Annotated in this window: 49 protein-coding genes and 4 pseudogenes (1 of these 53 running past the window's edge); 29 read left to right on the top strand and 24 right to left on the bottom strand. The window is 63.7% G+C overall.

Annotation, left to right across the window (positions count from 1 at the left end; genetic code table 11):
- Window positions 1-69: 69 nt before the first annotated feature.
- From ASF57_RS22360 to ASF57_RS22420, 13 genes are all read left to right on the top strand, one after another.
- On the top strand, window positions 70-1,638 hold the full coding sequence (locus ASF57_RS22360) for a GMC family oxidoreductase (RefSeq protein WP_056487676.1): 1,569 nt from the start codon (window positions 70-72) through the stop codon (window positions 1,636-1,638).
- A gap of 105 nt (window positions 1,639-1,743) precedes the next feature.
- A complete protein-coding gene (locus tag ASF57_RS22365) occupies window positions 1,744-3,552 on the top strand; it encodes a glycoside hydrolase family 15 protein (RefSeq protein ID WP_056487679.1) in 1,809 nt (602 codons plus the stop codon).
- Window positions 3,553-3,694: 142 nt separating this feature from the next.
- The gene (gene can / locus ASF57_RS22370) at window positions 3,695-4,378 is read left to right on the top strand and encodes a carbonate dehydratase (RefSeq protein ID WP_056487682.1); all 684 of its coding nucleotides are present in this window, start codon (window positions 3,695-3,697) and stop codon (window positions 4,376-4,378) included.
- 904 nt (window positions 4,379-5,282) lie between these two features.
- Window positions 5,283-6,236: an SMP-30/gluconolactonase/LRE family protein gene (locus ASF57_RS22375; protein WP_056487687.1), complete on the top strand. Its 954-nt coding sequence runs from the start codon at window positions 5,283-5,285 to the stop codon at window positions 6,234-6,236.
- Between the two features lie 179 nt (window positions 6,237-6,415).
- A complete protein-coding gene (locus tag ASF57_RS22380) occupies window positions 6,416-8,203 on the top strand; it encodes a thiamine pyrophosphate-requiring protein (protein ID WP_056487690.1) in 1,788 nt (595 codons plus the stop codon).
- Window positions 8,204-8,220: 17 nt separating this feature from the next.
- Window positions 8,221-9,315: an enolase C-terminal domain-like protein gene (locus ASF57_RS22385; RefSeq protein WP_056487693.1), complete on the top strand. Its 1,095-nt coding sequence runs from the start codon at window positions 8,221-8,223 to the stop codon at window positions 9,313-9,315.
- 106 nt (window positions 9,316-9,421) lie between these two features.
- Window positions 9,422-10,423, top strand: coding sequence for a hypothetical protein (locus tag ASF57_RS22390; protein ID WP_244477067.1), 1,002 nt, complete (start codon window positions 9,422-9,424; stop codon window positions 10,421-10,423).
- Window positions 10,410-11,069 carry a gluconate 2-dehydrogenase subunit 3 family protein gene (locus ASF57_RS22395; RefSeq protein ID WP_056487699.1) on the top strand — a complete coding sequence of 220 codons (660 nt, stop codon included), beginning with the start codon at window positions 10,410-10,412 and terminating at the stop codon, window positions 11,067-11,069. Before ASF57_RS22390 ends, ASF57_RS22395 begins: the two co-directional genes overlap by 14 nt.
- A gap of 15 nt (window positions 11,070-11,084) precedes the next feature.
- Window positions 11,085-12,788, top strand: coding sequence for a GMC family oxidoreductase (locus tag ASF57_RS22400; RefSeq protein ID WP_056487702.1), 1,704 nt, complete (start codon window positions 11,085-11,087; stop codon window positions 12,786-12,788).
- A gap of 88 nt (window positions 12,789-12,876) precedes the next feature.
- Complete coding sequence (locus tag ASF57_RS22405; protein WP_244477068.1) at window positions 12,877-13,710, top strand: COX aromatic rich motif-containing protein; 834 nt, start codon at window positions 12,877-12,879, stop codon at window positions 13,708-13,710.
- A complete protein-coding gene (locus ASF57_RS22410; RefSeq protein ID WP_056487705.1) occupies window positions 13,707-15,809 on the top strand; it encodes a cbb3-type cytochrome c oxidase subunit I in 2,103 nt (700 codons plus the stop codon). Before ASF57_RS22405 ends, ASF57_RS22410 begins: the two co-directional genes overlap by 4 nt.
- A complete protein-coding gene (locus ASF57_RS22415) occupies window positions 15,806-16,432 on the top strand; it encodes a cytochrome c oxidase subunit 3 (RefSeq protein ID WP_056487708.1) in 627 nt (208 codons plus the stop codon). Before ASF57_RS22410 ends, ASF57_RS22415 begins: the two co-directional genes overlap by 4 nt.
- Before the next feature lie 29 nt (window positions 16,433-16,461).
- Window positions 16,462-16,890: a cytochrome C oxidase subunit IV family protein gene (locus ASF57_RS22420; protein ID WP_200935914.1), complete on the top strand. Its 429-nt coding sequence runs from the start codon at window positions 16,462-16,464 to the stop codon at window positions 16,888-16,890.
- 40 nt (window positions 16,891-16,930) lie between these two features.
- On the opposite strand, the gene ASF57_RS22425 is transcribed toward ASF57_RS22420, so the two are convergent.
- From ASF57_RS22425 to ASF57_RS22460, 9 genes are all read right to left on the bottom strand, one after another.
- On the bottom strand, window positions 16,931-17,965 hold the full coding sequence (locus tag ASF57_RS22425; protein WP_056487710.1) for an SDR family oxidoreductase: 1,035 nt from the start codon (window positions 17,963-17,965) through the stop codon (window positions 16,931-16,933).
- 367 nt (window positions 17,966-18,332) lie between these two features.
- Window positions 18,333-20,633 (bottom strand): FdhF/YdeP family oxidoreductase, encoded by a 2,301-nt coding sequence (locus ASF57_RS22430; RefSeq protein WP_056487714.1) that lies wholly within the window; start codon window positions 20,631-20,633, stop codon window positions 18,333-18,335.
- A gap of 718 nt (window positions 20,634-21,351) precedes the next feature.
- The gene (locus ASF57_RS22435; RefSeq protein ID WP_056487717.1) at window positions 21,352-21,687 is read right to left on the bottom strand and encodes a hypothetical protein; all 336 of its coding nucleotides are present in this window, start codon (window positions 21,685-21,687) and stop codon (window positions 21,352-21,354) included.
- A gap of 134 nt (window positions 21,688-21,821) precedes the next feature.
- Window positions 21,822-22,481 (bottom strand): PRC-barrel domain-containing protein, encoded by a 660-nt coding sequence (locus tag ASF57_RS22440; protein WP_056487719.1) that lies wholly within the window; start codon window positions 22,479-22,481, stop codon window positions 21,822-21,824.
- A 351-nt stretch (window positions 22,482-22,832) separates the two neighbouring features.
- A complete protein-coding gene (locus tag ASF57_RS22445) occupies window positions 22,833-23,498 on the bottom strand; it encodes a response regulator transcription factor (RefSeq protein WP_056487723.1) in 666 nt (221 codons plus the stop codon).
- A 13-nt stretch (window positions 23,499-23,511) separates the two neighbouring features.
- The gene (locus tag ASF57_RS22450) at window positions 23,512-25,593 is read right to left on the bottom strand and encodes an ATP-binding protein (protein ID WP_244477069.1); all 2,082 of its coding nucleotides are present in this window, start codon (window positions 25,591-25,593) and stop codon (window positions 23,512-23,514) included.
- 113 nt (window positions 25,594-25,706) lie between these two features.
- On the bottom strand, window positions 25,707-25,928 hold the full coding sequence (locus ASF57_RS22455) for a hypothetical protein (protein WP_056487726.1): 222 nt from the start codon (window positions 25,926-25,928) through the stop codon (window positions 25,707-25,709).
- Window positions 25,929-26,109: 181 nt separating this feature from the next.
- A complete protein-coding gene (locus tag ASF57_RS27410; protein WP_348528158.1) occupies window positions 26,110-26,397 on the bottom strand; it encodes an Rmf/CrpP family protein in 288 nt (95 codons plus the stop codon).
- A 186-nt stretch (window positions 26,398-26,583) separates the two neighbouring features.
- Window positions 26,584-27,063, bottom strand: coding sequence for a PRC-barrel domain-containing protein (locus tag ASF57_RS22460; protein WP_056487729.1), 480 nt, complete (start codon window positions 27,061-27,063; stop codon window positions 26,584-26,586).
- Window positions 27,064-27,354: 291 nt separating this feature from the next.
- Here ASF57_RS22460 and ASF57_RS26030 point away from each other — a divergent pair, with 291 nt between their 5' ends.
- The 3 genes from ASF57_RS26030 (at window position 27,355) to ASF57_RS26035 (ending at window position 30,614) form a co-directional block, all read left to right on the top strand.
- Window positions 27,355-27,543, top strand: coding sequence for a hypothetical protein (locus ASF57_RS26030; RefSeq protein WP_056487732.1), 189 nt, complete (start codon window positions 27,355-27,357; stop codon window positions 27,541-27,543).
- Between the two features lie 1,142 nt (window positions 27,544-28,685).
- Entirely contained in the window at window positions 28,686-29,747 is a 1,062-nt protein-coding gene (gene cax / locus ASF57_RS22470; protein WP_056487735.1) for a calcium/proton exchanger, read from the top strand.
- A gap of 618 nt (window positions 29,748-30,365) precedes the next feature.
- Entirely contained in the window at window positions 30,366-30,614 is a 249-nt protein-coding gene (locus ASF57_RS26035; RefSeq protein ID WP_156376285.1) for a hypothetical protein, read from the top strand.
- 453 nt (window positions 30,615-31,067) lie between these two features.
- On the opposite strand, the gene ASF57_RS22475 is transcribed toward ASF57_RS26035, so the two are convergent.
- From ASF57_RS22475 to ASF57_RS25155, 3 genes and pseudogenes are all read right to left on the bottom strand, one after another.
- The gene (locus ASF57_RS22475; protein WP_056487738.1) at window positions 31,068-31,526 is read right to left on the bottom strand and encodes a hypothetical protein; all 459 of its coding nucleotides are present in this window, start codon (window positions 31,524-31,526) and stop codon (window positions 31,068-31,070) included.
- Between the two features lie 182 nt (window positions 31,527-31,708).
- Window positions 31,709-32,404 carry a Crp/Fnr family transcriptional regulator gene (locus ASF57_RS25150; protein WP_082504322.1) on the bottom strand — a complete coding sequence of 232 codons (696 nt, stop codon included), beginning with the start codon at window positions 32,402-32,404 and terminating at the stop codon, window positions 31,709-31,711.
- Between the two features lie 377 nt (window positions 32,405-32,781).
- Window positions 32,782-33,518: pseudogene (locus tag ASF57_RS25155) on the bottom strand (transposase); the annotation flags it as partial.
- Window positions 33,519-33,875: 357 nt separating this feature from the next.
- On the opposite strand from ASF57_RS25155, the gene ASF57_RS22485 reads away from it, so the two are divergent.
- The 7 genes from ASF57_RS22485 (at window position 33,876) to ASF57_RS22510 (ending at window position 38,798) form a co-directional block, all read left to right on the top strand.
- Window positions 33,876-34,199 carry a metalloregulator ArsR/SmtB family transcription factor gene (locus ASF57_RS22485; protein WP_244477070.1) on the top strand — a complete coding sequence of 108 codons (324 nt, stop codon included), beginning with the start codon at window positions 33,876-33,878 and terminating at the stop codon, window positions 34,197-34,199.
- Window positions 34,186-34,632: an SRPBCC domain-containing protein gene (locus ASF57_RS22490; RefSeq protein WP_056487744.1), complete on the top strand. Its 447-nt coding sequence runs from the start codon at window positions 34,186-34,188 to the stop codon at window positions 34,630-34,632. Before ASF57_RS22485 ends, ASF57_RS22490 begins: the two co-directional genes overlap by 14 nt.
- 22 nt (window positions 34,633-34,654) lie before the next feature.
- Window positions 34,655-34,891, top strand: coding sequence for a hypothetical protein (locus ASF57_RS22495; protein ID WP_056487747.1), 237 nt, complete (start codon window positions 34,655-34,657; stop codon window positions 34,889-34,891).
- Window positions 34,888-36,402 (top strand): sodium:solute symporter family protein, encoded by a 1,515-nt coding sequence (locus ASF57_RS22500; protein ID WP_056487751.1) that lies wholly within the window; start codon window positions 34,888-34,890, stop codon window positions 36,400-36,402. The genes ASF57_RS22495 and ASF57_RS22500 overlap by 4 nt, the downstream gene beginning before the upstream one ends.
- A gap of 482 nt (window positions 36,403-36,884) precedes the next feature.
- The gene (locus ASF57_RS25160) at window positions 36,885-37,133 is read left to right on the top strand and encodes a DUF1272 domain-containing protein (protein ID WP_082504324.1); all 249 of its coding nucleotides are present in this window, start codon (window positions 36,885-36,887) and stop codon (window positions 37,131-37,133) included.
- Between the two features lie 383 nt (window positions 37,134-37,516).
- On the top strand, window positions 37,517-37,915 hold the full coding sequence (locus tag ASF57_RS22505; protein ID WP_056487754.1) for a hypothetical protein: 399 nt from the start codon (window positions 37,517-37,519) through the stop codon (window positions 37,913-37,915).
- Window positions 37,899-38,798: a sigma-70 family RNA polymerase sigma factor gene (locus tag ASF57_RS22510; RefSeq protein WP_056487756.1), complete on the top strand. Its 900-nt coding sequence runs from the start codon at window positions 37,899-37,901 to the stop codon at window positions 38,796-38,798. The genes ASF57_RS22505 and ASF57_RS22510 overlap by 17 nt, the downstream gene beginning before the upstream one ends.
- A 3-nt stretch (window positions 38,799-38,801) precedes the next feature.
- On the opposite strand, the gene ASF57_RS22515 is transcribed toward ASF57_RS22510, so the two are convergent.
- Entirely contained in the window at window positions 38,802-39,242 is a 441-nt protein-coding gene (locus tag ASF57_RS22515; RefSeq protein ID WP_056487760.1) for a hypothetical protein, read from the bottom strand.
- A 12-nt stretch (window positions 39,243-39,254) separates the two neighbouring features.
- Entirely contained in the window at window positions 39,255-40,013 is a 759-nt protein-coding gene (locus tag ASF57_RS22520) for an SDR family oxidoreductase (RefSeq protein ID WP_056487764.1), read from the bottom strand.
- Window positions 40,014-40,282: 269 nt separating this feature from the next.
- On the opposite strand from ASF57_RS22520, the gene ASF57_RS22525 reads away from it, so the two are divergent.
- Window positions 40,283-42,655, top strand: coding sequence for an ATP-binding protein (locus ASF57_RS22525; RefSeq protein ID WP_244477071.1), 2,373 nt, complete (start codon window positions 40,283-40,285; stop codon window positions 42,653-42,655).
- Between the two features lie 234 nt (window positions 42,656-42,889).
- On the opposite strand, the gene ASF57_RS22530 is transcribed toward ASF57_RS22525, so the two are convergent.
- Together ASF57_RS22530 and ASF57_RS22535 are read right to left on the bottom strand one after the other, a co-directional pair.
- Window positions 42,890-43,816, bottom strand: a complete 927-nt coding sequence (locus ASF57_RS22530; RefSeq protein ID WP_162241585.1) for an MBL fold metallo-hydrolase — start codon at window positions 43,814-43,816, stop codon at window positions 42,890-42,892.
- Window positions 43,817-44,092: 276 nt separating this feature from the next.
- Entirely contained in the window at window positions 44,093-44,809 is a 717-nt protein-coding gene (locus tag ASF57_RS22535; RefSeq protein WP_056487770.1) for a GntR family transcriptional regulator, read from the bottom strand.
- 151 nt (window positions 44,810-44,960) lie between these two features.
- Here ASF57_RS22535 and ASF57_RS22540 point away from each other — a divergent pair, with 151 nt between their 5' ends.
- From ASF57_RS22540 to pyk, 4 genes are read left to right on the top strand one after another with little or no spacing between them, the layout of a single operon-like run.
- Complete coding sequence (locus ASF57_RS22540; protein ID WP_056487773.1) at window positions 44,961-46,259, top strand: MFS transporter; 1,299 nt, start codon at window positions 44,961-44,963, stop codon at window positions 46,257-46,259.
- 46 nt (window positions 46,260-46,305) lie between these two features.
- Window positions 46,306-47,385 carry a tartrate dehydrogenase gene (locus ASF57_RS22545; protein ID WP_056487777.1) on the top strand — a complete coding sequence of 360 codons (1,080 nt, stop codon included), beginning with the start codon at window positions 46,306-46,308 and terminating at the stop codon, window positions 47,383-47,385.
- Window positions 47,386-47,389: 4 nt separating this feature from the next.
- Window positions 47,390-48,649 (top strand): glycerate kinase, encoded by a 1,260-nt coding sequence (locus ASF57_RS22550; RefSeq protein WP_056487780.1) that lies wholly within the window; start codon window positions 47,390-47,392, stop codon window positions 48,647-48,649.
- Between the two features lie 39 nt (window positions 48,650-48,688).
- Window positions 48,689-50,101 carry a pyruvate kinase gene (pyk, locus tag ASF57_RS22555; RefSeq protein ID WP_056487785.1) on the top strand — a complete coding sequence of 471 codons (1,413 nt, stop codon included), beginning with the start codon at window positions 48,689-48,691 and terminating at the stop codon, window positions 50,099-50,101.
- A 95-nt stretch (window positions 50,102-50,196) separates the two neighbouring features.
- On the opposite strand, the gene ASF57_RS22560 is transcribed toward pyk, so the two are convergent.
- The 7 genes and pseudogenes from ASF57_RS22560 to ASF57_RS22585 form a co-directional block, all read right to left on the bottom strand.
- Window positions 50,197-50,952 carry an SDR family oxidoreductase gene (locus tag ASF57_RS22560; RefSeq protein WP_056487788.1) on the bottom strand — a complete coding sequence of 252 codons (756 nt, stop codon included), beginning with the start codon at window positions 50,950-50,952 and terminating at the stop codon, window positions 50,197-50,199.
- A gap of 517 nt (window positions 50,953-51,469) precedes the next feature.
- Window positions 51,470-52,679: pseudogene (locus tag ASF57_RS22565) on the bottom strand (IS91 family transposase).
- 38 nt (window positions 52,680-52,717) lie between these two features.
- Window positions 52,718-53,408: pseudogene (locus ASF57_RS22570) on the bottom strand (tyrosine-type recombinase/integrase); the annotation flags it as partial.
- A 1-nt stretch (window position 53,409) separates the two neighbouring features.
- Window positions 53,410-53,687 (bottom strand): annotated as a pseudogene (locus tag ASF57_RS26040) (phage integrase N-terminal SAM-like domain-containing protein); the annotation flags it as partial.
- A gap of 381 nt (window positions 53,688-54,068) precedes the next feature.
- Window positions 54,069-54,500: a carboxymuconolactone decarboxylase family protein gene (locus tag ASF57_RS22575; RefSeq protein WP_348528156.1), complete on the bottom strand. Its 432-nt coding sequence runs from the start codon at window positions 54,498-54,500 to the stop codon at window positions 54,069-54,071.
- A 16-nt stretch (window positions 54,501-54,516) separates the two neighbouring features.
- Window positions 54,517-54,921: a cupin domain-containing protein gene (locus ASF57_RS22580; RefSeq protein WP_200935916.1), complete on the bottom strand. Its 405-nt coding sequence runs from the start codon at window positions 54,919-54,921 to the stop codon at window positions 54,517-54,519.
- Between the two features lie 10 nt (window positions 54,922-54,931).
- Window positions 54,932-55,930, bottom strand: coding sequence for a catalase family peroxidase (locus tag ASF57_RS22585; protein ID WP_200935917.1), 999 nt, complete (start codon window positions 55,928-55,930; stop codon window positions 54,932-54,934).
- Between the two features lie 143 nt (window positions 55,931-56,073).
- Between ASF57_RS22585 and ASF57_RS22590 the strand changes: the two genes are divergently transcribed.
- Window positions 56,074-56,964 (top strand): AraC family transcriptional regulator, encoded by an 891-nt coding sequence (locus ASF57_RS22590; RefSeq protein WP_056487796.1) that lies wholly within the window; start codon window positions 56,074-56,076, stop codon window positions 56,962-56,964.
- Between the two features lie 160 nt (window positions 56,965-57,124).
- Here ASF57_RS22590 and ASF57_RS22595 read toward each other — a convergent pair whose 3' ends face one another.
- Window positions 57,125-57,671, bottom strand: partial view of an NADP-dependent oxidoreductase gene (locus ASF57_RS22595; RefSeq protein WP_244477072.1) — the 3' portion only. 440 nt of this gene lie beyond the right edge of the window; only the last 547 of its 987 coding nucleotides appear in the window; the start codon falls outside the window, past its right edge; the stop codon is at window positions 57,125-57,127.

The following is a 57,671-nucleotide window of genomic DNA, read 5'->3' on the forward strand; positions in this document are numbered from 1 at the left end:
GGAGCTGCAACGCTGGCAGGGTCTCCACGTTGGCAGCGCAAGTTCGAACACTTCAAAGCAGGACGTTGAATGCCGGCGGATCATTACGACGTCATCGTGATCGGCTCAGGTCCGGGAGGCGGCTCGCTGACCAGCCGGCTCGCTAGTACCGGCAAGCGCATCTTACTCTTGGAGCGCGGCGACTACCTTCCCCGCTCCCAAGAAAATTGGAGCGCGAAAGCCGTGTTCGTCGAGGGCAAGTACCAAGCAAAGGAGACGTGGTACGGAGGTGATGGTCACGCCTTTCATCCGGGACTGCACTACTATGTTGGCGGCAACTCCAAGGTGTACGGCGCAGCCTTGTTCCGCATGCGAGAGCGCGACTTCGGAGAGGTTCGCCACGTCGACGGCGTATCGCCTGCCTGGCCGGTCTCCTACGCAGAGTTCGAGCCCTACTACGCAGAGGCGGAGCGCCTTTTCGCAGTGCACGGCAACCGCGGCGAGGACCCGAACGAGCCCTGGTCGAGCGGTCCCTACGATTACCCGGCGGTGAGCCATGCGCCGCGGATCCAGAAGCTCTCCGACGATTGGCGCAAGGCCGGATTGCGCCCATTCCACCTGCCGCTTGGGATCAAGCTCGACGAGCGCAACGGCCGCCCCACCCCCACCTCGATCTGCATCCGCTGTGACGCCTTCGACGGCTTCCCTTGCCTGCTGAACGGCAAGGCCGACGCCCAAGTGATGACCGTCGATCCGACATTAGACCGGCACGACAACGTCACGCTCCTCGTGAACGCCTACGTCTCACGACTCGAGACCGACCCCGTTGGCAGGACAGTCACCGGCGTCTGCGTGACTCGGGAAGGACAGGAGGAGCGTTACTCAGCCGACGTCGTCGTGGTCGCCTGCGGTGCGCTGTGCTCGGCGCTGCTGCTCTTGCGCTCAGCCAACGCCGTGCACCCGAACGGTCTCGCCAATGGCTCAGATCAAGTCGGGCGCAACTACATCCGCCATAACATGTCGGTGCTCATGGGACTGTCGAAGGAGGTCAACGAGACCATCTTCCAAAAGACCCTCGCCGTCTCCGACTTCTACTTCGGATCGCAGGAGTGGGAGTTCCCGATGGGTCTGATCCAGATGTGCGCCAAGACGCACCCGGACCAAATTCGAGGCGAGGAGTTCCCCGCCTGGACGGAGTTCCTGCCGAATGCTCCGTTCGACATGATGGCCCGCCACTCCGTCGACTTTTGGCTCCAGAGCGAGGATCTACCTCACCCCGACAACCGCATCACCATCGGCCGCGACGGACGCGTGACTCTCAACGTTGCGCAAAACAATCGTGAGGCGCACGAGCGGCTGCGTCTGAAGCTGGAGGAGTTGCTCGAGCCAGGCGGGCTCTACAGCTACATATTTGAGCGTTCTCTCTATCTCGGCAAGGATATTCCGCTGTCAGGCACCGCGCACCAAGCTGGCACCCTTCGCTTTGGCACAGACCCGAAGGCAAGCGTTCTGGACCCCAATTGCAAAGCGCACGAACTCGATAACCTCTACGCCACCGACGCGAGCTTCTTCCCCTCGATCGGCGCCGTGAACCCGACGCTGACGATCATTGCCAACGCATTGCGGGTTGCCGACCACATCGAGCGCCGCCTCACCTGACGACATGCTACGCGCCCCCGCTCCGCGGCCCGCCTTCTGACCTGTTCCGGATCCTACAGGGCGCGCGCTGCATGCTGTGACAGTTGTCTGCCAGAGGACAGGCCCATGAGAAAACTCATCGAGAATTATGCCCTCATCGGCGACGGCGAGACTGCTGCACTGGTTGGCCGCGACGGGTCGGTCGACTGGCTCTGCTGGCCCCGCTTCGACTCGGACGCATGCCTGGCTGCCCTACTCGGTACGGACGAGCATGGCAGCTGGAGGCTCGCTCCCATTCAATCCGCGCGGGTTGAGCGCCGCTACCAACCCGACACGCTCATACTCGAGACCGACTTCCATACGAGCGACGGCGCGGTCCGCCTGACCGACTTCATGCCGGTGGGGGACGGCAACTCCGTCCTGGTGCGGATCGTCACCGGCCTGCGCGGAAGCGTACGCGTCCGGACCGTACTCAACCTGCGATTCGATTACGGTTCGCTCTCCCCCTGGCTAGAGCGGCACGGCAAGCGTGCGCTCGCCCGCACCGGTCCAGGCCTTGTCGTCCTGCACGCCCCTGTTGTCCTCAGTGGCGATCAGCAGATCATCGAGGCTGAGTTTGAGGTGAATGAAGGGGACGAGTTATCGTTCGAGTTGATGTACGGCGCTTCCACCGAGCCTGCCCCAGATCGCATCGATGCGAAGCGAGCGCTCACGGCAACACAGAAATACTGGCGTGAGTGGGTCGGCCAGCTCAAAAATCCGACGCCTTGGCCGGAGGCCGTGCGCCGCTCCCTCATCACGCTGAAGGCCCTGATCTATCGCCCATCCGGGGGCATTGTCGCAGCCCCAACGACATCACTACCGGAGGCTCCCGCCGGTGAGATGAACTGGGACTACCGCTACGCTTGGCTCCGTGACTCGACCTTCACTCTCTCAGCGCTGCTGAATGCCGGGTTTACGGAGGAGGCCGTCGCCTGGCGCGATTGGCTGTTGCGCGCTGTCGCGGGTGATCCTGACAAGATGCGGATCATGTACCGCATTGATGGAGGACGCCGGCTGGAGGAATGGACTGTCGCATGGTTGCCCGGTTATCGCTGGTCCAAACCCGTGCGCATCGGCAACGCGGCGGCGGGCCAGCGTCAGCTCGACATTTATGGCGAGGTGATGGACACGATTCATCTCGCAGCCCAAGCAGGGGTGGAGCGCTCGAACCAGGAGCGGATCCTCGAGGAGGCGGTCGTACGCCATGTCGAGACGGTTTGGCGGAAGCCCGATCAGGGACTGTGGGAGGCGCGCGGCGAGCCACGCCATTACGTGTACTCCAAGGTGATGTGTTGGGTCGCGATCGACCGCTTCCTCGACGGCCGAGCCAAGGTGGCGGATGCCGACCCGGCGATGCTGTCGCACATGACGGACCTGCGAGACTGCATGCACGCGGAGATCTGCCAGGAAGGTTACGATCCTGGGCTAGGCACCTTTGTGGACTACTATGGTGGACAAGAGCTCGATGCCAGCTTGCTGTTGCTGCCACTTGTCGGATTTCTTCGGATTGACGATGAGCGCATTGCACGCACCATCGCGGCAATCGAACGGGATCTCGTCGACGAGGGTCTGGTGAGGCGCTGGAAGGCGCGCAGCCCAAACCCGGAGGGCACCTTCCTCGCCTGCACCTGTTGGTTAGCCGACTGCCAAGCTCTTCAAGGGCGGCGTGAGGCAGCGCACGAGACTTTCGAGCGGCTGCTCGCTGTGCGGAACGATCTGGGGCTTTTGGCTGAGGAGTACAACGTTCCCGGCCGGCACCTCTCGGGCAACTTCCCGCAAGCCCTCAGCCACCTCGCGCTCATCCAGACGGCTCTTAGCCTCTCGGGTCCCACGCTGCGGCGTGGCCGGGCAGCGGACATGGGGAAAGCTGGCGACGGCGGGCCGTGCGACTGAAAGCCAGGATCTTGCTCTCCAGCAGAGTAATCTCCAGGCGCACAATCCTGGCCGAATCAACGTCACCTAAAGCATTACCCCGTCATGCCGCCTTCGTCGTCCCGCGAACACTAAACTGAGCTCGCATGGAGAGGAGAGAATTATGTGCAGTCTCGACGAGATTTTTGCCAACAACCGTGGTTGGGCAGCGCGGCGGGTCTCTGACGACCCCGCATTCTTTACCCGTTTATCTAAGGAGCAATCCCCACGCTACATGTGGATCGGCTGTTCGGACAGCCGCGTGCCAGCCAATGAGATTATCGGCGTGGAACCGGGAGAGGTGTTCGTACACAGAAACATCGCAAATTTAGTCGTGCATTCGGATCTGAATTGTTTATCGGCATTGGAGTATGCTGTCGAGGTTCTTGAGATCGCGCATATCCTGCTGGTTGGTCATTATGGTTGTGGCGGCGTCCAGGCCGTAGCCGAGAAGCGCTCAGCTGGGTTGGTGGACAATTGGTTGCGCCATATCGAGGATATCGCATTCAAGCACGCGGCCTGGATCGACACCGCAATCGATGACGAGGACCGGTGCGCTCGGCTCGCGGAACTGAACGTCATCGAGCAGGTAGCCAACGTGTGCCGCACCACGATCCTGCAGCGCGCTTGGTATCGAGGCTGCCGCATCTCGGTACACGGCCTAATCTACAGCTTACGGGACGGACTCCTTCGTGAACTCGTTCCCGGCGTCAGCAATGGGCAATTGTGGCAGCAACGCTACGACGTCTCACTTAGAGCGCTGAAGGAGCCCGCACCGGCCGAGTCGGTGCTTATACCTGAACGATAGATAGAAGATCCTCGAAACCACCATAACGTGAGCACCGGCCGCGGTTCGCATTGCATGTTCGCAGATCGCCCGCCCCATCGTGCTGGCGGACGAGGCGCCAACATCCCCGTTCGCCTTCTGACACAGGGCACCGCCACCTATCGCCTTCGCCGCTGCCACCGCCTCAAAACTCAGAAGAGCTTCATGAGAATAAAGCACCTGAACGGACAGGCAAGGTCCCTAGCGTGCCCTTCAGTTTATTAGATGAGCGGCGTCGAATGGCTGTACGGCAGGGTACACACAGGCTTGTTCGCCATCCTGAGCTCGGGCACTCTCGAAAAGTACCCATCAGGCCGTCAGACGCCAGCTACGATCGTCGAAACGGTCGGATCGAGAACTCGGCGCCCTCAGAGAAATCGCACGGAGACGCAGCGATGCTAGCGACTCATGATTGGAACATTTTTGGACGAAGAGAGCAGGCCGGGATCCGTTGTGCCATCCGGCAGGACCGCCCCGTGCCGACTTTTATCCAAGGTGCGGCATGGGAGTTCGTTGCTGCCATCAGAGCCGGCGAACCGGTCCCGTCCTGGTTCCGTCTTCGGATGGCTCGGCATTCGATGAAGGGTCTTGGATACTATTTGTTTCTCACCCTATAAACCCCTTCAACAACGACTTTTATACAGACCTAGCTACAAATGGTTCTCGTTTACTCCTGAGCAGCCCCGATGTCAGACATGATGCACACGCGCGTTGACGAATGGCGGCCGGACTGTGCAAAATCCATCTAGAGAGAAAATCTGTTTGGTCTTGTTTCAGCGGCATTCAACATGCAAATGCCGGCCTATTTCGTCAATTCAGCTTGGTGTTCCGGCTAATTCAAGCGCCGCGGGACCTTGATTGCTGTCGAGACTTCACGAGGGCTAAGATGGTGCCTGGTCTGTTACGCGTTGCAGGACCTCCCCATGCCGTCCCGCACGTGGATCCGCCTGAAGCGCTGGACTCCTGTTTTTCCGTGGTCGTACCTCACTCGGCGCGGCTCCTTTCGCTCTACGACCAAGCAACCTTCAGTGAGGGTCCGGCCTGGTGGCCTGCTCGCCAATCGCTCGTATGGTCCGATATCGAGGGACGACGCGTGCTCGGCTGGCACGAGGATGGGCGCGTCGAGGTCGTCGTCGACGCGACGCCGTTTATCAATGGCCATACGATCGACTGCGAGGGCAACCTCGTTCACTGCGAGCACGGGAACCGGCGCCTTTCACGTACGACGCCGGATGGACGCTACGAACCCCTGGTGGAGAGATACCGGGGACGACGCTTCAACTCCCCCAACGACGTTGTTTGCGCTGCAGACGGCGCGCTCTGGTTCAGTGATCCGAGCTTTGGCCTGAAAATGCCCAAGCAGGGCCTACTCGCAGAGTCCGAGATCGACCATTGCAGCGTCTACCGCGTCGATCCGGTGACATTCGAGGCGACCCGGATGGCAGATTTAGAACAGCCTAACGGTCTCGCCTTTACCCCTGATGGCCAGACCCTCTACGTCACCGACACCTCCCGCTCCCTTGGTGGCGACCGGCACACGATCTTCGCTTTCGACGTGACCGGGACCTGGGAGCTTAAGAACCGACGTGTCTTCGCTCAGATCGACCCAGGTATACCGGACGGCCTGCGTGTCGACAGCCGGGGCTGGGTTTGGACAAGCTCGGAAGCTGGCGTGCAGGTTCTTTCAAGTACCGGACTACCGCTTGGCTTGATTCCGACACCACAGGCCTGCTCAAATCTCTGCTTTTCTCCAGATGAAGCGCGCTTGTTTATTACATCACAAGCCAATCTCTACGCTATCGATCTCAACGCCGATCATTCTACCATGAGGCCACCCTGAAGATCACCCGCCCTGGTATTACTTATAATTTCAGACTTAATGCTTACAGTTAGAAACCTATGATACCTAACAAAATAGCCGAACAAAATTCGATGTAGACGTACTATATTTCATTCTCCACCGCACTAGACGCTTTGTACGGCGCCGGCCGTCTTGAGCGCTCGCAGGAGCAACCATCCATGGCCGAGACTGTAGGCGATTTTTTCTGGAAACGGCTCGCCGAATGGGGTGTGAGAACAATCTTCGGCTACCCCGGCGATGGTATCAACGGTCTGCTGGGGTCGATGCAGCGCCTCGGCTCGCCGTTCGAGTTCATCCAAGTCCGCCATGAAGAAATGGCGGCCTTCATGGCGAGCGCCTACGCCAAGTTCACTGGAGAGGTTGGGGTCTGCCTGGCCACCTCCGGTCCGGGGGCGACGCATCTTCTCACGGGCATGTACGACGCCCGCCTCGACCACGTGCCGCTGCTTGCGATCGTGGGCCAGCAGGCACGCAACGTCAACGGTGCCCACTATCAGCAGGAATTCGATCTCACGAGCGTGTACAAGGACGTGGCCGCCTACGTGCAACAAGCCTCCTCGCCCGCGCAGGTCCGCCACATCGTCGACCGCGCCATGCGCATCGCCAAGGCAGAGCGAAAAGTCTCGGCTATCATCCTACCCAACGACCTGCAGGACATCCCCTACGAAGGGCCTGTGCGCAAGCATGGCAACACTTTCTCCGGCGTCGGCTACGCCGCGCCCAAGGTCGTGCCGTTCGATGAGGATCTCGAGCGTGCCGCCGACGTGCTCAACGCCGGCGAGAAGGTGGCAATCCTCGTCGGTGCGGGCGCGCTGCGCGCCACCGACGAGGTCATCGCGGTGGCCGACAAGCTTCAGGCGGGGGTGGCCAAGGCGCTGCTCGGCAAGGCGGCGCTGCCCGATGATCTACCGTTCGTGACCGGCACCATTGGGCTGCTCGGTTCGAAGCCGTCCTCCGACATGATGGAGGAATGCGATACCTTGCTGATGATCGGCTCCGGGTTCCCGTGGGCCGAGTTCTTGCCCAAGGAGGGTCAAGCGCGGGGCGTACAGATCGACATCGCACCAGAGATGCTGTCGCTGCGCTACCCCATGGAGGTGCCGCTCTGCGGCGAGGCCGGCGAGACGCTGCGTGCGCTGCTGCCGCTCCTGAAGCAGAAGGCGGAGGGCGGCCCCTGGCGCACCGGCATCGAGGAGGGGATGGTCTCCTGGTGGAAGGAGGCCGAGGACCGGGCGATGGCGAAAGCCGACCCCGTCAACCCCCAGCGGGTGACCTGGGAGCTCTCACCGCGTATGCCCGAGCGGGCGATCATCACCTCGGACTCCGGCTCCTGCGCGAACTGGTACGCCCGAGACCTCAAGATGCGACGTGGCCAGATGTGCTCCCTTTCGGGCGGCCTTGCCTCGATGGGTGCGGCGGTACCCTACGCTATCGCGGCCAAGGTCGCGCATCCGGACCGGCCCGTAATCGCGCTCGTCGGTGACGGTGCCATGCAGATGAACAACATGGCCGAGTTGATCACGGTCGCGAAGTACATGCATCGCTGGTCCAACAAAACCTGGATCTGTTGCGTATTCAACAACGAGGACTTGAATCAAGTCACTTGGGAACAGCGGGTCATGGAGGGTAACCCGAAGTTCGAGGCAAGCCAGAACATCCCGAACGTGCCCTACCACAGGTTCGCTGAGCTGATTGGTTTAAGGGGTATCTATGTCGATAATCCCGAACGCATGGGCGCCGCCTGGGACGAGGCTCTGGCGAGTCCACTGCCGGTGGTGCTGGAGGTGAAAACCGACCCCGAGGTGCCACCGCTACCGCCGTTCCTCACCTTGCAGCAGGTGCAGAACTTCATGTCGATGCTCGGCAAGGGCGATCCGAAGGAGGGCCACCTTCTCGTGGACACGGCGAGGCAGGTCCTGAGTTCCGTCCTGCCTGGCAGCAAGTAGAACCAGGCATCAACCCCATGCGCGACGATCCGATGATCGCGTCGGTGCAGGCCAGGGCCTACACCGTTCCCACCGACGCACCTGAAGCCGACGGCACACTGGCCTGGGACCGGACGACGATCGTCGTCGTCCACGTCGAGGCCGGCGGCGAGAGCGGGCTCGGCTACAGCTATACGGACGCGAGCGCCGCCGCGCTGGTCGGTAAGGCGCTGGGCCCCAGGATCTTAGGGCTGTCCGCCCTCGACATCCCGCGGGCGAACGCGGTGCTCCGCGGCGCGGTGCGCAACCTCGGCCGCACTGGGCTCGCCGCGAACGCCATCTCGGCCTTCGACACCGCTCTATGGGACCTCAAAGCCAAGCTGCTTGGCCTGCCGCTCGCTCGCCTGCTTGGACAAGCGCGCGACAGCGCACCGATCTACGGCAGCGGCGGCTTCACCAGCTATGACGATCGGCAGCTGCGTACACAGCTTAGTCGCTGGGTCGAGGTCGACGGCTGCAGCGGTGTCAAGATGAAGGTCGGCAGTGAGCCGTGCCGTGACCCCGCACGCATGCAAGCAGCCAAGCAGTCCATTGGCAAGGCAACCCTTTTCATCGACGCGAACGGTGCCTTCACTCCAAAGGCCGCGATCGCTTTCGCCGAGGCGGCGAAGGAGTTTGGCGTCGCGTGGTTCGAGGAGCCGGTGACCAGTGATGATCTGGCCGGTCTTGCCGACGTTCGCGCTGCCGCACCGCCAGGCATGGAGATCGCGGCGGGCGAGTACGTCTACACTCTCGACGACCTGCGGGGGCTCCTCGAAGCTGGGGCCGTTGACGTGGCGCAGGCGGACGTCACCCGCTGCGGTGGCTACACGGGCTTCCTGGAAGCCGCTGTCTTGTGCGAGGCGGCCCATCTCGACCTTTCGGGTCACTGTGCGCCCGCCCTGCATCTGCCCGCTGCGGTGGCCGTGCCCCGCTTCCGGCACCTGGAGTGGTTTCACGATCACGTACGGATCGAGGCGATGTTCTTCGACGGCGCACCGGTCCCATGCGGCGGGACGATCAGCCCGGACCTTTCGCGGCCCGGCCATGGCCTCAATCTCAAATCGCAGGACGCTGATGCCTATGCCGTCTGACCGCTCGCCACGCCCTCGAAAGGATCGCCGGGCTGCGTTGCGCGCTGTAGATCGACTCGGCCCGCTCACTCGCCCGCGTGTGGCGCCACTGCGCTTAGAGGCCGCCGTGCACCCGGTCACGGTGCTCGCGGCTGTGGCGGCGGGCGCGGGCCTGCTCACCTGGATTGCCGCGGGACGTTCGAAACGTCTCGGCCCGGCTCCGCATGGCGGACGGCAGGCGCCGCCTGACCGCGGACGGGCTTACGGACGGCGCGGCGCGGAAGTCACTGCCAGCGCCGCGCAGCGCCTCAATCATGCCTCCTCGCTGCTGGCTGGCTCGGTGCTATTCGATTCCTCGTTGGAACATTACCGGGGCCAGTTCTTCAACCGGGCGATGTACACGCCTATCATCGTCTCGAGCATCACCCTTGCCTCCTCGCTGCACGGCGCGGGCGACACCGATCCCGGCCGCTCGGGTATGCGCCACGCGGTGCAGGCGGTCGCCGGCGCAACTGGGCTCGTCGGCTTCGGCTTCCATGCCTGGAACGTGGGCAAGCGGGAGGGTGGCTACTCCTTCCAGAACCTGTTCTATGCCGCTCCTATCGGCGCGCCGATGGCGCTGACGCTCGCCGGGTTGCTTGGCGTCGCAGCCGAACGAGTGCGCGACGCCGATCCCGACGCGCCCCGACTGGCTGCCCTGCCCGCCGGCAAGGTACTGGCGTTGGCCACCGCCGCAATGCTGCTGGGTACCACCGCGGAGGCCGGGCTGCTGCACTTCCGCGGCGCTTTCCAAAACCCGGCGATGCTGATCCCCGTGACCCTGCCGCCGCTCGGCGCGGCGGCGCTAGCGCTCGCGGCTACCCGGGAGCCCGGAACCTCCCAGGCCGATGCCAAGGCAGCCATGTGGGCGGTCTCGGCCATGGGAGTCGCGGGCGTTGCCTTCCACGCCTATGGCGTCGCCCGGATGATGGGCGGCTGGAGCAACTGGCGTCAGAACCTCATCGACGGCCCCCCGCTGCCTGCGCCCCCCTCGTTCTCGGGGGTCGCGCTGGGTGGTCTGGCCGCCCTCGAACTCGTCGAACGCCACCGTTCCCTGTCTAGCCCCCGGAGGCTCCATGCACCCCCGTAAAGACCACTTCCCCGGCTACGACGTGCTGGCCAAACGCGACACGCCGTCGTGGAACGCCAAGACCCGAGCGGTCATCGACGAGCGGCTGGCCATCACGCCGGAGACGCATCGCTTCCTCGATAAGGCGGCGTTCGCGACCCTGCAGGCCGTTGCGGAGCGCATCGTGCCCCAGCCCTCGGACCGGACCCCGCTGGTACCCGTGGCGGCGATGGTCGACCACAAGCTCGCGAGTGGCGAACACGATGGCTACCGCTACGCTGGCTTGCCGGAGCAGGGCGAGGCATGGCGGTGCGGCCTCAAAGCTCTGGACGCCGAAGCGCAAAAGGCTTTCGGCGCTCCCTTTTCTGATCTTGGCGCGTGGGCTCAGGACGGGCTGCTGAAGGCTTGTGAGAAGGGCGGGCTCACAGGGCCGGCCTGGGACGGCATGCCGAGCGATCTGTTCTTCAAGAAGCGGATCATCCCCGATCTCGTGAGGGCCTACTACGCTCACCCCACCGCTTGGAGCGAGATCGGCTGGGGTGGTCCGGCGAGCCCGCGTGGCTACGTCCGTATGGGCTTCGATCGCCGCGACCCATGGGAAGCGGCCGAGAGCTACCCTGGTCATGAGGACGAGGCTTACGCCGAGAACCTGCGCGTCGGCCGCTGAGGACTGTTGAGCGACATGCGTATCTCAGGAACTGGCAACGCCGCGGACGACCCACGAGCCGGCACGCCTGCCGACGACCCGATGCACAGGCCCCGTGCCGCCCGGGGCCGAGCGCCGAACGTGATGCGTATGGGCGAGTGGGTGCCGATGCGCCAGTTCCGTGATGGAGAGGAGATCGACTTCGTTGTCGTCGGCACCGGCGCGGGCGGCGGTACGCTGGCCTGCAGCTTGGCCGAGCAGGGCTTCACCGTGGCAGCGTTCGATGCCGGTCCGTACTGGCGTCCGCTCGAGGACTTCGCCTCCGACGAGATGCATCAGTCGAAGCTCTACTGGACGGACGAGCGCATCGTCGACGGCGAGAACCCGCTGCAGATGGGCTCGAACAACTCCGGCAAGTCCGTCGGTGGCTCCACCGTACACTACGCGATGGTCGCTCTGCGCTTCCGCCCCGAGTGGTTCAAGGCGCGCACGCTTCTGGGCTACGGCGCGGACTGGCCGCTCGATTGGCGCGAGATGTGGTCGTACTACGACCAGGTCGAGGACGACCTGAAGATCTCCGGCCCGGTCACGTATCCTTGGGGACCTAAGCGCCCGCGCTACCGCTACCGCGCCCACGAGCTGAACGCCGCCGCCAAGGTGCTGGCCCGCGGGGCCGAAGCGATGGGCATCGCCTGGACCCCCACGCCGCTCGCCACGGTCTCGGCCCCACGCGGTGATAGCCCTCCTTGTGTCTACCGTGGCTTCTGCACGCTCGGCTGCTCGACGAACGCCAAGCAGAGCGTCCTCGTGACCTACCTGCCGCGCGCGCTTAGGGCCGGCGCCGAAATCCGTGACCTCGCCATGGTTGGGCGGATCGAGACCAAGGGCGGGCGCGCCACCGGCGTGCACTACTATCGTGAGGGCCGCTGGCGCTTCCAGCGGGCCAAGAACGTGGTGGTGGCCGGCTACGCCATCGAGACGCCGCGGCTGCTCTTGATGTCGGCCAATCGCGAGTTCCCGGACGGCCTCGCCAATTCCTCGGGGCTGGTGGGCAAGAACCTCATGGTCCAGGGCAATCAGGCGGTCTGGGGCGACTTCGACGAGGAGATCCGAAGCTACAAGGGGCCGCCCTCGCTCGCGGTCACCGAGCACTGGAACTACGAGGATCGCGGCAAGGACTTCTTCGGCGGCTACTGCTACATGAGCCAGGGCCCGCTCCCGACGCTTTGGGGTAGCACGCAATCTGGCGCGCACGGCCTCTGGGGGGAGGCGCTGGTCTCCGAGATGCAGCGCTACAACCACGTCGCCGGGCTCAAGGTCGTCTCCGAGTACCTGCCGCAGGAGCGCAACCAAGTCACCCTGACAGGGGAAAAGGATCAATACGGGCTTCCGATTCCACGTATCACCTATTCCTGGTGCGACAACGACAAGGCGCTGAACCGTCACGGCCTCGGCTTCATGGGACAGGCACTGGCCGCAGCTGGGGGGCGCAACATCTGGGAGCAGCGCGACGACACCTGCCATCTCTACGGCACCGCCCGCATGGGTGACGACCCGAAGACCTCCGTGGTGAACGGCGACTGCCGCTCCTGGGACATTCCCAACCTTTGGGTCTGCGACGGCTCCGTCTTCCCGACGGCCGGTGGGGTGAACCCCTCACTCACGATCCAAGCGATCGCCCTGCGCACTAGCGATCGCATAAAGGCGAGTGCCCGGGACGGAGTGGGCGGGCGTGCCTGACACGAACCAGATGCCGGGAGAGGGCGGACCCTCCCGCTTACCTCGCAGGGCCGCAGCCATACTGGCCCGGCTGGCGGTTATCTCCGGGATGGTTGAACTCGGCGGCTGCGGCGTACTCGACCACGGCTTCCTCGGTGCGGCCGGGCCAGTCGCCGAGCAGACCCGCAGCCTCTTCCTGCTCGCCTGCTCCATCCTGCTCTTCGTTGTCGGGCCTGTGCTGATGCTCACGCCGATCATCGCGTGGCACTACCGAATCTCGAACACGAAGAGCGCCTACCGGCCGAAATGGGCCTTCAATTGGCCGCTCGAAGGGCTGATCTGGATCCCGCCCCTCATCATCGTCGTCGTCCTCGCGGTGTTCCTGTGGCGCGACACGCACGCGCTCGATCCTTACAAGCCGCTCGCGTCCCCCAATCCGCCGGTCGAGGTCCAGGTGGTGGCACTCGATTGGAAGTGGCTGTTCATCTATCCCGCGGAAGGGGTCGCGAGTGTCAACGAGCTCGCCTTCCCCGCAGACCGGCCGATCCACCTCAGCCTGACCAGTGCCACGGTCATGCAGTCGTTCTTCGTGCCCAAGCTCGGCGGTCAGATCTACGCGATGGCGGGCATGACCACGCAGCACAACCTGGCCGCCAGCGAGCCGGGCCGCTTCCGCGGTGAGAACACGCAGTTCAACGGGAAGGGGTTCCAGAACCAGAAGTTCGCCGTCCTGGCTCAGTCCAGGGACGATTACGCAGCTTGGCTCTCGCGGGCGCGCGCAGGCGGAAAGACCCTCGACATGAACGCCTTCGAGTCGCTGTCCGTCCGCTCAATCCAGGCCGAGCCGCTTCTGTTCGGGTCGGTCACGCCTGGCCTGTTCCAATCCATCGTCGACCTAGACCACCCAGGCGTTCATGCCGCCGACATGAAGGACCATCGATGAGCGGCGACAGCCTTTGGTATCTGCTACTCGGTCGCCTCGACGCGAAGTCTCTCCCCTTCGTGCGAGCCTGGGAAAATCCGAACATCAGCGAGATCATCGGTGCCTTCGCGGGTGCGCTGGTGGTGATTGGCGCCATCGCCCTGGTGGCGGTGCTGACCTGGAAGCGCTGGTGGCGCCCGCTCTTCCTGGAGTGGCTGACCAGCCTCGATCACAAGAAGATCGGCATCATGTACATCGCGCTCGCTGGCGTGATGTTCACGCGTGCGCTGATTGAGGCGGTATTGATGCGCACGCAGCAATCACTCGCGGTCAATGCCCCTGGCATTGTCGGGCCAGAGCATTTTGCGCAACTGTTCAGCACGCACGGCAGCATCATGATCTTCTTCATGGCGATGCCGTTTCTGACCGGCCTGATCAACTACGTCGTTCCGCTCCAGATCGGCGCCCGTGACGTGGCCTTTCCGCTGCTAAACTCGATCAGCTTGATGCTGACAGCAGGGGGCGCCGGTCTCGTGATGGTCTCACTCGCAATTGGGGAGTTCTCCACGGGCGGCTGGTCAGGCTACCCGCCCTACACAGAGACCGCGTATCAGCCGGGTGTCGGGCCGGATTACTGGATCTGGGCGATCACCCTCTCGTCGATCGGTACAACCCTCTCGGGCCTCAACTTCGCGTCCACGATCTACAAGAAGCGCTGCCCCGGCATGCATCTCATGCGCATGCCGCTGTTTTGCTGGACCACCCTGTGCACGGCGATTCTGATGATTTTCGCGATGCCGCCGCTCACCGTAGCGACCGCCCTGCTCGCCCTTGACCGCTACCTCGGCTTCCACTTCTTCACGAACGATCTCGGCGGCAACATGATGAACTACGTGAACCTCTTCTGGCTGTTCGGCCACCCGGAGGTTTACATCGTCATCTTGCCGTCATTCGGGATCTACTCGGAAGTCGTTTCGGCCTTCTCGTCAAAAGAACTCTACGGCTACACATCGCTCGTCATCGCCACCATGGTCATCGCCCTGCTCTCATTCACGGTCTGGGTGCACCACTTTTTCACGATGGGTCAAAGCCCCGACATTAACTCCTACTTCGGCATCGCCACGATGCTGATCGGCGTGCCCACCGGGGTCAAAGTCTACGATTGGATCTGGACGATGTTCCGGGGCAAGTTGCGCTTTACCCCACCGATGCTGTTCTCAGTCGCCTTCATCATCACCTTCGTGCTCGGCGGTTTTTCCGGCATCCTGCTCGCGATCCCGCCGATCGACTTTGTGGTCCACAACACCGTCTTCCTGGTCGCCCACTTCCACAACGTGCTCATTCCCGGCACTCTCTACGGCCTGATCGCCGGCTATCAGTACTGGTTCCCGAAGGCGTTCGGGTTCCGGCTGTCGGAAGGCTGGGGGAAGATCTCCTTCGTCTGCTGGGTTGTCGGCTTCTACCTCGCCTTCATGCCGCTCTACGTGCTCGGTCTCGGGGGCATGCCGCGGCGTTCCCAGGCCTTGTTCGAGCCCGACTACTGGCCCTGGCTCCTGGTTGCGGAGATCGGAGCCTTCATCCTGCTCGCTGGGCTCGTAACGCTGTTCGTGCAGCTCTGGGTCAGCGTGCGGGATCGTGAGAGCAACCGCGTGCCCGTTGGCGATCCCTGGGATGCGCGCAGCCTCGAGTGGTCGGTCTCCGCGCCACCGCCGGAATACAACTTCGCGACCATCCCCCACGTCAGCGGGCGTGATACGTTTTTCCTGCGCAAAGTTCATGACGGCGCCTACAAGCCCGCCCATCATTACCGCGGTATCGAGATGCCGAAGAACAGCTGGGTTGGGCCGCTCGTCGGACTGGGCAGCGCAATCTGCGCCTTCGGCCTCGTCTGGCACATCTGGTGGATGGCGGGCCTCGGCTTCGCGGGGATCTGGGTACCTGTGATCGCGCGCAGCTTCGTGCGCGACACCCACCGCTGGATTCCCGCAGCCGAGGTGGAAGTCGCGGATCGTCACTGGCTCGATTTAGCGCACGCCACGCACCCCGTGCCGCGTGAGCTCGAAGAGAGCCATGTCAATCGCGGGCTCGCGGAGATCATTCCGGCTGAGGTGGCGGCATGACGGGACCGCAACTCCAGCACGTCGACCTCGACCTCAAGGGCTCAGGCCATCTCGAGCTCAATGAGGCCGAGACCGGGGTCCACGGGTTCTGGATCTTCCTGATGAGCGACGCGATGGTGTTCGCGCTGCTCTTTGCGGTCTACGGCACGCAGGTCGCGGCCACGGCAGGTGCGCCGGGACCGCAGGCCGAGTTCAAGCTCGGCAGCGCCTTCATCGAGACGTTGATCCTGCTCACGAGCAGTCTCACGTTTGGGCTCGCCTCGATCACGATGAAGTACGACCGCTCTTGCACGAAGCTTGTCGCACTGCTCTGCCTGACCCTCGTTCTCGGCATCGCCTTCCTGGGCTTCGAGTTGAACGATTTCGCGACGATGTTCTCCGACAACGCCACACCGGATCGTAGCGGCTTCCTCTCTGTCTTCTTCGCCCTCGTGCCGACGCACGGCCTCCACGTCACGGCCGGCTGCCTCTGGATCCTGGTGATGCTCGTGCAGATCGCGATCTTTGGGACAGATGCCCGCGTCAAGCTGAACTTGCTGAAACTCGGCCTGTTCTGGCACTTCCTCGACATCATCTGGATCGCGATCTTCTCCGTGGTTTACCTGCAGGGAAAGCTTGGATGAGTGCGCAGGGCCAATCAAGGGCGAAAGTGTTGCTCAAGACCATGGGTGCCGCCGCCGCGCTCGGCACCACCAGGCTGCTGTCAGGTGGCGCTGGGAAGCCGAAGGAGCCACCTCGGCTCGACGAGCACCGCAACGAGGAGTCTAACGAGGACGCCTCGCAGTCCAGGCGCAGCGACCTGATCACCTACGGGGTCGGCTACGTCCTGGCTCTGGGTTTGACCTGCGTCGCTTTCGCGCTCGTGCATTGGCACTGGGCGAGCGGCGCTACGGCCCTGGGCGTTGTCTTCGCCCTCGCGCTGATCCAAGCCATCGTGCACTTCCGCTGCTTCCTACACGTCAGCCTGAGGCGCACAGCCCGCGACGACCTGGAGCTCATCCTGTTCTCAACGCTTATCATCGCCCTGATGGCGGGCGGCACGCTCGTCGTGCTGTTCAACCTCCGCACGCGCATGATGTAGCCGGCCGCGGGCTGATAGCCGAGGCCGATCGATGGGTGCCTCAGCGGCGGCGCGGCCGCCGCGAAGCGTCGATCGATCGGGCAGCCGCCATAGCGCCGATCAGAGCCGCGCCGAGCGCCGCAGCAATGCCGAGTTTCAGCCAGCGCGGATCTGCCGCCGGAACGGTGGAGATTGCTTGATCGTCAAAGCGCCCGTGGGCACCAGGATCCTTGTCGACGGGGTCGTAGAGGTTGTCCGGGCGGTTCACTATCGCGGCTTGGCTCGTCATCTCACCGCTGTAGCCATTCCGCGCGAGGTAGCCGTCGATCCAGCCTGGCATGATCATGTTGCCCAGGATCGCCTTCCAAGTTGGAACGCCGATCCAGAGCTCCCGTGGAGCATTGTGTGCGGCGCGGTAGACGTGACGGGCGATCGCCTCGGGCTGGTAGATCGGCGGCACCGGCTCGAGCTTGCGCGGCATGCGTGAGCGCGCCCAATCGAACTGCGGTGTGTTGACGGCGGGGAGCTGCACCATCGTCAGCCGCACACGGCTGCCGTCGTGCAGAAGTTCACTGCGCAGACTGTCGAGGAAACCGCGCACGGCGGCCTTCCCGGCGCAATAGGCGGATTGCAGAGGAATCGAGCGGTACGCGAGCGCCGAGCCAATGCAGATGATGTTGCCCGCATCGCGTGGGGTCATGTGCTTGAGCGCAGCAAGGGTTCCGTAGACCTGGCCGAGGTACGTGACGTCCGTCACCCGCTTGTACTCATCGGGTCCCGTCCGCTGGACAGGCGCGTAGATCGTGACCATCGCGACATTGATCCACACGTCGATGGCTCCGAATTGTGCCACCGTCTCGTCGGCCGCTCGCATCACGGCATCGGCATCCGCCACGTCGACCTGATGAGCCATAGCGCGCCCGCCGGCTCGCTCGATGTCTCGCACGGTTCCCGCCAATCCAGCCTCGCCCCTGGCTAACACCGCAACGTTCCAACGATGTCGGGCGAACTCATGCGCAATGGCTCGCCCGACACCTGCGCTTGCACCCGTTACTACAACGGTCTGGCGCCTGCCCGTCGATGATGCTCGGCTCATGGATCTTCCTCCTCTCGAAACGTAGCGCGGCCTGGTCAAGGAAGCGGCGATTGGGACAGCGGCTCAACGCTGGACCAACCGTCGCCAACAACCCCGTCCCGAACCGGCACCCAGGGCACTGCTTGCCTTTGCGAGTACCGATGAGGCGCCCGACCTCGAGCATGGTTGCCTGCTGCGCGTGGTGCCACCAGTCTTCGTTGGTGCGTGCGCTGCCTGCGAGCAGAACCAGATGCTCGCAGCCTGCTTCGGACTACAGAAGGGTAACCAAGCCTGGCATGAAGCCGACCCAGCCTAACCAGGGGCCTCCGGTCCAGCTTGCGACAAGGCGACATCAACCCGGATTTGCCGCGTGCTCCTGAGGCGCGCCCTAATCCGTCACGCAGCTTGTCTTGCTTGCCGCCCTGATGCGAACGGGAACAGATTTCGCCGCCGGGGTCTTCGACTGCTCATCGAAGTGTGACAGTGGCATTAGCGGATTCATCTCGGGATAATAGGCACCGAGACAGCCATCCGGCAACGAGAACGGTACGACCGTAAGACCCGCGACCTCACGCTCGATGCCATCCTCTGCATCGCTGACCAGCGAGACCACCTGTCCTTCTCGTAGGTTCGCGCGCTTCATCTCCGCAGGGTTGATCAGCACAACGTCACGCGTCCCCTCTATGCCTCGCAATCGGTCGCTGAAGCCATAGATCGTGGTGTTGAACTGGTCATTCGAGCGCATCGTGATCAGCCGGTAGCGACCGGGCGCCTCCCCAAATCCGACGGCGGTCATCGTCTTGGGTGTCGTGAATTCCGCCTTTCCACTTTTCGTCTTCCAGATCCGTTCACGTGCGGAGTTGCCTCGGTAGAAGCCACCAGGCGTCCACATACGCTCGTTGAAGCCATGAAACTCCTCAGAGTACGTCTCGGCAATCTGGTCTCGAATGAGCGCATAGTTACCGACCCACTCATCCCATTTCACCATGGGATTGGGAGATAGCGTCGCTTTGGCGAGCCCGGCCACGATGGCGACTTCGGACAGGAGGTGCTCGCTTGCCGGCTTGCGTTTGGCGAGTGACCCGTAGATGTGGCTGAAGGTATCCTCCATGCTCACAGACTGAGGTCCGCTCAGCTGCATGTCCTCTTCCGTCCGACCGAGGCAGGGCAACAGGTAGGCGATCTCGCCGTTCACCAAGTGGCTCCGGTTGAGCTTTGTCGCGACCTGCACTGTGAGACGCATCGTCGTCCAAGCATCCTCCATGCGGCCCCGCTCGGGAATGGCACGCACGAAATTGCCTCCAAGACCAAAGAAGCTCTTCACCTTTCCGGAAAGGATGCCTTCGCAAGCCTCGACTGTGTTCATACCCTTCTCACGTGGCGGATCGAAGCCGAACTGCGCGGCATATTTGTCGAGCGGCACGAGGTCAGGCTTCTCCGAGATGCCGACCGTACGCTGTCCCTGCACGTTCGAGTGACCGCGTACGGGTGAAATTCCAGTGCCGTCCCGGCCTATGTTGCCCTTCAGGAGAAGCATGTTGACGAAGAGGGCGACGTTCTCGAACCCGTGCATGTGCTGGGTCAGTCCCATGCCGTATACCCCGATCACGCGATCCGCCTCGACGTAGACCTGGGCCGCGCCCTCGATAATCTGCTGGCTCAGGCCGGATTCGTGCTCGATCTCCTCCCATGAAATCGCACGGACTTTTGCCTCGAATTCCTCAAGTCCACTCGTGTGCTGCTCGATGAAGCCGGTATCAAGGACACGCTTACCCTGCGTTTTCGCCTCATCGTCCGCTGCGAAGACGTGCTTGCAGATGCCCATGAGTACTGCGATGTCGCCGCCCGGCCTAACCTGATGGTATTGCGTGCTGATCCGCGTCTCCTTGCCGGTCAGCATCTCCACCGGGCTCTGCGGGTTCGTGAAAAACTCCAGTCCCTTCTCGCGTACCGGGTTGAAGGTGACGATCTGGACGCCTCGCTTGGCGGCTTCCTGCAGGGGGTGCAGGAAGCGCGGCGAGTTCGAGCCTGTGTTTTGGCCGAAGAAGAACATCGCATCGCACTTGGAGAGGTCGTCGAAGACGATCGTGCCGACGCCGGCACCGATCACCTTCTTCAGAGCCACCGAGGTGGTTTCGTGGCACATGTTCGAGCTGTCGGGCAGATTGTTGCACCCGTACATCCGTGCAAAGAGCGCGTAGAGGTATGACGTCTCTAAGCTGGCGCGCCCTGAGGAGTAAAAAATGACGGACTTCGGGTCTAGCAGCTTCAGCTCGGACCCGATCTCGCGGAAGGCTTCGTCCCAGTCGCAGGCGACGTACTTGTCGGTCGCAGGATCGTAGCGCATGGGATGGGTCAGGCGGCCCTGCTGCTCCAGGTCGTAGTCCTTCCACTCGCGCAGTTCCGTGACTGTGTGCTTGGCGAAAAACTCTGGCGAGCATCGCTGGGTCGTCAGTTCCCAGAGGGTTGCTTTGGCACCATTTTCGCAAAACTCGAACGGGTGATAGTTTGCGGGCTTTGCCCAAGAGCAGGATACGCACATGAAGCCGCCCGGCTTGTTCTGCCGAAACAAAGTTTCGGTCGCGAGCGGAGTTGGCCATTCCTTGCCGAAGATGCGGGCAATGCCCCGCACAGACCCCCAGCCTCCGGACGGACCGTCGTAATGGGCCGTCTTCTCCTCACTGGACATGATGACTCTCCGCTGATTTGCAAAACGGCAACAGCCCGCGCGAACGACGGGCTGTCTGCCCTGCTGTAAATTCGCGCTCTCTCGCGCCTGCAGCGGCCTGAGCAGCTGTCGAGCAAAGCGCCGATCGGGGTAGTCGCGTTCAAAATATTCGGATGTACTGCGGACGTGCCCCTCGCTCATGCGCGAGCGGTCAATGGCATGCACCACCTCGACAGGTTAGCGGACGAGGCAACCGAGGTTCCCATCCTGCTGAAACTGCCCACGCTCGTACCGTGGTGGATCTCGACTTTGAATCTTGGTTTCTCGCCAAGTCCTCAGTTGCATTAGCATTGTTCAACGACCCTGCTGTAACGTACGAAGCTGGCTATCGGCCACTCGCGAAATTCTCCTCAATTGACCGACATCCGCGCTCTTCGGGGTTATGCTCGCAGATCTGACATCCATTTTAAGGATCGCCCCCTCCCTGCAGCATACTGTTAAAGTTTCTCGATTCAGAACGAGCAATGACGAGGCAACAGAATTTGTAAAGTACTTGTTATAAACTCCAATTTATTTCCGTTACGGGAGGGCTCCATCACGTATTGGTTTGGCATATCGACCTCGGCGGGCAGTGGGAGGTGTGACTGGTCCGCCATGCGCACAATCACAGCTTTTTCCAGCTCATTCGGATGTTGGGGTCGCTGACGCACCGAAGCACCTCAGCGACCTCAGGGCTTCTTCATCGCGTCCGAGCAGCCGTTGCCTCGTCGGCAAAGTGCAGCGTGCCATCCTTATCGATAATCAGCTTACCGTCAGGACCCGGCTGCCGTCCGTAGCCTGAGCCGACAACACGGAAACCGCAACGTTCCGGGCAATCAATGTTCAGCGTGTCGCCAGCCGAGACCTTCTGGGCGCTCTCCTTCGCTCCACGATCCACCGTGATGGTGTGCTCCTTGGTGTCGTGGTTCGTCACCGAAACGGCAAAGGCGGGCACCGCGAGAGACACCAGCAGAGCTCCCGAAGCGAAAACCGTCTTGAAGGCGGCGCCGCACGTACTTCTTGCCTGATAGGTCATGTTATCCTCCACGGAGTTGCGGTTGATGGCGAGAATTTCCCATTACGGCCGTAGGCTCTCAGGCCGATCGGGTGCTAGGTCTTAACTTCCGACGCGCCCCGTCCCTCGAAGACGGGATCCGGCTCGAACGGCAGTCAGCTGACAGTATGAATCTGAACTGTCTTGTTGGAATCGAGGTCGGTTTGCTGGCCGGACTTCCATTCCGGCATTGCCTTGATCTGCTCGTCCGTAATCTGCCGAGTGATAAGACGGTCACCCCGCATCACGATCTTGTCGAGTGGTATCGCGACCTGCTTCTCGCCAAGGCCGAGGAAGCCACCCTTGCCGATGACAATGCTGTTGTGACCGTGGCCATCCGAGATAACGTGTTCGACGTCTCCGAGCATGTCTCCTGCCGCATTGTATAAATTCAGGTCTCTCAGCTTCGATACGGTCAAGGTCCGTTGATCACCCGACTCCGTCCTCGCCGTAGCATCTGTCGCATCAACCGCCTCGAATGCGGTAAATCCGTGCGGCCCCAGAGTCATGACGACAGGGTTGCCGTCTTTTGACTTCGCCTGAACAACGAAGGCTCGCGCAACGACCTTGACATCAGTGAAGCCGGCGCTCTGAAGGTCTTGCGTTAGCTTCTTGGCAGTCAATGCATTTTGCGCTGACGTCTGCTGATCACCCGCATTGGCGTTGCCCGCCGCCGCATTGGAAGGCGCATTGGCGGGACTGTTCGTCGTTTGCGCCAAAGCGACGCTTGGAAGAGCGAGCGTAGCGGCACAAGCTGCAATCAGATGAAGCTTCATAACTGTCTCCTATTGTTTGTCTGTCTTCGGCCAAACGAGATCTTTTTAGGACCTCGGTGTTTGCCGCTCGGCCGGTGCGTCGATCGGTGTTGCAGCACCTCCGTCGCCCCTTCACGAAAGGTGGGGTTCGGGTGGAGGCGCCACAGTCGGGAGTCTCCGGGTATCGTTGTCGGGACGAGCCTGACACGGGCGGTCACGGCTTCCACCAGATGCGTATGCCAACAGCCTTGGCCGTGCTTCGGGGGTCGAGATGAAGTTCAGGCGGACAAGCTGGACGTCGCTGCCTCGGCGGGCAGCGATGTCTACCGGAACAGTGCGTGCACCCTGAAGAACCCTGTGTGTCCAGAGTCGCTACCTCAGGGTCAGCGCGTCGAGCCAACCTTGCGCGGCGGCGTGCCGGATGATCTCGGCCCGCGTCCGAAGCCCGAGCTTCTCGGCGGCCCTCGCCTTGTAGGTCTCGACCGACTTCACGCTGAGGTCGATCCGACGCGCGATGTCCTTGTTGCTGAAGCCCTGTGCGATGAGGCGCAACACTTCTGCCTCACGGGGACTCAGCGCCTCCTTGGATTGCCCCGACGCCGCGCTCCCAGCCGAGGCGTGCGTGTCGGACAGTGCATGGCCCGCGACCGAAGGGTCGAGGTAGACGCCACCCGCCGCGACGGCCCTGACCGCGCGGAGGAGGTCCTCGGCGGCTGAGCGCTTCAGAAGGTAGCCACGCGCGCCGGCTTGAAGCAACGGCTGAACATAGGCCGCGTCCTCGTGCACCGTCATTACCAGGAGCTTGATGCCCGGACATTCGCTTCTGACGCGCTCGGTGAGTTCGAGGCCGTTGAGACCGGGCATCGAGATGTCGATGACGGCGACGTCGGGTTTCAGCGAACAGATCATCGTCAGAGCATCGCTGCCGCTGGTGGCCTCGCCGACGAGGTCGATATCTGGGGTAGCGTTCAGGAGTGCTCGGATGCCGGCAAGGACGATGGGATGGTCGTCGGCCAACGCCACGCGGATGCGATTCACGATCGAGGCCTCCTCAAGCCGCAGACCGGCTTTGGACAGGGACGCTCACGAACAAGGTCGTGCCGTATTCGGGAGATGCTTCCAACGTCAGAGTGCCCTCCAGGAGGGATAAACGCTCGCGGATGCCAGATAGGCCCAATCGCGGCTTGGCCGGCGAACCGTCCGGAGGCTGTTTAGGAACCCCCTCGGGATCGAAACCGACGCCGTCGTCCTCGATGATCACCCGGATCTCGTCTGGACGATGTTCGACCGAGACGCTGACTGTCGCGGCTCGCGCGTGCTTCAGGACGTTGGTGAGCGCTTCCTGCACGATCCGGTAGAGCGCGGTCTCGATCGCGGGCGGTATCCGCAGCGCATCCCCCAGGAACTCTAGGTCTGCGCGGATATCGTGGCGCTTGCTCCACTCGCGCAGCAGGGTGGCGAGAGCCTCGCGCAATCCAAGATCGTCGAGCGCGGTCGGGCGCAGGTCGACGGCGGCGCGATGGATGTCGCGTCCGATCTCGCCGGCGAGCGCCTGCAACCACTGGACCTGGCGTTCGGCGGCCTCCGGTGTGCCTTCCGCAAGGATCCGTTCCAGGCTCTTCAAACCGAGCGAGAGCCCGGTGACCGTCTGCCCGACCTGATCGTGCAGTTCGCGGGCGATCCGGCGCTGCTCGTTCTCCTGGGCTTCCCCCAGGCGCCGGAGCAACTCGAGGCGTTCGGCTTCGGCACGCTTGCGCGGTTCGATGTCCGACACCACCCCGTAGATCAGGCCGACCGGGAAGTCTTGGTGCATGCGTGGGACGCGTCCGGTCAGGCGAACCCAGCGCGGATCCGGCTCGCTCCCTACGACGCGGAACTCCACGTCGAGCGGGCCGCTGTCCGCGAGGCTGCAGCGAAGGGCCCCCGTCAAGCGAGCCCGGTCCTCGGGCCGGACCACTTCAAGCACTTCGTCGGCACCTGTTTGGATCTCTCCCCTGTCCTGTTCTTCAGCCTTCCACCCGAGGAGCTGGGCGGCGCGTGCGGAGCCGGTGACCTTTCCGTGCCCGACATCCCAACGCAGGGTGCCGAGCTCCGCGGCTTCCACGGCCACGGCGCCCTGCTCTTCGCTCGACTGCAGAGCCAGGGCGAAGCGTGCCTGCTCGCCCGCCCGACGCTGTGCCATATCTCGGCCGACCAGCCCGACGAGGCCGAGGGCGAGGGCGATACTGACGACGCTGCCACCGGCCAGCACGTAGTACGACCGAGCGACAGGCGCGTTCAGCGCAGCGACCGGCATCCCGAAATGCACCGACCACCCTCCTGTGTCCTGAAGCGTTCGGTACACCACTTCGACGTTCGATCCCTCGAGCGTCGAGCCGTTGTAAAAGCCTTGTGGCGCCCGCCGGATGGCCGCCTGCAGGGCGGCGCTCGCCGGGTGGCCGAATTCCTCTGCTTCGGCGCGGGTTCGGGCGATGGTGTTGCCGTCGGAATCCACGATGGTTCCGACCCAGCCTTCCGGCGCTCCAGCGTCGCGCAGGATCGAGCTGACGGCGTTCGTGGCGAGCCTGACCGACAGGACGTAACGAAGGAGGCCGTCGCGGATCACAGGTACGCGAAGGGCGACGAGTCGCTTGCCGGAGATAGACCCGATCGGTCCGATGCCACCGACCACAGCCTGCTGCGTCCGCACGACCGCATCGAAGCTCTTGCGGTCGGCCGTCGGACCCAGCGTCTCGTCGAGGGCGCGCAGCAAATTGACGACTTGGACCCCATCAGGGCCCGCGAGCTCGACGGTCTCCCAGAGTGGATGGGCCTGCCGGAGCCGCTGGGCCTCGGTGTAGAACGCAGCGAGATCGGGCCGATCGAGGGCCGACGAGGCGGCCTCGGCCTCGAGAACCGCCACCTGCGCGGCGATGTCGGACGCTACGCGCTCGGCCACTCTTGTCGTACTCGCCACCGCCGCGCTTCGACCTAGGTCGCGCTGCTGCTGGGCCATGAGCGTAGCGACCCAGCCGCTGAGGAGCATGACTGGGATGGCCGCGGCGAAGACCAGGGCGATGAACGTGCGGCCGTTTCCGCGGCTTAGCTGATGACCGCCAACCGGGTCGGCGTTGCCTGTTCTCCGGATCATCATGCCTGTGCGCTCGAATGAAGCTGTCTCCGGTAAACCGCGACGTACTTGCTGGCCCCACGATCCTACCGCACTCCGGACTTCAGGCCGAGATCACACGGCCTGACGACTGCGGCTCACGACGGCTCAGCGCCAAAGTCGATGCCCGAGGAGATCCCGGATTTAGGAATCTCCTCGGCATCACCCAGGAGGCGCCGTGCCGACGCGATGACCTGGAGGGCTTGGCGGTCGCCTGCCGCTTCGCTAACCTCGAACTCGAGGCGGCGTAGGCGCTCGATCAGGCGCGGAGGTGCTGCCGTACGGTCATGTAGCTCCGCCTCCACCAGGACAGTGACCACCCTCTCGAGCCGACCCAGGCAGCGGCGTTCTAGTCTTCGTGTTAGCTTTCCTGTCATGGAGGCCTCCCCGCCTTTGCTCGAGATCGTCGCTGGACCGCCGGCCACGCCAAACGAAGCCGCTCCGTTGGGCCGCGACTGAGAAGCCGGAGTGGAAGGCGGATAGTGGTCCATGACCGCAGCCTCACCGCCAGACCAAATCTGGGATCGCATTTGCGGTGCGATCGGGAAGCGGCGGAGAGGAAGAAACGGTCTCTGTCGGGTGAGGCGCCCGCGCTCCGAACTCCCAGTTGGTCCCGTCGTACCCTTCCAACCAGGCGCGGCGCTCACGGGACTCTCCGGGATGCGGACAGGCATCGCGCGGGCGCCCGCCGACCCGGGCGCAAGCGCCTTGTTTGATGACTTCCATGAGCATGAGCCAATTCCTTTCAGCTGCGTCGACGCTCGCGCCACGGCTGAAAGGTGCGCTCATGATGTAGGGGCCGACAAGGCGCTTCGCGCCTTCCTCCGTTCTCACCGACACCTGTCGGGATATTCCCGACAGGTGGAGTGGCGGAAGGGCCGTAGCCGATACCGTTGCGCGCTCTGTTTCACGTACACGCGGCCGCAGCACGGCGGGGCTTCAAGCCTCATCAGGCCGCCACCCGTGGTGCTTCGCTTAGGAGTTCTTCTTATCGTACTTGAACTCGGGTGCGTTTTTCAATGCATCCTTGTCGGTATCGACCATCGCCTTGAGCTTACCGTCCATGCGGTGAAGAAAAATCGAAGACGGGTCGACCACGACGTAGCGTTCGCCTATGCCGAGGAAGCCACCGACACTGACGACGACGCCACTGATCGTCTTTCCGTTTTCGATGACGAGATCTTCGATTTCGCCTACGCTCTCATCTTGCTTGTTGTACAGGTTCTTACCCACGAGCTTTGAGGACGTGACATCGGCTGGCTTGGCCGTCACGAACTTGATCTTGGCGGTCGCCGTATTGGCCATGACCATGCCGCCGGACATGGCTGTGCCGGGTGGCTGTGCCGTCATGGGGATGGCCGGACTGTCTGTTTTGGCCACGCCCTTGTCCTGGGCGAAGGCCGGCGAAGCGAGTAATGGGGCGGCAACGAGCGCGCTGATGACGATGTTCTTCATGATACTCACCTGAGGTTGATAGATGGGGAACCAGCCTTACGGAGCGCGGTGGCTGGATAGATCGATCGTTCCGGAGGGAGCGCTTCACGGCGCGTTTGCAACGGACTCCCCTCCCAGTGCGCGTCAGTAGCCGCATCCATAGTAGGGACGGCGGGGCCCGTACCCGTATCCATAGCTGTAGCCGACCGGGGCGTATCCAGGTGCATAGCCGTAGCTTGGTCCGTAATAGGCGGGCCGGATGGCCGCAGCTGCGAGGCCGAGACCGAGGCCGGCTGCGAGGCTGAAGCCGCGATGGCCGCGGCGGTAACCGTATCGGCCATGATGGCCGCCAAAGCCGTACCGCGCGGGGCGGAAGCCAACGCTCCGATATCCACCGAAGTGTCCGTGATGATGGCGGAAGCCGCTGCTTCTGTAACCGTGGAGGCCAGCATGATGGCCGTGGAAGCCATGATTACCCCCGAAGGGACGCGCCTCGCTTGAAGACGAGAACAGAACAACACTCGATACCGCTGCGATGGCAACTGTAAGATGTCTCATCAGATCGAACTCCCTGAGTACCGATAGGCGCCATAGGGCGCAGTGGGCGGCCGCGATGCGGCCTCGGCAGTTCAACACGTCGGCCATAGTCGCACCCCTAGGCCCGACTTGACCGCCGTGCTGTACGGTATGCGCGGCTACCGGAACGACGTTGCCGCGGCGCGGACCAGACGTAACGTCTGGGCTTGGTGGGCGACCTCCACCCCGCTTGCTCGATGATCTGTGGCGCAACGCGCCGCCCAGCAGTCAGAGAAGACCGCAATCTTGTCAGGACAACCCTGACGCCACTCAAGAGCGCCCTCGCTTGCTTGCTTTCGCGGCCATTGCCGTTTCGCGAAACCTTGATCAGGATAACAGGAGCTCGCGGCCAACCGATAAGGAGCGGGAGGAGAACGACGATGTCACCGGCCGCAAAACTCGTTTTTCACTGGAACGAAGGACGCGGAACACCTTTGGGAGCCCAAACATCTCTAGCGGCAGAATGCACGGGCCCGCGATAAATTGGGCGTCGATGGTTTAACGATCACGCGCGGTACACCGACGTAGGTGCCATCCAACTGGCTAGGCACCACGGCACAGACGCCCTGACCTCAGACTGCTCTGCGGGGCCCTCAACCATGTCATGCCGGTATCAGCTTGTCCCAACGTCAACGCGATTTCTCAAAGACGCGCCCTCAGGCTGCCGGAAGTGGCGACGATGGCCAAGGGATCTTCCTGGCCCTGCAAACGACAATGTCAGCCGTACAATTGGGCGGCAGTCCGGAACTGCTGGTAGAATAGTGGTCAGGCTGGCTAGCGCACTTACGCTCGTCTTAGTCTTTGCATTCCTATCCCAAGCTGCTGACGGATCGAGTGGGGACGCGAAAGCCGAATCGCACTGCCAGGATGCGCCCGTTCACGAGCATCGGCCGCTTTGATCAGGAAGGTGTCGATCGCAGGTGAGGTAGGGATACCATTGTGATTCAACGCGCACGGAGCGCCACCACGCAGCAACCAGGTAGTCCGGCGGCCGGAGGTTGCGTTGCTCGATGTTCGATGATGGCCGCAACATCGATTGAATATCAGCCAAAAGGTGCCTTTCCAATATGGTTTTCAAACTTCTGCTAGTCCTCATTCCTGCATCGGCGGTGCTCAAATACCTCATCGGCGCCTCTCCGCTCCTTGTGTTCGGCTCCAGTGCACTTGCCGTTGCAGTCCTGGCCGAATGGGTCCGGCGCGCTACCGACCAGCTCGCAGACCGGGTAGGACCCGCTCTCGGTGGATTGCTGACGGTGAGCTTCGGCAGCATCGCCGAGCTTGTACTCGCGCTATTTGTACTTCTGCGCGGAGAGGCCGAGGTCGTTCAGGCTCAGATCGCGGGCTCAATTATGGGAACTAGCCTATTTGGGCTGGGCCTGGCCATCATCGTGGGCGGAGCGACCAGGGAGCGACAGCGGTTCAGCGCGGAGCGGGCCGGCCTGCTTTCGACTCTATTGATCCTTGTCGTCATTGCCCTGTTGTTGCCGGCCGTGTTCGATTTGAGCGGGCGGATGTCCGACCGAGCAGTGACGTTGAGCATCACCGACGAGGAGCTCAGCCTCGGCGTCTCCGTCGTACTAATTCTGCTCTACCTCGCCAACCTCGGCTTTACGCTTGTCACCCACCGGGATGTCTTTGCGAAGGACAAAGACGGCGAAAAGGCCGACTGGAGTCTACCGTTTGCCTTGATGGTTCTCGTCGGCGCAACCGTGGCCATAGCGTTCGAATCCGAGATGCTCGCGGGCACGGTCTCGCAGGCAGCGGGCTCCCTTCACCTTTCGCCGATGTTCCTGGGTGTCATAGTACTGGCGCTGGTCGGCACTGCCGGTGACTTATTTGCAGCATCTTGGTTCGCGCATGAAGACAAGATGGGCCTCGTCTTCAACATTTGCATTGGATCAGCAGTACAGGTAGCACTGGTTCTCGCGCCTCTGCTGGTCATCATCTCCTGGGCGCTCGGCCATCCAATGACGCTCGTTTTCTCCAATCCTCTGCATCTCTTCGCGATTGCGAGCACCGCCTTCATCGTCAACGGAGTCGCCCGGGATGGTGAGACAACTTGGTTTGAGGGCCTCCTTCTCGTCGGAGTGTATATCTTATTCGGACTGGCTTTTTTCTTCGGAAGTTAGACAGGAATACGACATAGGGGAGGGGGCAGGGAACGGCTTTGCGCTAACGATGCGACACGAGGCTGGAGCAATCCGTACGAACAATTAGCGCTCTCGGCTAAGGGCGCGAAAGCGGAAGTTGTCTATTTGCATGCCGTCGGGGAAGCAAGGAATTTTACTTAAGACGCCGTGCGGATTAGTGGCTTCTTGAGGAACTGACATCCCTCCATGCGATATGCAATAAATCATAGGTGATTAAAAACAATCACTATAATACCATTGCAGGCGCATTCCCCACATTTCGTATTCGCCTTACGCCCGGAACCATAACGGCTGTCTGGAAGATCGATCGCGACGACCCAACGAGGCGATTCGAACAGGCCGAATCGTTATCCTTGAGTGTTCGCTCAAGGATCTTGCGCGCCGCAGCAGGCGAAACAGACTAGATATCCGCGAAAGCAGGAAAACTCGAAGCCTCCTTTTAGCGTCTCTCGTTCATCTGATCCAAATAAGCGCAATATTATGAGAGTGGTACCCTAGCGTACCACATTCCGGGCGAAACGGATTTTGCGCTCGGAACGCTAATTTCCGCCATTGGTTTAGTTAACGTTTCCAACATCAACGACGGGAGTTTTCACCATGAGAAGCGTTTTGACTTTTGCACTGACAGTATGTGTAGCCTCCATCTATGCTGGTTCAGCACAGGCGGCGGAGAAAAACTGCGCAAGCGAGATGAAGAGAGTAGAAACCTTGATGCCTTCTAACCAGAACGCTGGCAAAGGCGCGATGGCGAGGGCCGAATTGAAATTGGCTGCCGAAAAAGCAGCGAATCAAGACGAGAAAGGGTGCATGACACACGTTGATAACGCCGAAAAATCGATCCGCTAGTCTGATTATTCGGCGAGGTCATTAGGAGGAATGCTACAATGCTCCGCGTCAGCACCACAATCTTCAGCTGCGCTGCCATTTTATTCCTGTCAGCAGGGGGTGGGGCTACGCTTGCGGGTTCTAATGGCCTCGCCGCGATGGGTCCGTTCACGAAGCAACAGGCTGAGGACGGACATGTTAAGTTCAATAATCATTGTGCACAGTGTCATCGCCCCGATCTAACAGGCGCACTCGGACCGTCTCTCGTGAACGACGCTTTCAAACAGAAGTGGGCAGGAAGACCCGTTGCGGACCTGCGAGGTTGGATCCATGCAAATATGCCCCAAAATGCCCCGGGATCGCTGCCAGACGACCAGCTGGATCCGATCGTTGCGTGGATATTGCTGAAGAACGGCGTACCACCGGGTGATACGCCACTTAGCAAAGATGTAGCAGGTGAACCGTTTCCTGCGACTACGAAGGCAAACTGAGTCCCTTTATGGTCCTTGTGGTGTGGCTCCGCAGTACGAGATCGTCGAGGAAGCGCTCGGTGCCGGCCTCGGCGCCCCGGGCGATCCAATAGCACGCGAGGGAGGCGGCCGCCTTTTCAGGGGCGCCGAGTTGCGAGAACACGGGAGCGCCCTTCTCCAGGGTCTCGAAGCCCGTGGCCTCGCAGGCGTCCAAGGCGGCGTACAGGGACATGCGGTCGAGCCAGTTGTCGGGGTCGCGGTCCACATCCAAACGGCGTAGGGCCCACTCCTCGAACGCGTTCGGCACCGCTGGTGCGGCCTCGTCGCACAGCCGTTCGAGCCGTGGCAGTTCGTTCCTGGCGATCTGGTCCGAGAAGTCGACGATGGCGGGAAAGCCCGTCACGCGTTCGGTCTCGACGAGACGGACGCCACGGACATGACATGAGTGGATCTGGTCGACCATCCATTCGATCCGCAGCCATGATCGCGCCGCTATGGGTACGACGCGGGGGCTCTCGACAGGGTCATGAGTGCGCCGGAGATCAGCCTCCGATCGGGTCTGCCTGCATCAAGGGCGAGGCATCCAAAAAGAAGTTCAGCGAGAGGCTTAGCGTTCTCGTTCCTCTCTTACTTGGAGAGTTGAACTCAGCCGTTCTGCAGTCTGCGGTACTCAGCCCAAACCAACCGGTGGCACTCGCAAACGCCTAGCTCAAGCTCAGTGCGATTGTGCACTGTTATGCAGGCAACCCCCTGGCTCACGAGCCCTGCCTTTTCCAATCGTTTCACATGCTCACTCACGCTGGGACGCCTCATTCCAAGATGGCCGGCAATAGTCGCATGGCTTACGCAAATCTCGTCTTCTCCCAGCAACTCTAGAGCCAGAAGCAACCAGCGTCGCACTCGGTGCTCCACAGGATGACGTGCATTGCATAGGGCCAGATGGGCGGCGTGCACCATACGGACTTGGATGTAGCGTAATGCTAAGCGCCGCAGCGCTGTGTCATGCTTGAAAAACGCTTCCGCATCTGAAGCCTTCAGTCGGTAAGCCTCGCCTCCTGTTTGAACAACAACCCGCAAAGGTGAGCGTTCGGTACCGAGCACTAGCGGCAAGCCGGTCATGCTAAAACGCCCGAGTAGCCCTACGCCGTGTGGACCTTCGGCCTGCGTGCGTGCCTGAACTGCGGCAAGTCCATGCTCGATGAAATAGACGTACTGGATGCCCGTACGGGGCTCTTCAAGCACCTGCCGCTTCCGTAATTGAACGTGCTCCAGCAAAGGCTGAAGCTCGATCCACTCCGTGGTAGGCAGTGAGGCGAGAAGCAGATTTCGAGGTATGATCATGTACCTTAATCTACTCAAGAGGATTATATTTCTAGGCCTAATATCGGCCGATTAGCAAGCGAAATGATCCGTACCGCACGATCAAAACTCTATTGCTACTTTACGTAAATGTCTTAACTGACCGCAGCACGATGCTAGCCGCGTCCTTCGGACGGTCTCGCCGAGGGCTGTTCCGGTTGGCAAATCTTCACTGACAAAAGAGCCAGTCGTAGCCCTCCCTTCTGAGCCCGTCTTATTCATCGGGCATCGGCGTACGCTCCGTTTTGGGCTGATGGCGCGTGGAATCGTTCGTCTGTTCTGACGCGTGTGGATCGGGATTGTTCGGTCGGCGCTGGAGGGACGGGAGCGGGTTCGTTGGGGCGTCGCAGCTCCGTGGTTCAGGCCAGTGTCGGGGCGAGGGCGGTCGGAAGGTGGCGGATCAGGTCGGTTTCTGGACAGGCGGCGGCGAAGGCGATGCGGACGCGGGCAGCGGTCTCGCGGATACGGGCTCGGAGCTTGAGCAGCCGGAGGCAGATCGTTGCGAACTCGGCCCTGGCGAGGCGGTCCGCGGACGGGACGGCCTCGCGCACAGTGAGCATCAACCAATAGGCAGCGGTGTGCAGGACGAGCCGCGTCTGGTTGGCGACGGGGTCCCGGCACGAGGTACGGTCGGAGGCGAGCTGGCCCGTGTGGAGCTTGATCAAGTTCTCGGCCTGTCCGCGGGCGCAGGACAGCTCGGCGTAGAGCCATTCGGGCGTGCCGGTGGCGGTGTTCGTGACCACGCAGCGGATATCGAGGCCAAGTCGGGTCGCCTCGATGCGGCGGCGACGCGACGTTGCTGCCGCCAGGACTTGGCTGCGTGCGTGGTCTCGGCAAAGCCGCGCACCGCATCCTTGTCGCCGATGGTCCGCACCACCCGGATGGTATCGGCGATATCCTCGACCTTGGCGGCCAGCGCCTTCGTGCCGGTCAGGCCGAAGACGTAAGCGACGCCGTTGTCTTCGCACCCGTTCATGGCCTCGGGCCGCCTGTAACCGCCGTCGCCCCGGATGGTGATCGAGGTCTTGGGCCAGTGATGGCGGATTGCTCGGACGAGGCGGCGCAGATGGCCTCGGACCTCGCGGACAGAGGGTGTCGTCAGGTCCGGCTCACAAACCAAGCGGTTGGTTCGTAAGGGACGAAGCCTAACGGCACCTGATGTTTTATCGCGCGAAGACGACGCCGCACATCCAGGACCTCCTCGCGCCGCACGATCACCCCCTGCAGGCCGCTTGGTCGCCAAACGACCGTACAGGGACAGCCGACCCTCCAACGCCTCCCGGCACAGGACGGCGAGCGGAACCGCGTAGGCGTGGACGGCCGCCGTCAGGGTCGCCTCGTCCTCCTCGGTACACACTGGGACCGTATGGCTGCGGGATTCCGCTTGCGCCCAGCATGCAGGGCTGCTTATATCAACCGAATGGTTGAATATCACACCCAATCTCTGGATCAGGTGTTCCACGCCCTCGCGGACCCGACCCGCCGGGCCATGGTTCGTCAGCTTTCGTCCGGCAAACGGACGGTGACGGAACTCGCGCAACCCTACGCGATGTCCCTGGCGGCCGCCTCCAAGCACCTGAAGGTGCTTGAGGGCGCGGGACTGGTTCAACGAGAGGTGCAGGGCCGTGTACACCACTGCTCGTTGGATCAACGTCCCCTGGTACGGGCGCTGACATGGATTCGCTCCTACACGGACTTTTGGGATGAGCGCCTGGACGTCCTCGATGACCTTCTGAATGAGCGAACCGGGAACGAGGCTGCCGATGAGCGAGACTGAACCCGCTGTCGTCATCGTTCGCGTCTTCCGTGCGCCCTGTGCCGAGGTCTACCGGGCGTGGACCGATCCGACGCTGCTACAGCGATGGCTCGCCCCAGGCGCCAACATCGTCGAGCATGCGGAAACGGACCTGCGGGTCGGTGGCAGCTTCCTGCTGCGTACCCGTAGCCCGGACGGTGCCCAGCACCGGATTACGGGCTGCTACAGGGCATTGGAGCCGGGGCGGCACATCCTCCAGACTTGGAGCTACGACGGGCCTCTCACCCTACTCTGCGGCGAGGAAACCCTCCTCCAGATCGACCTCACCCCGCTCGACAGCGGCTCGACCGAGATGCGCCTGACCCACAGGCGGATCGCCCTGGCCGAACTCCGCGATGCCTATGCGCAGGATTGGCCGAGTTGCTTCGACAAGCTCGAACCCCTGCTCCACTAAAAATCAAAATCGAGGAAACGCCATGCCGACCCAAGGATCACCTGCGCCATTCCGGCGCGGGATCGTCAAACTGTGGTTTCTGATCGACGTGGTGATCGCCCTGGCGCCGCCGCTCTACTGGATCGCTGACGGCCGCACGAATCCGATCGCTGGCGTTCCGGCGGCGCTCTTCTACTTCCTGGCCGTCAGCCTCTGCATCACGGCCAGCCTCGTCGCCGCCTACCTGCTGGACGATGCCGATGCGGGGAGCGCGGCATGATCATCACCTTCGGCCTGCTCGCCCTCTTCTTCGCCGCCGTCGTCTGGGTGCTCCAGCGAAACCGCACCGTGGACCAGTCCTTCACCGACTACGCCGTGGGCGGACGCTCGTTCAGCGCGCGCTACCAAGCGATGTCGTTCCTCAACACCTGGTATCCGGGCTCGATGTTCACGGCCTTCGGGGCGCTCTCCGTCACCGCCGGGGTCATGTCGTTCTACGTCCTGTCCTACTCGCTCCTGACCGTCGTGCTGCTCTTCGTCCTCGCCCGGCCGGTCTGGACATGGGGCAAAGTCTACGACCTGCGCACGCAGGGCGACCTCTTCGCGTTGCGCTACGACTCGCGCCACATCCGCACCATCGCCGCCCTCATCGGCATCGTCTCGGGCCTTCCCTGGCTGGTGCTCGGCATGCAGGCGCTCGGCAACCTGTTCCAGGCCATGTCGCTGGGTACGCTTTCATTCTCGACATCGGTCGTGCTCGGCGTCCTCGTCATCGCGCTGCGCCAAGTCTGGACAGTGCGCATGGGCATGCGCGGGGTAGTGATCTCGGATTATCTCCAGGGCATTGTCGCCTACATCGGTGGCGGCCTAATGCTGGTGGGGCTGATCGTCTGGCTCGTCGTGGTCAAGGGCAGCACGCTCGCCACGCTCGATCCCAGGATGTTCGCGATCCCGAGCTTCGGCTCGAAGGAAGGTCCACTCTACCTGTTCGCCCTCATGTTCACGGGCGCACTCGGCGGCTGGTGCTGGCCCTATATATTCGTGCGCCTGTTCACGGCTGACGGGGTCCACAGCCTCAAGAAGTCGGCGGCCCTCGCCGTTCCGCTGACGTTCCTGTTCGGCGTCGCGTTGCTGATCTTCGGCATGCTCGCCTCCAAGGTGCCCGAGGCGGTCGCCAAGCCCGACGACGTTTGGTTCATCATCTCCGAGCAGGCCGGAGGGCTTGTCCTTCTGGGACTCGCGGGCGTGGTCCTGCTGGCTGCCTCGATGGGCCACACGGACGGAAACATCCAGGCTTACGGGGCGCAACTCGCCAACGATCTCGTCGGCAACTACGTCGAAATCGATCAAAAGCGGATGATCGTCATCGCCAAGGTCGGGATGCTGCTCCTGACGCTCCTTGCCTCCTGGCTCGCCACTCTGACGCTACCGGCCCTCTTCTCATTGGCGGTTCTGGCCTACCAAGGCATCATCCAACTCTCGATCCCACAGTTCCTGGGCATCTTCTGGAAGCGTGGGAACAAGCAAGGCGCGCTCGCCGGGATGATCCTCGGATTCATCACGGCGGTCGGCCTCGAACTCGCGTTCGGAGGGCAGCTACCCTTCGGATATGGGCTGACCTCTGGATGCTTCGGCTTGGCGGTCAACCTCACGGTCTACGTGGCATGCGCCTATCTCTTCCCGCACGCCGCCGAAGAGCGCCGCCGCGTCGAAGACCTATTCGCGATTGTCGAGGCCAGGAACGAAGGACGGTCGAACGTTGCGGTGCAGACCCAGCCACGCGTGGCATAGCAATCCGCCGAAAAGGTGCATGTGCACCTTCGGCTAATGCCAGGAGCTTGAGTTTTCTCCCTGGGTTAACGGCCTGCGATGGCGGCTTGCGGACATGTGAACTGGTGATGGTAAGAACGGTGCTTGTCCGCAAATTGACCGTCTCGCCAATTGGATGAACGTCGGCTCAAGGCGGACTTGGCTCAAAGGAGCCTATGCAAGCGCTTTGCTCCTTGCTCACCTTTGGTCGACAACCTTGGCTCAGAGTGGGAAGCCGACTTTGATCTTGACCTTAACATCCCGCAGCTACAGGTTGGTCGCGCATATTCGAGAGCCAGCCCTTCTGTGACCGACGCCGTCACCGCGAGCTCCACGGTGGCGTTGTCGCGCGTGCAGAGTTCTGGGCAGCAAGCGGGTGAATCCTGAAGCTGCATCTCCTGCAAGCATGAAGCGCCCCGCGACACCCGTCGCGGGTTTTTTGTCATTGAGGCGCCTGTGAAACCATGCTTGAGCTACGGCCCAACTGTGAATTCTGTGACAGTGACCTTCCGGCAGACAGTGAAAATGCCCGCATATGCACCTTTGAATGCACGTTCTGTGCAACATGTGCAGAAGACGTACTTAAGGGACACTGCCCCAACTGCGGAGGCAATTTAGTCGCCAGAGCTATCCGCCCGGCCCTCCTGCTCGCTCGTGCTCCAGCGTCCACCAAGCGCGTGCTAAAAGCGGAGGGATGCCCACAAGCCGCCTAACGCGGTGACACCAGGTCGGCCTTCGGTCGGGTCCAGTGGTAGCTTTCCAGAGCTACCGCTCGATAGGACGGGGAGGGCAGTCTCAACCACAGTCACGGCAATGTTCGACCCAACGTTGCCTTAGATGCCTGCATCTAGACATCTCAAAAGCAGTCGTTCGTCGATGGATATCGTTACGGTCGGGGTGTCCGTGGGTTCCGTGTCCTGGCTTGATCGAATGTTTCGTAGCGACGCTCGACCATCGGGTCAGGCAGCCGGTGTTCGGTGATATGAACTGTGCGAAGCCGAGGTTCTGAAAGGTACCTGCGGAAACTCCCATCCGATGTCACATTGGGCGGCTGTGCATCGTCACTCACGTGAACCAAACACGTGGGGAGAGCTCGATGATCAAAGCCATTCCGGTACTCGCCGGCATCCTTGGCGCAGGACTGGCCGGGAACGGCGTTTTCATGCTCACCGCACCCGAGGCATGGTATTTCGTGGTACCGGGCGTGACGACGACAGGGCCGTTCAATCAGCACTTCCTGCGCGATATCGGCCTGATCTTCGTGCTGATCGGGTCGGGGTTCGCGTACGGCGCGTTCCGCCCCGGACCGCGCTCGCTGCTCTGGACTCTCGGTGCCGTCTGGCTCTCGGGCCACGCGCTGTTCCACTTCTGGGAGGTTGCGGTGGGTATCTGCGGGCCGGAGGTTCTACCCCGCGACTTTCCCGCGGTGACACTCCCTGCGCTTATCGCGGTCGCCCTCAGCGTCTGGTCGTTCCGTCATGCCGACCATCGATGATCCGACCCGCGTCTTCGAGCAGGAGCGTACGCGGCTCATCCGGCTCGCCTACCGCATGCTTGGGTCCCTCGGCGAGGCCGAGGATGTCGTACAGGACGCTTGGCTGCGCTGGCGGCACGTCGACCATGCTGAGGTCGCCTCGGCCAGCGCCTTCCTTTCGCGGACGGTCACGAGGCTCTGCCTGGACGTCATGAAGTCCGCCCGGGTCCGGCGTGAGACCTATTTCGGAACCTGGTTGCCCGAGCCCGTTGCCCTGGTCCCGGACGAAGCCCCTGGCGACGACCTGACGCTCACGCTGATGCTCGCTTTGGAGAGGCTCTCGCCGCTTGAGCGGGCCGCGTTCCTCTTGCACGACGTCTTCGCGGTCCCGCTTGCGGAAATCGCGGTCACCCTCCGGCGTGAGCCACAGGCAGTTCGTCAACTCGCCGCGAGGGCCAGGAAGCACGTGCAATCCGCACGCCCACGCTTCCCCGTGGAGCGAGAAGAGGGGGCGCGTATCGCCAAGGCCTTCTTCGAAGCATCGACGACGGGCGACGTCGCAGCGCTTCGCAGCATGCTCGCCGATGCCGTCGTTGTGCACTCCGACGGAGGCGGAAAGGTACTCGCCTTCCCACGGGCCATCATCGGAATCGACAAGGTCACGCGCATGTTCGAGGGGGTCGTGCGCAAGTCGTGGATCCAGCATGCCCGTAAGCTGCAGGACCTCTGGATCGATGGCCTGCCGGGCTACCTCAGCCTGGAGCCGGGCGGGATGCTCCAGACCGTCGCCCTGGATATCCAGGGCGGGCTGATCGTCGGCATCTACTTCACCCGCAACCCGGACAAGCTCCAGAAAATGGCGGTTTCGTTCGGTGAATTACCGGAAGCGCCGATGCCTCAATGAGCCTCACCGGCGGGCGATCGCCAGCTCCCTGCGGCAAACCGTCGAGAACGCACAGAGCGGGTCGAGGTCGCTGGCGTGGCGGATGTCGGCGAAGGCGGCGAGATCCTTGTTCGGGGCGAAGTAGGTCTCGCCGATGCGCTGCATGACGCGCTCGGCTTCCTGGAGGGTTTCCGGCTCTCCGAAGAGCCGGATCTTGTTCACGATGGCATAGAGGTTCACCAGCTTGGCGGGGTCGTCGAGGTCGTGTCGGAAGGCGTCGCCGAACAAGGTCGACGCCTCCCGGATGAACTCGCCGTAGAGCGCTTCCCGTCGCGCACGGTCCTGCACCAGCAGCGTCGCGCGCTCCTGGCTGTGTTGCGTCAGCCAAGTGGTCGCGAAGGACGCCATCGCACCGATGGCCGACCCGGCCAGCGCAGACAGCGCCGGAAAATAGGCTGCATCCATCGGCGGGAGGCCTCAGGCCCCGCGCTTCGGCTGTGCCGCCAGCCAGTCGTCATAACGCCGTTCCGAAAGCCACGCGTCACCGCCGGGCGTCAGCCAGGGGCCGCCGAGGACCACCCCGAAGTACGGTGCGGTGTCGTCCGTGCGGACCTCGTGCGTCTCACCGAGGCCCTGAAAATGACGCGTCACCAGCTCGACCATCGGCAGTCGCTCGGGGCCGGCGATCTCGACAATGCCGTTCCGGGGGGGCGCCAACGCGGCCTCGGCGACCTTCGTCGCGACATCGGCCGACGCGATCGGCTGGATCAGTGCGGAGGCCACGCGCGCGACGCCGTCGACGATTGCGGCTCCCGCGATGGCGGCGACGAACTCGAAGAACTGGGTGGCACGGACAAGCGTCCAGGGTACGCCCGCCGAGGCGATCAACTCCTCTTGGGCGAGCTTGGCGCGGAAGTAGCCGCTGTCGAGCAGGAGCTCGGTGCCGACCACCGAGAGCGCGACGTGGTGGGACACGCCGGCATCGTTCTCGGCCGCGGCGAGGTTCTGTCCGGCGCGGACGAAGAAGTCCATGGCCGCGTCGTCGGCGAACGATGGCGAGTTGGCGACATCGACCACCACGGCGGCCCCCTTCAACGCTACTGCGAGGCCCTCGCCGGTAATGGCGTTGACGCCGGTGTTCGGCGAGGCCGCGAGGGCGTCATGGCCGGCGGCCTTCAGAGTGGCGACGACCTGCGAGCCGATCAGCCCCGTGCCGCCGATGACGACGATCTTCATGTGACGCTCCGTCCTGTGTCCGGTCCCGGTGGGGACGTTCGAAAACAAGACGAGAGCGGTCCTGCCCAGTGTGACATCGGCTCCGATGAAATTGGTCTGAGCGGAGGCCAGACGCCCCTACGGCCAGGAAAATCCGTTCCGCCATGTCACGTCCGCTCTTCGACCCTCGTCATGCAGGGAGCATCGCGAGGAACGACGATCATGACGCCCTCCATCGAGAGGCCGAGGCGGGACCGAACCCGCCAGCTCGCTAGGCGAGGGACGAAGGGTTGAAGCCTCCACGTCCGCTCCGATGGCAGTTCCTGACCCTCTTCGTCGGCCTGCTGGTCCCAACCTTGCTGTTCGTCGGTGTCCTGCTCTGGCGCTTCGCCGCGTCCGAACGCACGCGGGTCGAACAGGACGTGCAGATCCGAGCCCACGGCTTATCCGTGGCGTTCGACCGCGAGATCCATGGTGTGCTCTCGACACTTCAGGCGCTCGCGACCTCACCGAGCCTCGCAGCTCACGACCTGCCGCCCTTCTACGCCCAGATGCAGGAGATCACCCGCCTGCAGGGGATCAACATCAACCTCCGGCGTATCGACGGGACTGCCGCGATGACGACCCGAGCGCCGCTCGGAACCGCCGCACCTGCGCCCCCGGCCCTTGCGGAGATCGACGGAGAGGTTTTGCGAACGGGCGTCGCGGTGGTCAGCAACGTCTTCCTGACCTCGGTCTCGAAGCAGCCCGTCTTCCAGATCGTCGGCGCTCCTATCCGCATCGGCGAAACGCCGACCTATCTCCTCGCGGCGAGCCTCGACCTCGACCACCTCGTGGCAACGACGCGCCGAGAGGATCTCCCGTCCGGTTGGATCGGGTCGTTGGTGGATCGCAACGGAATCGTCGCAGTCCGCACCGAGCGGCAGGAGGACTTCGTCGGCAAGCTGACCTCATCCGATTTTCGCACTCACACGGTCGACGACGCTGGACGTTATTACGGCCGCAACCGGGTCGGACAGGATGTCCTGGTTGGCTACGGCAAGTCGAAGCTGACGGGTTGGACCGCGGCGGTCGTGGTCGATAGGGAGCTTGCCGAGGCGCCGCTGCAACGTTCGATGATGATCCTCGTCGGGGTGGGGCTCGTGCTCGGCCTGCCTGTCGTGGGCATCGCGTTCGGGGTCGGTCAACGGGTGGACCGTGCGATGCGTCGCCTCGGGGACGGCGCAGAGGCGATAGGCCAGGGGAGCCAGGTCGAGGCCATCGCGACCCCCATCCTGGAGGTGAACCGGATCGGGGCGGCGCTTGCGACGGCGGCGCTTCAATTGCAGGCACGGACACGCGAGCGCGAGGTCGCCGAACTCGCTTTGCGCGACCTCAACCTGGCGCTGGAAGACCGAGTCGCTGCGCGCACGCAGGAACTCGACGACGCGAACCGCGCGCTCATTGTCGAGATGCAGAGCCGTGAGACGGCCGAGGCCCAACTACGGCAGTTGCAGAAGATGGAGGCCGTCGGCCAGCTCACCGGCGGCATCGCGCACGACTTCAACAACATGCTCGCCATCGTGATCGGCAGCCTCAACCTGATCCGCAAGCGCATGGCACGTGGCGAGAGCGACATCGAGCGCTTCATTGATGTTGCGACGGATGGTGCGAACCGCGCAGCCTCGCTCACCCAACGCCTGCTGGCTTTCTCGCGCCAACAGCCGCTCGCGCCGGAGCCCATCGATGCCAACAAGCTCGTGTCCGGGATGTCAGAGATCCTGCGCCGCACGCTCGGCGGGGGCATCGCGTTGGAGACCGTGCTTGCCGGCGGCCTATGGCGCACCCATGCCGATGTGAGCCAATTAGAGAATGCCATCCTCAACCTGGCGGTCAACGCGCGGGACGCCATGCCGGATACCGACACCGGAAGCGGCCGCCTGACCATCGAGACGGCCAACGCCCACCTCGACGAGGCCTATGCCAGGACCGTGGAGATATCACCCGGTCAGTACGTCCTGGTGGCCGTGACCGACTCGGGAACCGGCATGACGCCGGAGGTCCTGGCCAAGGTGTTCGATCCGTTTTTCACCACCAAGCCGGTCGGCAAGGGAACAGGATTAGGCCTGTCGCAGGTCTACGGTTTCGTGCGGCAATCGAAGGGACACGCACGGATCTATTCGGAGCCCGGGCAGGGCACGAGCGTGAAGCTCTACCTACCGCGCTTCTATGGCGAGGGCGAAGCTGCCGGATCCCCTAAGGATGTTCGGCTCACGGCTGTCCTGCCCCTCGGATGCCGACGCGAGATCGTCCTCGTGGTCGAGGACGAGGAGGCCCTGCGCCTGCTCAGTGTCGAGGCCTTGCGCGAACTCGGCTACAGCGTGCGCCACGCCGAGAGCGGTGTCGCCGCATTGCGTATCCTAGACTCCCAGCCCGACATCGCGTTGTTGTTCACCGACATCGTCATGGCCGAGATGAACGGGCGTCGACTGGCCGAGGAGGCGATCCGGCGGCGTCCGGAACTCAAGGTGCTCTACACGACGGGGTTCACGCGCAATGCCGTGGTGCATAATGGCGTGCTCGATCCCGGCACGCATTTTCTGCCGAAGCCCTTCACCCTGCAGCAGCTGGCGAGCAAGGTGCGCGGCGTACTCGATCATGTACCGAGACAGGTCGACGCGTGATCGATGCCGGCACGTACCGATCGGCATCGTTGTGGTCCCGCCACTGCAGGCACGGCGGTCATTATCGAGGGGTTCGCAGCGGCGCCTCCCGCATCACGTTTGGGAAGTCCTTGCGGCGCGGTTCGTGGAACCGCCGCTTTCCGAGCCAAGCTCAGGGATAACGGCGGTTCGGTCGGCAACGCCGTAGGTTCTGCCCCGACGCTGCCGCTGACTTGGTCCGTGCTGGAGGCGTGGTCAGTAATCCCAGAACACCGGCACCCAACGGAAGGCGTCGCCATCGGCGGCGACCCGGCCGACGGACGGGAACGGCAGGTGCGTGGCGACTAACTGTTCCCTGGTCCCGGCTAATTCCCGGAGAAGACGGATCCGAACGCGGGCTGCCTCCTCGGGGTCGTGCTCGAAACCGTTGTGCCAGTTGGGCTGGTCGAAGCCTACCGGAAAGATGGCGTCGCCGGCGAACGTGAGCCGCTCTCCGCCGGATGTCATGCGGACCACGCTGTGCCCGGGGGTGTGGCCCCCGGTGCGATGGACGACCACCCCCGGCGCGACCTCATGCGCCTCCTCGAAGGTTCGCAAATGGCTGCGATATGCCTCCGAGAACCGTCTGGCCGTGGATCGAAGGGCGTCCGGGAAGCCCGTCGGCATTGAGGTGCGGGAGAAATCGGGTGCTTCCCAGAACGCGACCTCGGCGGCCGCCACGTGGATCCGCAGGTCGGGCCGCAACTGTTCCTTCACCCCGTCGATGAGGAGCCCGCCGATATGGTCCATGTGCATGTGCGTCAGCACCAGGTCGGTCACGGACGCAAGATTGATTCCGCCCGCTTCCAGACGTTTGACCAGCTGGCCGGCTCGCGGCAGATCCAGGTTCGGATCCAACCCGAGCCCGGCATCGATGAGGATGGTCTGCTCGCCGCTCCGTACCAGAACGGCATTCAGCGGCCAGTCGAATGCGTCCGGCGCTAGGAACATGTCGTCCAGCCATTCCGCCCGAAGCGCCGGGTCCGCATTGTGAGCGAGCATTGCCGTCGGAAGGGGCAAGACCCCGTCGCTGACGACCAGCACGTCGATCTCGCCGATGCGCACCGCGTATCGTGACGGCACCAACTCCTCCGAACTTGGACGCGCTCGGTGAGGATCTCTCGTATCGGTTTGGCCGGTCATTGAAGTGTCCATGGTCGCCCCTCGATGGGACGCGCGGACATCCGGCTCACCAGGATCCGGAAACGCGCGCCTCCACACAGGGACGAGACCGGGTCCGCGAATGTGACATGTGCTGTCGGGGATTGAGGCCGGTGGATGACCGCTTCGGTCGAAACGCCCTCAAGGATACGGTCTCCCTTCCACTCCTCTTGGCCGTGGCGCAGACGGGCGGATCCCGACCCAATTACACCTGAGCAGTTGACCCAATCGCACGACAGAAGCAGGCGTGTGGGTGCTTTAGAGATGCTTCAGGCCAAAACTCTCAAGTAGAGGAAGAAGCTCGTCGCGGGCGCGCAGTCGGTGATGATGCGTAGAGTTCTGCGCCTGCATCGCATTGCCAATCCGGATCGCATCGATGATCTCACGGTGCTCGGCAACAGATGCTCCAAGCTCCCGTCGAAGCTTGAGTGTTAGCATGCGGGCGCGATGTGACTGATCGTTGATCGTCTGGATGATGCGGTTCATTCGCCCGTTCCCCGCCCGCTCGACAAGTAATCGGTGGAAACCGGCATCTGCCTGCCCCCAGGTCAGAAAGTCTCCGGTCTTCCACGCCTCGGCCATGGCCTCGGTCTGGTCGGCGAGTTCCCCACAGATGGCCGCACGCTCGGCGTCAGACCGTTCGGCGAGCAGTTCGGCCGCACGTCCTTCAACCGCGATGATGACGTCGTAGATCTCCCGCATGTCCTCCGGAGCGAGGGCACAGATCAGGACGCCGCGGCGCGGCAGCACGCGGACGAGACCGTCCTCCTGAAGGCGAATCACCGCCTCGTGGACGGGGGTGCGGCTCATCCCGAGACGCAAGGCGATCTCCTGCTCCGACGCCTGGTAGCCCGGCGCAAAGCTCGAATCCTGGATGGCCTGCTTCATCGCCAGGTAGGCGTCGTCGACCAGTGATGGTCGACGCTCAACCTCCTGATCGTCCTTTGTTTTCGCCGCTGTCCGCACCCGGTCCATCGCACTCTCCACTGCCAACTGTCGTACCATCTTCCATGCAAGCTGCAATGTGAGAGTTGACAGCCTTGCACGATAATGCGCATCTCATCCCATCTTGCATGCAAGTTGGCGCTCAAAGACCAACGCAGGCTGGCCATCCCAGGAGGAAACGATGGACGCTTCGCTTGAGCGGGCGACCATGCGCAGGGTCGCATGGCGCCTGGTCCCCTTTATCTGCCTGCTCTACTTCATCGCCTTCATCGACCGGGTGAACATTGGGTTCGCCGCACTGACGATGAACAAAGACCTCGGCTTCTCCTCATCCGTGTTCGGGTTCGGGGCCGGCATCTTCTTCTTCGGGTATTTCCTCTTCGAGGTGCCTTCCAATATCGTCCTCGACAAAGTCGGCGCGAGACTCTGGATCGCCCGCGTGATGATCACCTGGGGGATGCTATCGGGCGCCTTTGCCTTCATCGAAGGCGAGAAAAGCTTCTATGCCCTGCGCTTCCTGCTCGGCGCGGCGGAGGCCGGGTTTTTCCCCGGCATCATCCTGTACCTGACCTATTGGTTTCCGGCCCGGTACCGCGCGGGTGTCGTCTCGCTGTTCATGGCGGCGGCTCCCGTCTCGGTGCTGATCGGCTCACCTTTGTCAGGTGCCTTGCTCGCGATGGAAGGCGTCCTCGGCCTTCACGGCTGGCAGTGGATGTTCATCATCGAGGCCATCCCCGCCGTCATCCTCGGCGTGGTCGTGCTGTTCTACATGACGGACCGTCCTGAGAAGGCGAAGTGGCTGACCGAGGACCAGCGGACTTGGCTCGTCGCGGAGATGAACGAGGAGCACGCCCGCAAGAAGGTGGTCGCCAACCACGGCATCCTGGCCGGCATGACCGACATCCGTGTCCTGGCACTCGCGCTCGTCTACTTCGGCACCTCGGCCGGCCTCTACACGCTCGGCATCTGGGCGCCGCAGATCATCAAGAGCTTCGGGCTGTCGACGATGGCCGTCGGATTCCTCAACGGTGTGCCGCCCACCATTGCGATCGTTGCCATGATCCTCTGGGCGCGCCACTCGGACAGAACCGGTGAGCGGACATGGCACGTCGTAATCGCTTGCCTGGTCGCCTCGGCCGGTCTGCTGCTGGCAGGTGGTGCGGCCTCGGCCGTTGCGGTCATCGCCGCGCTCAGCCTTGTCAACGTCGGCATCAGCGCGGCCAAGCCGCCGCTCTGGGCCATGCCGACGATGTTCCTGTCCGGCTCCGGAGCGGCCGTCGGCATCGCCACGATCAACTCGGTCGGCAACCTCGGCGGCTTCGTTGGTCCGTGGGCGATCGGGTGGATCAAGGACCTGACCGGTAGCTTCACCGGCGGCCTCGTCTTCGTTGCGGCGCTCCTCGTCCTCTCCGCCGTCGTCACCCTCGCCGTCGCCCGCTCGGGTCGGCGCGCCGAGCCTACCAGCGCTATCGCGCGCTGAACCCCTGCCTCGTTCCCACACCCCAACGTCCCAACGGAGACCTGTCATGACCAAGACCTACAACATCGCCGCGATCCCCGCCGACGGCATCGGCGTCGAGGTCATCGCCGCCGGCATCGAGGTGCTCGACGTCCTGGCCGAGAAGGCCGGCAGCTTCCGCTTCAAGTTCGACCACTTCGACTGGGGGTCGGACTACTACAAGAAGCACGGCGTGATGATGCCCGCCGACGGCCGTGACCAGATCCGCAACCACGACGCGATCTTCTTCGGCGCGGTTGGTGCGCCCGACGTGCCCGACCACATCACCCTCTGGGGCCTGCGGCTCGCGATCTGCCAGCCGTTCGACCAGTACGCCAACGTCCGCCCGACACGCATCCTGCCCGGCATCACCTCGCCTTTGCGCAACGTCTCGGGTCCCGAGCTCGACTGGGTAATCGTGCGCGAGAACTCGGAGGGCGAGTATGCCGGCGTCGGCGGCCGGGTCCACCAGGGTCACCCGAACGAGGTCGCCACCGACGTCTCGATGATGACCCGCTCCGGCGTCGACCGGATCATCCGCTTCGCCTTCAAGCTGGCCCAGTCGCGTCCGCGCAAGTTGCTGACCGTGGTGACCAAGTCGAACGCTCAGCGCCACGCGATGGTGATGTGGGACGAGATCGCGGCCGAGGTCGCCGCCGACTTCCCCGACGTAACCTGGGACAAGATGCTGGTCGACGCGATGACCATGCGGATGACGATGAAGCCGCAGACGCTCGACACCATCGTCGCCACCAACCTGCACGCCGACATCCTCTCGGACCTCGCGGCGGCGCTCGCCGGTTCGCTCGGCATCGCGCCGACCGCCAACCTCAACCCGGAGCGCACCTACCCGTCGATGTTCGAGCCGATCCACGGGTCGGCCTTCGACATCACCGGTAAGGGCATCGCCAACCCGATCGCCACCTTCTGGACCGCCTGCCAGATGCTGGAGCACCTCGGCGAGAAGCCGGCCGCCGACCGGCTCATGCGCGCCGTCGAGCGGGTAACGGCCGATCCGCGCCTGCACACGCCGGATCTCGGCGGCAACGCCACGACCCGCATGGTGACCGACGCGGTGATCGCGGCCGTTCAAGGCGACAACGAGTAGGGCCATGGTCGAGCCCGGGGATCTCCTGCGGCAGCTATTTGCGGCTGCCGTGGCCGCGGCCGATCCGGCCGTGAGCCTTGCCCGGCATTTGCCGGAACCGCCACGAGGACGCACCGTCGTCGTCGGAGCCGGCAAGGCCGCCGCCTCGATGGCCCAGGCCGTCGAAGCGGCCTGGCAGGGCGACATCTCCGGGCTCGTCGTCACGCGCTACGGGCACGGCGCACCCACCAAGCGGATCGAGGTGGTCGAGGCGGCCCATCCCGTTCCGGACGCCGCCGGCGAGGCCGCCGCCGGACGCATCCTCGACCTGGTCGCCGGGCTCACGCCCGATGACCTCGTCCTCTGCCTGATCTCGGGCGGCGGCTCGTCCTTGCTCTCGCTGTCCGGCCCAGGCCTGACTTTAAGCGACAAGCAGGCAGTAAACCGCGCGCTCCTGAGATCCGGTGCCACCATCGGCGAGATGAACTGTGTTCGGCGGCACCTCTCGGCGATCAAGGGAGGACGTCTGGCGGCGGCCTGCCATCCGGCCAAGGTCGTGACGCTCCTGATCTCGGACACGCCCGGAGATGATCCCCTCGACATCGCTTCCGGGCCTACCGTTCCCGATCCGACCACCTGCGCGGACGCGCTGGCGATCCTCGCCCGGTACCGGATCCAAGTCCCGGCGGCCGTGCAGGCGAGATTGGAAAGCGGTGCGGGAGAGTCGGTGAAGCCCGGGGATCCGGCCCTCGCGGCACCGGACCTGCGCATGATCGCGACGCCGCTCATGGCCCTCCGGGCCGCTGCGGCATGCGCGCAGGACGTCGGCGTCGCAGCGTGCATCCTGGGCGATGCCATCGAGGGCGAGGCGCGTGAGGTCGGCTGGGTCATGGCCGGCATCGCGCGAAGCGTTGCCGAGCATGGCCTGCCGATCTCGGCGCCTTGTGTCCTACTCTCTGGCGGGGAGACCACCGTCACCATGCGTGGGCATGGGCGCGGAGGCCGCAATGTCGAGTTCCTGCTGGCACTCGGTGTCGAACTCCGTGGCCATCCCCGGGTCCACGCCCTCGCTGGTGACACGGATGGCGTGGACGGCCTGGAGGAAGTCGCCGGAGCGGTGCTCGCACCGGATACAATTGTCCGGGCGGCCCGCCTCGGCCTCAGCTTGGATGCCAGCCTCGCCCGGAACGATGGTCACGGCTTCTTCGAGGCGCTTGGGGACGAGATCATCACCGGTCCGACCCTGACCAACGTGAACGACTTCCGCGCGATCCTGATCGTCTGACCCAACTCTTGCAGAGGCGGCCTTCGGGCCGAGCCCATCATGCGCCGTCACCGCTACGCCAAGATCGTCGCCACCGTCGGACCGGCCTCGTCCTCGCCCGAGATGCTGAAGGCCCTCTTCCTGGCCGGCGTCGATACCTTCCGCCTCAACTTCAGCCACGGCCTCCAGGCCGACCACGCCCGGGTCCATGCCGCCATCCGCGCCCTGGAGAGCGAGGTCGGTCGACCGATCGGCATCCTGCAGGATCTACAGGGCCCCAAGATCCGTGTCGGAACCGTCCTGGGTGGCCGCCTCGACCTTATCGCCGGCGAGCGGGTGCGCTTCGTCCTGGAAGGCGCCGAGGGGGCCAAAGATGCGATCCCACTGTATCACCCGGAGATCTTCGCCGCCGTCGTGCCCGGCCAGGACCTGCTCATCGACGACGGGCGCGTGCGGGTGCGCGTTACTGGCATCGAGGCCGCGGCAATCGAGGCCGAGGTAATCACCGCCGGCGCGATCTCGAACCGCAAGGGCGTAAACCTGCCGGGCACGCTCCTCGACGTCTCGCCGCTCACACCCAAGGACCGCGCCGATCTCGCCTTCGGCCTCGACCTCGGCGTCGATTGGGTGGCGCTCTCCTTCGTGCAGAAGCCCTCCGACGTCATCGAGGCGCGCGGGTTGATCGGGGACCGGGCCGGCATCATGACCAAGGTCGAGAAGCCCCAGGCCCTGGAGCGCATCGACGACATCATCCGCCTGTCCGACGCCGTGATGGTGGCGCGCGGCGACCTCGGGGTCGAGATCCCGCACGAGGACGTACCCGGGCGGCAGAAGGAGCTGATCCGCGCCTGCCGGCTCGCGGTGAAGCCCGTGGTGGTGGCGACCCAAATGCTCGATTCGATGGTCTCGGCCCCGACACCGACCCGCGCCGAGGCCTCGGATGTGGCCACCGCCATCTACGACGGGGCGGACGCGGTGATGCTGTCGGCCGAATCCGCCACGGGGCAGTACCCGGTCGAGACGGTGGCGATGATGGATCGCATCATCCGTAGCGTGGAAGGCCACAAGCTCTACCGCTCGATCATCGCGGCCACCAGCCCCGGCGAGGAGGAGACGCCGCCCCACGCGGTCGCGACGGCCACAGCCACGCTCGCCGAGGCCGTCCACGCCACCGCGATCGTCACCTACACCGCGAGCGGCACGACGGCTGCCCGCGTTGCGCGCAAGCGTCCCGCGGTGCCGATCCTGGCTCTGACGCCGAACCTCGATACCTCGCGCCGCCTCTGCCTGCTCTGGGGAGCCCACAGCGTGCACACCGACGACGTCGACTCATACGAGGAGATGACGGCCAAGGCCTGCCGTCACGCTCGGGAGGAGGGCTTTGCCAAGCCCAACGACGCGATTGTCACGGCGGCCGGCATTCCGTTCCATACAACCGGCAACACCAACAACATCCGGCTGATCCAGATCTAAACCGAGTTCCGGTGCATGACGCCTATCGATCTTGCAGATCACGCGTTTTTCGAGATCGCGCTTGTTGATCAGGCCCCGACACCGCGGCGCGAGCGCTACGTAAGGTTTAAACCTCCATCCGAGAGAAGAATCTCCCCGGTGAGGTAGTCCGACGCCACCAGCAATGCGACGGCCTGGGCGATGTCTTCCGGCTTAGCAGCCCGGCGCATGGGCGACCGCTCCCGCCAAAGCGCCTGGGCTGCAGTCCAATTGGCTGTCAAGGGTGTATCGACCAACCCGGGAGCGACGGCATTCACCCGAATGTCCGGAGCCAACGATACGGCGAGCAGCCGGGTCATGTGGTTCAACGCTGCCTTCGATGCAGCATAGGGGATCGATGCACCCTTGGGTCTAACCCCGGCGTGCGAACTGACGTTGACGACACAGGCTGGACGACCTCGCCGCGCGGCGTCCCGCAATGCGGTCTCGGCTTCCGCCACGAGGCGGAACGGCGCCACCACGTTGACCTCGTGCAACGCGTGCCAGACGGCCGGCGAGGCGGCCTTGAGATCGGCGTGAGGGATGACCTGGCTGATCCCGGCATTGTTGACCAAGACATCAAGGCGGCCCCACCGGGCGATGGCGTGCTGCACTAGCCGGACCCTGTTGGCGTCATCGGCGAGATCGGCCTGGATGTATGCGGCCTTCCCGAGTTCGGCGGCTAGAGCGTGTCCCGCCTCCGCGGAACTGCGCGAGTGCAACACGACCGCGTAGCCATCGCTGGACAACCGACGAGCTATTGCCGCCCCAATGCCGGACGTGGACCCGGTCACGAGGGCGACGGGCGGCTCATCATCGGGGACTTTGCTCAAGGACTATCCTCCATTCTGCGGCCATACGGACTCAGACCCGATGGCGAACGCGCGATGGCCGAAATAGCTCGACGCGCGGCGCCGTGGTTGGCATCAGATGCCGGAAGTATCGCGCCCGGAGTCGAACGTTGAGGGTCGCGACTTCGGGTCGTAAGCAGTCCTGGCAACTAGGTCCGCTTCGCTGCATATGCCGTCCGGAAGCGGACGGGCAGAAAACCTGAAGAGTTTCGGGCGCCGTCAGGCGTACGAAAGTCGTGGAAGAACGAACCCGCGGGATGGCGGGCGCAGAGCTATGGGGATTTTGGGAGACCGTGGTCCCCAGCGAGGGACGGAAGGCGCGTGAACACCGCCGCCTGGGTTCCTGAGCGCTCCTGGATTGCTCGGTCTCCGGTGTTTGGCGGAGCGCGACAGGGTCGGGCGACAGCGTTTGTGAAGACCATTCGGGCGTTCGGCACGCGGAGAGGCGTGCCCCGAGATGCGCCTCCTCGGATGTGTGGTGGTGCCAGGCCATGCCGGGTCATGGCGTACACGCCCGGTTCGGCGCGGGGCTGAACGGCGGCCCACGCGGCTGGTACCAGCCTGCGAAGGAGCCGACAGTTCTCATGGGACCGCCGCAGCGGGGGCAAGGCGGTCGAGCGTCGGTCGCAGCGTCTCGGGTGTCCGGTTCAGGGTCGGTGGATCGCGGCGGGGCCGGTGTGCCGAGGATCGTGCGGATGTGGGCCAGACCAGCCTTCCGGTTCGAGCCGGCGAGGAAGCCGTAGTGCCGGATGCGGTGGAAGCCGCGCGGCAGGACATGGAGGAGGAAGCGCCGGATGAACTCCGTGGCGGACAGGGTCATGACCCGCGCCTGCCCGCCCTCGGTGCGGCGGTAGTCCTTGACGCGGAAGCTGACGTTTTCCCCGTCGAAGGCAAGGATGCGCCGGCTGGAGATGGCCACGCGGTGGGTGTAGCGCGACAGATAGGCGAGCACGGCCTTCGGTCCGGCGAAGGGCGGCTTGGCGTAGACGACCCAGCGCTTACCGCGCACCGGGGCGAGCGCGCGGACGAAGGCCTTGGCGTCGGAGAGCGGGGCCAGGGTGCCGAAGAAACCGAGCATCCCGGCCTCGTGGAGGGCGGCGAGCCCTTCGAGGAACAGGCGGCGGAACAGCATGCCCAGCACCCGCACCGGCAGGAGGAAGGCAGGGCGTGACGCGACCCAGCGGGTCCCGTCCGGCGAGAGGCCGCCGCCGGGCACGATCATGTGGAGATGGGGATGGTGGGTCATGGCCGAGCCCCAGGTGTGGAGCACGGCGGTGAAGCCGATGCGGGCACCGAGGTGCTTCGGGTCGGCGGCGATCCTTAGTCAGGGTCGCGCTCGCGGCCCGGAACAGCAGATCGTAGACGGCGGCCTTGTTCTGGAAGGCGATGGCAGCGATCTCGGCGGGCAGGGTAAAGACGACATGGAAGTAGCCGACCGGGAGAAGGTCGGCCTCGCGCGCGGCGAGCCAGTCGCGCGCCGCCGCGCCCTGGCAGCGTGGGCAGTGCCGGTTGCGGCAGGAGTTGTAGACGACGCGCAGGTGGCCGCACGCGTCGCAGCCCTCGACATGCCCGCCGAGGCTGGCCGTGCGGCACTGCTCGATCGCCGCCATCACCTTCAGCGCGGCCAGGTCCAGGTGCCCGGCGCCAGCGGCGCGATAGGCGGGACCGGCGGCACGAAAGACGTCGGCCAGCTCGATCGCGGCGGGCATCGCCTCAACCCGGTGCGGGTCCCTCCCCATGACAGGGCGAGCCTGTCGAGGGGGCTCGTCACGGCCCGCACCGTCCGCGTGGCGACCTTGGCGTAGAGCGCCGTCGTGTCGAGCCGGGCGTGTCCCAGCAGCACCTGGATGACGCGGATATCGACGCCGTCCTCCAGGAGATGGGTGGCGAAGGAGTGGCGCAGGGTATGGGGACCGACGCGCTTGGGAATCCCGGCCGACCGGGCCGCCTCCACCACGATGCGGTGAAGCTGGCGCGTGCTGATCGACCGGGCCCAGTCCTGTCCGGGAAACAGCCAACCCTCGCGATGCAGGACGCCCTGCCGGTGTCCCTCGATCCACCAGCGCCGCAGGAGGACCAGGAGATCGGTGGACAGCATCGCGTTGCGGTTGCGGCCGCCTTTGCCGCGCTCGACCCGCAGGAGCATGCGCGTCGAATCGACGTCCGCGATCTTGAGCGCCGCGACTTCGGCCACCCGCCGTCCCGCGCCGTAGGCGACCGACAGGGCCGCCAGATGCTTGAGGCAGACCGTGGCGCCGAGCAGCCGCCCCACCTCCTCGGCGCTCAGGACGTCGGGCAGCGGGCGCGGATGGTTGAGGCGGACCAGCCTGCGAGCGAGGTCGGGCCGCTCGATCGTATGGACGAAGAAGAACCGCAGGGCCGAGACGATGGCATTCATCGTCGGCACCCCGAGGCCGACCTCCTGCTGCGCGATCTGGNGGCCGCTCGATCGTATGGACGAAGAAGAACCGCAGGGCCGAGACGATGGCATTCATCGTCGGCACCCCGAGGCCGACCTCCTGCTGCGCGATCTGGAAACGGCGCAGGTCGTCGACGGTCGCCGTGTCGGGCGAGCGCCGCAGGAACGTCGCCAGTCGCCCGACGTCGCGGACGTAGTTGCGCTGTGTCTCACGCGAGAACCGACGCAGGGTCATGTCGTCGACGAGGCGCTGGCGCAGCGAGCCCACGGCAGCGGCGGGAACGGAAAGGATGGTCATGGGACGGCTCCACTCGATGGAAGAGAGCCACGATCGTCCGCCCAGGCCAGGCAACGCTCAATCAGCGCAGGGCGCTCGTCTCAATCTGCAAACCTCGAAGCTGCCACCCATCCCGCGTGAGCGGGTTCGTTCATCCACCCGGTCCAGACGTAGGTCATCCGCCGCCAACTTGCCGCGAGGCGGACCTTCCGCGGGTCTGCGAAGGGTCGAAAACGGACGGTGCCGAGCGTCAGATTTCGATCACTGATGTGACTACGGAATAGGATATGGCGCCCGCTGACCCCGACCCACCGAACTGGTCCGCGCTGAGCGCGAGTTTTTCGGGCAACCTGAACCCTTAAGGTGATGCCCAGGCGACGATACAGGGTGAGACCTTACGTGTCAGGAGGCGCAGCGGGGCCGCGCCGGAAGCCGATCGCGATGCGATTGTAGATATTGATCAATCCAATCGCGATGGTCAGGTCGGCCAACTCCTTTTCGTCGAACTCTGTCCTGGTCGGGGATATGGCTCGTCGCGACCTCTGTGACGGCCTCGGTCCATGCTAGGGCGGCCTGCTCCCGAGCCGTGAACCAAAGGGCCGCTTCTCGCCAAGACGGCAGCAGCAGCAGCTTCTGGGCCGAAATACCCGCCCCGAGCAGGTCCGTGGCATGTGTGTCGACGCAGTAGGTGCAGCCGTTGATCTGCGACGCGCGGAGATAGACAAGATCCACCAGAGTCTTGTCTAGTCCGCACCTGGTAACATAAGCGTAGACTGTGCCGAGTGCTTTCAAGCCCTCCGGCGACCGGGACTGGTAAACAAGGCGTTCGCTCATCGGATCTCCAGTTCGTTCAATGCTCGTTGGGCACGTCATCGGTCTTCAGGGCAGCTCCCTCTGGGGCAATGAAGACGACGAGCAGCCTAGCGGCTTCCTTGGCACTGGCATTCTCGGTGAGGACGTGGTGATCGCCCGGCTTCTCGGTCCAGCTCTCCCCGATCCGGAATGTACGCACCGGTTGCCCTTCGATCTGGCTGCGCACGGAACCGGCAAGTACGTGGACGAATAGGAAGGCCTTGCCATGGCGGTGCGGAACGGCTTTCGCGCCTGGTGGAAAGCCGACCTCCACTGCGGTGAGGCCGTATCCCGGAACGTCTGGAAGTGCCTCTTGGACCAAGGGCCGCAGAGTCTCGGTCGGTGCGGGCGACGCGAGCACGCCCCCTCCCGCAGTCATGGCCGCAACGATCGCTGCCGCCATGACTGCCCGCCTACTGCCGTTCACCGAACGACACCGGGTAGGCGGCGTTGCGAACCGCGAGCATCGGGTCGGCGATGCCGATCCCGGGGGGCACATCGCCTGGCATGAAGAGTAGCGCTCGGTCGCGCTCGGGCGTGTTCTCGACCGCTTTGTCGATGGTGATAACGCCCAGCGTGATGAGCCGCCGGGTCTCCGGCCACGCCATCGAGGGATCGTCCGCCCGATCTGCAGGCTCCGCGATCTGTGCTTGCCACATGAAGGTGATGGGATGCGCCGCTACCCGCGGGCCGATCTCGTCGACGAGGTAGCTGGCCGAGCGGGTCTTGAGCGCATCCGATTCGAGGTGGTGCTCTCCGGCGCCCGGCACGAAGCGGTAGCGGACGGTAAGGGGCCGCCCGGTCGCGTCCGTGAAGGTAAAGGCATTCACCCCGAAATAAGCTGTTGTGGCGAAGCTCTCCGGCGGCGGCTTCTGGGTGGTGAAGAAGGCCTGCGCTCGTGGGTGATCGGCGAAGAACCTGTCGAGCGCTGTTGGCTTGGCAGCATCGGGGCCACTCAACGGAAGCGCCTGCAAGAGCGTGCTGAACTCTGCGGCCGTGGCCACGGGGAAGCCGTTGAAGCTGTGAGCAACGATATCGTAGGTCGCCCCGTCGGGCAGGTCGAACTTGATGGCCAGACCGCGAGGATTGGCATCGCCGCTCGTGTCCGGGATATCGGGAAGTCCGGTGAAATCCGAGAAACGCACGCTGACGCGCCGATTCCCGGTGAACACCTCAGCCTTAGACGCGACCTGAGCGTCGGGGCTGGGCTCGAACCGGCCTTCGAGGATAACGCCTTTGGCATGCACGGCGCGTGCGTGGTGATTTCCGAACGCGCCGTGGAAATCTTTGACTAGTTGCGCTGGAAGATCCGGTTTGTCCGTCTCGGCCATGGCCGTTCCTCCTAGAAGAATGCCGGCGGCCTGCGCGCTCGTCAGGATGGCTGCGGCCATCCACCCCTGGGGTGCGGGCATTGCTGGTTCCTCGCCGGAAGTGAAGTCGAAGCGAGGCTCCCACGCGAGTCCGCTGGCCGTCCGTTCCCGGATTGCTGTTTTCGCGGCGATGCTATCCGATACTCGTAGGCCGCCATGCGCCTTGCCCCCCGGGAGGCTACCCGATGGATCTGGAAGCTGACGGTCCCCGCAAATACGGTGGGTTGAACGTCGTCACCACGTCCCGACGACTGGCCTGGACCGGGCTGGTGGCGGACCTGCGCCGGCACGAGGCGGCCGAGTTGCCGCCCTTCGAACCCAAAGCCCTTGAGATCTGCATAGCCGTGGCCTGCCATTGCGACTGTGTCGTGACACGGCGCGGCCAGGGCGTCTGGCAGCGCACCCGGGTCGAGCCCGGGGTCGCCTGGCTTTGCCCAAGCGGGGTGCAGGAGGAGGATATCCGGATCTCGCAGTGGCACGACATCCTCCACCTCTATCTGCCCGCGGATTGCTTCGCGCGCCATGGCGACGAGAATGGCGGGTCGCCGATCGCACAGGGCTCCGTTCGCTATCTCGCTGGTCTCCGAGACGATCAAATCCGGCAGGTCGGCTGGGCGCTTCTGGCGGAGATGCGGGAGCCGACCTCGACTGCGCAGGTTCTGGTCCAGAGCCTGGCTCACCGGCTGACGGCACGAATCGCGGAGCGCTATGCTGCGGGATGTGGATCCACAGGCCAGAAGCGTCAGCATCAGCTCGACGAACGGCGGTTGCGCCGTGTGCTGGAATACATGGCCCAGCATGTCGAGGACGACATCAGCCTGGATGACCTGGCCGCCGTGGCATGCCTGAGCCCATTCCATTTCCTCCGCATGTTCGCACGACGCATGGGAGCGCCGCCACATCGATATCTTGCCGGGATGAGGCTCGAACGGGCGAAGTCACTCCTGGCACTGGGGCACCTCGGCGTCGCAGAAGTCGCGCTTGCGTGTTGCTTTTCGTCCCAGTCCAACTTTTCGCGGGCCTTCCGTCGAGCAACTGGGACGAGTCCGCTCGTATATCGCCGACAGTCCGCATAGGAGACGGCCGGGGCCGCTACCTCATTCGTGCGTGACCACCGCGAGCCGATCAGACAGATCGAGGGTCGGCGGAGCGAGAAAATGGGTCACCCATCTGGATGAAGCGGCTGAGCTCGTCTGCGATGGTGAGACCGATGCAGTCCGTCGGGAGGCAGACGGATCAAGGTACAACCCGCAGAACGATCTTTCCGCGCGGCCGCGGGCGAGATCCTTCCAGCATTTCATGCGCCGTGCGCGCGCTGGCCAGCGGAAGGAGCGCCCCAATCTGCGTCACGACGCGACCGGAAAAGACTTCGGCTGCGATCTGATCAAGGATGTCTGTAGTCACGTCCACGAAAAAGAACACGGCCGTCACGTCGTGTGTGGCGGCCAAGGCAAGGTCAGGCCTGGATACAGCGGAGACCAGTGTTCCGCCTCGCTTTATTGTCGAGAGGGAGCGTGCCTGGACCTCTCCCCCGACAAGGTCGATGACAACATCAACGGGAATCGTTTTGTCCTCGAAGCTCTCCAGGCGGATGTCGATAACGTCATTTGCGCCGATGCTGCGAAGGTAGGCGTGCGCGGCCGTGCTCGCTCCAGCGATTACGTACGCGCCCGCCGCACGGGCGAACTGCACGGCGTAGGTGCCGACATTGCCGGCAGCTCCGAGGATCAGCACCGTCTGACCGTTGCCGACGTGGGCGTGGTCGAAGAGCGCCTGCCACGCC

The organism is Methylobacterium sp. Leaf117 (genome assembly GCF_001422985.1).
GTDB lineage: Bacteria > Pseudomonadota > Alphaproteobacteria > Rhizobiales > Beijerinckiaceae > Methylobacterium.

Coding starts and splice junctions, on each gene's coding strand:
- ASF57_RS22360 (WP_056487676.1), top strand. CDS start 70: ATGCCGGCGGATCATTACGACGTCATCGTGATCGGCTCAGGTCCGGGA.
- ASF57_RS22365 (WP_056487679.1), top strand. CDS start 1,744: ATGAGAAAACTCATCGAGAATTATGCCCTCATCGGCGACGGCGAGACT.
- can (WP_056487682.1), top strand. CDS start 3,695: ATGTGCAGTCTCGACGAGATTTTTGCCAACAACCGTGGTTGGGCAGCG.
- ASF57_RS22375 (WP_056487687.1), top strand. CDS start 5,283: ATGGTGCCTGGTCTGTTACGCGTTGCAGGACCTCCCCATGCCGTCCCG.
- ASF57_RS22380 (WP_056487690.1), top strand. CDS start 6,416: ATGGCCGAGACTGTAGGCGATTTTTTCTGGAAACGGCTCGCCGAATGG.
- ASF57_RS22385 (WP_056487693.1), top strand. CDS start 8,221: ATGCGCGACGATCCGATGATCGCGTCGGTGCAGGCCAGGGCCTACACC.
- ASF57_RS22395 (WP_056487699.1), top strand. CDS start 10,410: ATGCACCCCCGTAAAGACCACTTCCCCGGCTACGACGTGCTGGCCAAA.
- ASF57_RS22400 (WP_056487702.1), top strand. CDS start 11,085: ATGCGTATCTCAGGAACTGGCAACGCCGCGGACGACCCACGAGCCGGC.
- ASF57_RS22405 (WP_244477068.1), top strand. CDS start 12,877: ATGGTTGAACTCGGCGGCTGCGGCGTACTCGACCACGGCTTCCTCGGT.
- ASF57_RS22410 (WP_056487705.1), top strand. CDS start 13,707: ATGAGCGGCGACAGCCTTTGGTATCTGCTACTCGGTCGCCTCGACGCG.
- ASF57_RS22415 (WP_056487708.1), top strand. CDS start 15,806: ATGACGGGACCGCAACTCCAGCACGTCGACCTCGACCTCAAGGGCTCA.
- ASF57_RS22425 (WP_056487710.1), bottom strand. CDS start 17,965: ATGAGCCGAGCATCATCGACGGGCAGGCGCCAGACCGTTGTAGTAACG.
- ASF57_RS22430 (WP_056487714.1), bottom strand. CDS start 20,633: ATGTCCAGTGAGGAGAAGACGGCCCATTACGACGGTCCGTCCGGAGGC.
- ASF57_RS22435 (WP_056487717.1), bottom strand. CDS start 21,687: ATGACCTATCAGGCAAGAAGTACGTGCGGCGCCGCCTTCAAGACGGTT.
- ASF57_RS22440 (WP_056487719.1), bottom strand. CDS start 22,481: ATGAAGCTTCATCTGATTGCAGCTTGTGCCGCTACGCTCGCTCTTCCA.
- ASF57_RS22450 (WP_244477069.1), bottom strand. CDS start 25,593: ATGATGATCCGGAGAACAGGCAACGCCGACCCGGTTGGCGGTCATCAG.
- ASF57_RS27410 (WP_348528158.1), bottom strand. CDS start 26,397: ATGAGCGCACCTTTCAGCCGTGGCGCGAGCGTCGACGCAGCTGAAAGG.
- ASF57_RS22460 (WP_056487729.1), bottom strand. CDS start 27,063: ATGAAGAACATCGTCATCAGCGCGCTCGTTGCCGCCCCATTACTCGCT.
- ASF57_RS26030 (WP_056487732.1), top strand. CDS start 27,355: ATGGCCGCGGCGGTAACCGTATCGGCCATGATGGCCGCCAAAGCCGTA.
- cax (WP_056487735.1), top strand. CDS start 28,686: ATGGTTTTCAAACTTCTGCTAGTCCTCATTCCTGCATCGGCGGTGCTC.
- ASF57_RS26035 (WP_156376285.1), top strand. CDS start 30,366: ATGAGAAGCGTTTTGACTTTTGCACTGACAGTATGTGTAGCCTCCATC.
- ASF57_RS22475 (WP_056487738.1), bottom strand. CDS start 31,526: ATGGTCGACCAGATCCACTCATGTCATGTCCGTGGCGTCCGTCTCGTC.
- ASF57_RS25150 (WP_082504322.1), bottom strand. CDS start 32,404: ATGATCATACCTCGAAATCTGCTTCTCGCCTCACTGCCTACCACGGAG.
- ASF57_RS22490 (WP_056487744.1), top strand. CDS start 34,186: ATGAGCGAGACTGAACCCGCTGTCGTCATCGTTCGCGTCTTCCGTGCG.
- ASF57_RS22495 (WP_056487747.1), top strand. CDS start 34,655: ATGCCGACCCAAGGATCACCTGCGCCATTCCGGCGCGGGATCGTCAAA.
- ASF57_RS22500 (WP_056487751.1), top strand. CDS start 34,888: ATGATCATCACCTTCGGCCTGCTCGCCCTCTTCTTCGCCGCCGTCGTC.
- ASF57_RS25160 (WP_082504324.1), top strand. CDS start 36,885: ATGCTTGAGCTACGGCCCAACTGTGAATTCTGTGACAGTGACCTTCCG.
- ASF57_RS22505 (WP_056487754.1), top strand. CDS start 37,517: ATGATCAAAGCCATTCCGGTACTCGCCGGCATCCTTGGCGCAGGACTG.
- ASF57_RS22510 (WP_056487756.1), top strand. CDS start 37,899: ATGCCGACCATCGATGATCCGACCCGCGTCTTCGAGCAGGAGCGTACG.
- ASF57_RS22515 (WP_056487760.1), bottom strand. CDS start 39,242: ATGGATGCAGCCTATTTTCCGGCGCTGTCTGCGCTGGCCGGGTCGGCC.
- ASF57_RS22520 (WP_056487764.1), bottom strand. CDS start 40,013: ATGAAGATCGTCGTCATCGGCGGCACGGGGCTGATCGGCTCGCAGGTC.
- ASF57_RS22530 (WP_162241585.1), bottom strand. CDS start 43,816: ATGACCGGCCAAACCGATACGAGAGATCCTCACCGAGCGCGTCCAAGT.
- ASF57_RS22535 (WP_056487770.1), bottom strand. CDS start 44,809: ATGGACCGGGTGCGGACAGCGGCGAAAACAAAGGACGATCAGGAGGTT.
- ASF57_RS22540 (WP_056487773.1), top strand. CDS start 44,961: ATGGACGCTTCGCTTGAGCGGGCGACCATGCGCAGGGTCGCATGGCGC.
- ASF57_RS22545 (WP_056487777.1), top strand. CDS start 46,306: ATGACCAAGACCTACAACATCGCCGCGATCCCCGCCGACGGCATCGGC.
- ASF57_RS22550 (WP_056487780.1), top strand. CDS start 47,390: ATGGTCGAGCCCGGGGATCTCCTGCGGCAGCTATTTGCGGCTGCCGTG.
- pyk (WP_056487785.1), top strand. CDS start 48,689: ATGCGCCGTCACCGCTACGCCAAGATCGTCGCCACCGTCGGACCGGCC.
- ASF57_RS22575 (WP_348528156.1), bottom strand. CDS start 54,500: ATGAGCGAACGCCTTGTTTACCAGTCCCGGTCGCCGGAGGGCTTGAAA.
- ASF57_RS22580 (WP_200935916.1), bottom strand. CDS start 54,921: ATGGCGGCAGCGATCGTTGCGGCCATGACTGCGGGAGGGGGCGTGCTC.
- ASF57_RS22585 (WP_200935917.1), bottom strand. CDS start 55,930: ATGCCCGCACCCCAGGGGTGGATGGCCGCAGCCATCCTGACGAGCGCG.
- ASF57_RS22590 (WP_056487796.1), top strand. CDS start 56,074: ATGGATCTGGAAGCTGACGGTCCCCGCAAATACGGTGGGTTGAACGTC.